40 protein-coding genes and 1 riboswitch (2 of these 41 cut by a window edge) are annotated in these 57,671 nt (G+C 61.1%); of the genes, 18 read left to right on the top strand and 22 right to left on the bottom strand.

Annotated features, from left to right (window positions below):
- The 4 genes from LGH70_RS01805 to LGH70_RS01820 form a co-directional block, all read right to left on the bottom strand.
- Positions 1-84, bottom strand: the start of a protein-coding gene (locus LGH70_RS01805; protein WP_226182092.1) for a hypothetical protein. It extends 840 nt beyond the left edge of the window; the window shows 84 of its 924 coding nt (coding positions 1-84); its start codon is at positions 82-84; its stop codon lies beyond the left edge, outside the window.
- A gap of 151 nt (positions 85-235) precedes the next feature.
- Positions 236-2,701, bottom strand: a complete 2,466-nt coding sequence (locus tag LGH70_RS01810; RefSeq protein WP_226182094.1) for a S9 family peptidase — start codon at positions 2,699-2,701, stop codon at positions 236-238.
- 119 nt (positions 2,702-2,820) lie between these two features.
- Positions 2,821-3,471 (bottom strand): HD domain-containing protein, encoded by a 651-nt coding sequence (locus tag LGH70_RS01815; RefSeq protein ID WP_226182096.1) that lies wholly within the window; start codon positions 3,469-3,471, stop codon positions 2,821-2,823.
- Between the two features lie 52 nt (positions 3,472-3,523).
- Complete coding sequence (locus tag LGH70_RS01820; RefSeq protein ID WP_226182098.1) at positions 3,524-3,991, bottom strand: GNAT family N-acetyltransferase; 468 nt, start codon at positions 3,989-3,991, stop codon at positions 3,524-3,526.
- Between the two features lie 160 nt (positions 3,992-4,151).
- On the opposite strand from LGH70_RS01820, the gene LGH70_RS01825 reads away from it, so the two are divergent.
- Positions 4,152-5,540: a PQQ-dependent sugar dehydrogenase gene (locus tag LGH70_RS01825; RefSeq protein WP_226182100.1), complete on the top strand. Its 1,389-nt coding sequence runs from the start codon at positions 4,152-4,154 to the stop codon at positions 5,538-5,540.
- 78 nt (positions 5,541-5,618) lie between these two features.
- On the opposite strand, the gene LGH70_RS01830 is transcribed toward LGH70_RS01825, so the two are convergent.
- Positions 5,619-10,817 carry a fibronectin type III domain-containing protein gene (locus tag LGH70_RS01830; RefSeq protein ID WP_226182102.1) on the bottom strand — a complete coding sequence of 1,733 codons (5,199 nt, stop codon included), beginning with the start codon at positions 10,815-10,817 and terminating at the stop codon, positions 5,619-5,621.
- A gap of 327 nt (positions 10,818-11,144) precedes the next feature.
- On the opposite strand from LGH70_RS01830, the gene LGH70_RS01835 reads away from it, so the two are divergent.
- On the top strand, positions 11,145-13,418 hold the full coding sequence (locus LGH70_RS01835) for a T9SS type B sorting domain-containing protein (protein ID WP_226182104.1): 2,274 nt from the start codon (positions 11,145-11,147) through the stop codon (positions 13,416-13,418).
- Between the two features lie 87 nt (positions 13,419-13,505).
- Here the strand turns inward: LGH70_RS01835 and LGH70_RS01840 are convergent, their stop codons facing one another.
- A complete protein-coding gene (locus LGH70_RS01840) occupies positions 13,506-14,492 on the bottom strand; it encodes a cation diffusion facilitator family transporter (RefSeq protein WP_226182106.1) in 987 nt (328 codons plus the stop codon).
- A gap of 170 nt (positions 14,493-14,662) precedes the next feature.
- Between LGH70_RS01840 and LGH70_RS01845 the strand changes: the two genes are divergently transcribed.
- The 3 genes from LGH70_RS01845 to LGH70_RS01855 all read left to right on the top strand — a co-directional run bounded on the left by LGH70_RS01845 (position 14,663) and on the right by LGH70_RS01855 (position 19,341).
- Positions 14,663-16,030 carry an Nramp family divalent metal transporter gene (locus LGH70_RS01845; RefSeq protein WP_226182108.1) on the top strand — a complete coding sequence of 456 codons (1,368 nt, stop codon included), beginning with the start codon at positions 14,663-14,665 and terminating at the stop codon, positions 16,028-16,030.
- A gap of 104 nt (positions 16,031-16,134) precedes the next feature.
- A complete protein-coding gene (locus LGH70_RS01850; protein WP_226182110.1) occupies positions 16,135-18,396 on the top strand; it encodes a TonB-dependent receptor in 2,262 nt (753 codons plus the stop codon).
- 96 nt (positions 18,397-18,492) lie between these two features.
- Positions 18,493-19,341, top strand: coding sequence for a transporter (locus LGH70_RS01855; protein WP_226182112.1), 849 nt, complete (start codon positions 18,493-18,495; stop codon positions 19,339-19,341).
- Positions 19,342-19,415: 74 nt separating this feature from the next.
- On the opposite strand, the gene LGH70_RS01860 is transcribed toward LGH70_RS01855, so the two are convergent.
- The 5 genes from LGH70_RS01860 to LGH70_RS01880 all read right to left on the bottom strand — a co-directional run bounded on the left by LGH70_RS01860 (position 19,416) and on the right by LGH70_RS01880 (position 26,909).
- On the bottom strand, positions 19,416-19,790 hold the full coding sequence (locus tag LGH70_RS01860; protein ID WP_226182114.1) for an SPW repeat domain-containing protein: 375 nt from the start codon (positions 19,788-19,790) through the stop codon (positions 19,416-19,418).
- Positions 19,791-19,941: 151 nt separating this feature from the next.
- Complete coding sequence (locus LGH70_RS01865; RefSeq protein WP_226182116.1) at positions 19,942-20,340, bottom strand: SPW repeat domain-containing protein; 399 nt, start codon at positions 20,338-20,340, stop codon at positions 19,942-19,944.
- Between the two features lie 137 nt (positions 20,341-20,477).
- The gene (locus tag LGH70_RS01870; RefSeq protein WP_226182118.1) at positions 20,478-21,689 is read right to left on the bottom strand and encodes a DUF1501 domain-containing protein; all 1,212 of its coding nucleotides are present in this window, start codon (positions 21,687-21,689) and stop codon (positions 20,478-20,480) included.
- Between the two features lie 134 nt (positions 21,690-21,823).
- The gene (locus LGH70_RS01875; RefSeq protein ID WP_226182121.1) at positions 21,824-23,281 is read right to left on the bottom strand and encodes a DUF1800 domain-containing protein; all 1,458 of its coding nucleotides are present in this window, start codon (positions 23,279-23,281) and stop codon (positions 21,824-21,826) included.
- Positions 23,282-23,441: 160 nt separating this feature from the next.
- Positions 23,442-26,909, bottom strand: a complete 3,468-nt coding sequence (locus tag LGH70_RS01880; protein ID WP_226182123.1) for a lamin tail domain-containing protein — start codon at positions 26,907-26,909, stop codon at positions 23,442-23,444.
- A gap of 129 nt (positions 26,910-27,038) precedes the next feature.
- Between LGH70_RS01880 and LGH70_RS01885 the strand changes: the two genes are divergently transcribed.
- Positions 27,039-28,037 (top strand): aspartate-semialdehyde dehydrogenase, encoded by a 999-nt coding sequence (locus tag LGH70_RS01885; RefSeq protein ID WP_226182125.1) that lies wholly within the window; start codon positions 27,039-27,041, stop codon positions 28,035-28,037.
- 68 nt (positions 28,038-28,105) lie between these two features.
- Here LGH70_RS01885 and LGH70_RS01890 read toward each other — a convergent pair whose 3' ends face one another.
- The 3 genes from LGH70_RS01890 to dxs form a co-directional block, all read right to left on the bottom strand.
- Positions 28,106-28,858 carry an alpha/beta fold hydrolase gene (locus tag LGH70_RS01890; protein ID WP_226182127.1) on the bottom strand — a complete coding sequence of 251 codons (753 nt, stop codon included), beginning with the start codon at positions 28,856-28,858 and terminating at the stop codon, positions 28,106-28,108.
- A 267-nt stretch (positions 28,859-29,125) separates the two neighbouring features.
- Complete coding sequence (locus LGH70_RS01895; protein ID WP_226182129.1) at positions 29,126-29,674, bottom strand: YceI family protein; 549 nt, start codon at positions 29,672-29,674, stop codon at positions 29,126-29,128.
- 220 nt (positions 29,675-29,894) lie between these two features.
- A complete protein-coding gene (gene dxs / locus LGH70_RS01900) occupies positions 29,895-31,835 on the bottom strand; it encodes a 1-deoxy-D-xylulose-5-phosphate synthase (protein WP_226182132.1) in 1,941 nt (646 codons plus the stop codon).
- Positions 31,836-32,138: 303 nt separating this feature from the next.
- On the opposite strand from dxs, the gene LGH70_RS01905 reads away from it, so the two are divergent.
- Entirely contained in the window at positions 32,139-33,215 is a 1,077-nt protein-coding gene (locus tag LGH70_RS01905) for a lysylphosphatidylglycerol synthase transmembrane domain-containing protein (RefSeq protein ID WP_226182134.1), read from the top strand.
- A gap of 86 nt (positions 33,216-33,301) precedes the next feature.
- Here LGH70_RS01905 and LGH70_RS01910 read toward each other — a convergent pair whose 3' ends face one another.
- Positions 33,302-33,718, bottom strand: a complete 417-nt coding sequence (locus LGH70_RS01910; RefSeq protein ID WP_226182136.1) for a hypothetical protein — start codon at positions 33,716-33,718, stop codon at positions 33,302-33,304.
- Between the two features lie 223 nt (positions 33,719-33,941).
- Between LGH70_RS01910 and LGH70_RS01915 the strand changes: the two genes are divergently transcribed.
- From LGH70_RS01915 to LGH70_RS01930, 4 genes are all read left to right on the top strand, one after another.
- Positions 33,942-34,238, top strand: coding sequence for a LysM peptidoglycan-binding domain-containing protein (locus tag LGH70_RS01915; protein ID WP_226182138.1), 297 nt, complete (start codon positions 33,942-33,944; stop codon positions 34,236-34,238).
- Between the two features lie 177 nt (positions 34,239-34,415).
- A riboswitch (SAM riboswitch) is annotated at positions 34,416-34,528 on the top strand.
- Between the two features lie 387 nt (positions 34,529-34,915).
- A complete protein-coding gene (locus tag LGH70_RS01920) occupies positions 34,916-36,301 on the top strand; it encodes an O-acetylhomoserine aminocarboxypropyltransferase/cysteine synthase family protein (protein WP_226182140.1) in 1,386 nt (461 codons plus the stop codon).
- 275 nt (positions 36,302-36,576) lie between these two features.
- A complete protein-coding gene (locus LGH70_RS01925; RefSeq protein ID WP_226182142.1) occupies positions 36,577-37,590 on the top strand; it encodes a homoserine O-acetyltransferase family protein in 1,014 nt (337 codons plus the stop codon).
- Positions 37,568-38,863: a homoserine dehydrogenase gene (locus tag LGH70_RS01930; RefSeq protein WP_226182144.1), complete on the top strand. Its 1,296-nt coding sequence runs from the start codon at positions 37,568-37,570 to the stop codon at positions 38,861-38,863. The genes LGH70_RS01925 and LGH70_RS01930 overlap by 23 nt, the downstream gene beginning before the upstream one ends.
- Positions 38,864-38,945: 82 nt before the next feature.
- On the opposite strand, the gene LGH70_RS01935 is transcribed toward LGH70_RS01930, so the two are convergent.
- Positions 38,946-40,172: a carboxylesterase family protein gene (locus LGH70_RS01935; RefSeq protein ID WP_226182147.1), complete on the bottom strand. Its 1,227-nt coding sequence runs from the start codon at positions 40,170-40,172 to the stop codon at positions 38,946-38,948.
- 183 nt (positions 40,173-40,355) lie between these two features.
- Between LGH70_RS01935 and LGH70_RS01940 the strand changes: the two genes are divergently transcribed.
- Both LGH70_RS01940 and LGH70_RS01945 read left to right on the top strand, forming a co-directional pair.
- Complete coding sequence (locus tag LGH70_RS01940) at positions 40,356-41,258, top strand: S66 peptidase family protein (RefSeq protein ID WP_226182149.1); 903 nt, start codon at positions 40,356-40,358, stop codon at positions 41,256-41,258.
- A gap of 14 nt (positions 41,259-41,272) precedes the next feature.
- Positions 41,273-41,794: a GNAT family N-acetyltransferase gene (locus tag LGH70_RS01945; protein ID WP_226182151.1), complete on the top strand. Its 522-nt coding sequence runs from the start codon at positions 41,273-41,275 to the stop codon at positions 41,792-41,794.
- Positions 41,795-41,870: 76 nt separating this feature from the next.
- Here LGH70_RS01945 and LGH70_RS01950 read toward each other — a convergent pair whose 3' ends face one another.
- The 4 genes from LGH70_RS01950 to LGH70_RS01965 all read right to left on the bottom strand — a co-directional run bounded on the left by LGH70_RS01950 (position 41,871) and on the right by LGH70_RS01965 (position 46,268).
- Entirely contained in the window at positions 41,871-42,287 is a 417-nt protein-coding gene (locus tag LGH70_RS01950) for a hypothetical protein (RefSeq protein WP_226182152.1), read from the bottom strand.
- A 78-nt stretch (positions 42,288-42,365) separates the two neighbouring features.
- Positions 42,366-43,394 (bottom strand): M28 family peptidase, encoded by a 1,029-nt coding sequence (locus tag LGH70_RS01955; protein WP_226182153.1) that lies wholly within the window; start codon positions 43,392-43,394, stop codon positions 42,366-42,368.
- Positions 43,384-44,886, bottom strand: coding sequence for a cysteine--tRNA ligase (gene cysS / locus LGH70_RS01960; protein ID WP_226182154.1), 1,503 nt, complete (start codon positions 44,884-44,886; stop codon positions 43,384-43,386). Before cysS ends, LGH70_RS01955 begins: the two co-directional genes overlap by 11 nt.
- A gap of 236 nt (positions 44,887-45,122) precedes the next feature.
- Entirely contained in the window at positions 45,123-46,268 is a 1,146-nt protein-coding gene (locus tag LGH70_RS01965) for an endonuclease/exonuclease/phosphatase family protein (protein WP_226182156.1), read from the bottom strand.
- Positions 46,269-46,376: 108 nt separating this feature from the next.
- Between LGH70_RS01965 and LGH70_RS01970 the strand changes: the two genes are divergently transcribed.
- The 5 genes from LGH70_RS01970 (at position 46,377) to LGH70_RS01990 (ending at position 56,300) form a co-directional block, all read left to right on the top strand.
- Entirely contained in the window at positions 46,377-49,877 is a 3,501-nt protein-coding gene (locus tag LGH70_RS01970) for a DUF7948 domain-containing protein (protein WP_226182158.1), read from the top strand.
- Between the two features lie 188 nt (positions 49,878-50,065).
- Positions 50,066-50,536, top strand: a complete 471-nt coding sequence (gene rimP, locus LGH70_RS01975) for a ribosome maturation factor RimP (RefSeq protein WP_226182160.1) — start codon at positions 50,066-50,068, stop codon at positions 50,534-50,536.
- A 129-nt stretch (positions 50,537-50,665) separates the two neighbouring features.
- The gene (nusA, locus tag LGH70_RS01980; protein ID WP_226182162.1) at positions 50,666-51,961 is read left to right on the top strand and encodes a transcription termination factor NusA; all 1,296 of its coding nucleotides are present in this window, start codon (positions 50,666-50,668) and stop codon (positions 51,959-51,961) included.
- A gap of 122 nt (positions 51,962-52,083) precedes the next feature.
- A complete protein-coding gene (gene infB, locus LGH70_RS01985) occupies positions 52,084-55,224 on the top strand; it encodes a translation initiation factor IF-2 (protein WP_226182164.1) in 3,141 nt (1,046 codons plus the stop codon).
- Positions 55,225-55,505: 281 nt separating this feature from the next.
- Positions 55,506-56,300, top strand: coding sequence for a hypothetical protein (locus LGH70_RS01990; RefSeq protein WP_226182166.1), 795 nt, complete (start codon positions 55,506-55,508; stop codon positions 56,298-56,300).
- A gap of 355 nt (positions 56,301-56,655) precedes the next feature.
- Here the strand turns inward: LGH70_RS01990 and LGH70_RS01995 are convergent, their stop codons facing one another.
- Together LGH70_RS01995 and LGH70_RS02000 are read right to left on the bottom strand one after the other, a co-directional pair.
- Positions 56,656-57,084: a hypothetical protein gene (locus LGH70_RS01995; RefSeq protein ID WP_226182168.1), complete on the bottom strand. Its 429-nt coding sequence runs from the start codon at positions 57,082-57,084 to the stop codon at positions 56,656-56,658.
- Positions 57,085-57,192: 108 nt separating this feature from the next.
- Positions 57,193-57,671, bottom strand: the 3' portion of a protein-coding gene (locus LGH70_RS02000; RefSeq protein WP_226182170.1) for a DUF3078 domain-containing protein. 499 nt of this gene lie beyond the right edge of the window; 479 of the gene's 978 nt are visible here — the last part of the coding sequence; its start codon lies beyond the right edge, outside the window; its stop codon occupies positions 57,193-57,195.

Raw genomic sequence — 57,671 nt, forward strand, 5'->3', positions numbered from 1 at the left:
GAAGGCCGCCGCGGCGCCGACCAGCACAAAGCCCAGAATTCCGCCGAGGGTTATCCGCTTGGAGGGTTGGTAGTACAGACTCATAGAAAGAGGGAAGAAAGGACAGGAAAAGGAAGGAAGTGGAGGAAGTGGTTTGCGGGCAATATCGGGAACAAATATTAGCCTATTATTATATAATCGGACACAAAAAAGCCCGGTCCTTGCAGAACCGGGCTTTTCCTGGTTAAAAGCCAGCTTAATTTCCGCCGCTGCTGCCGGCGGCCGAGGAAGCACCGGGCCGCAGGTTGGTTTCGAACAGCTTGAGAATGCGCTTGTACTCGTCGGTCCAGGAGGAAGGCTCCACAAAGCCGTGGTCTTCGACGGGATACACGGCCAGCTCCCAGTTCTCCTTTTTCAGCTCAATCAGGCGCTGGCTCAGGCGCACGATGTCTTGGAAGTGCACGTTGGTATCGACCATGCCGTGGCACATGAGCAAGGCGCCCTTCAGGCCATCGGCGTAGTAGATGGGCGACGAGCGGGCGTAGGCAATGCTGTCGTTGTAGGGCGAGTTGAGGATGTTGTCGGTGTAGCCGTGGTTGTAGTGGGCCCAGTCCGTTACGGAGCGCAGCGCGGCCCCGGCCTTGAACACGTCGGGCTGGGTGAACATGGCCATCAGCGTGATGAAGCCGCCGTAGGAGCCGCCGTAGATACCGATGCGCTGGGGGCTGACGCCGTATTTCTCGGCCAGCAGCTTGGCGCCATCTACTTGGTCGGTGAGGTCTTTGCCGCCCATGTAACGGTAGATGCCGGTGCGCACGTCGCGGCCGTAGCCGGCCGAGCCGCGGTAGTCAATATCGAGCACCGTGTAGCCGCGGTCCACGAGCAGGTTGTGGAACATGTATTCGCGGGAGTACTGGCTCCACCACTTGTGGGCGTTCTGCAAATAGCCGGCGCCGTGCACGAAAATAACGGCCGGACCCTGGGCTTCCGCTTTGGCGGGGCGGTAGAGGCGAGCATACACGTCGGCGCCGTCGCGGGCCTTGATGGTCACGATTTCCGCGTCGCGCCAGGGGTAGCTCTTGAACTCGTCGGTGAGGGAGCTGGTAATCTGCCGGGCTTTGGCGCCGGGCTTGTTGGGCATCACATACAGCTCCCAGGGCTTGTTGGTGTAGCTGTAGCGCACGGCCAGGGTCTTCTCATCCGGCGACATCGTCACCTCACTGGCCCCGGTCATGGTCGTAATCTGGGTCATGGGGCCGCCGTCCACGGGCATACGGTAGAAGTGCTGCTCGCCGGGGTGGGTTTTGTTGGCCGTGAGGTACCACAGCTTTTTGTCGCGGCTGAGCTGGGCTTTCTGCACTTCGAAGTTGCCGCTGGTCAGGGCCTTTTTCTGGCCGTTGGTTACGTCCACGGTGTAGAGGTGAGAGTAGCCGGTTTCCTCGCTCTGAAACCACAAATGCTTGTTGTCGGGCAACCAACCCACGTTGCCGGGGCCGTAGCCGATGCCGGGCCCGTTGATCCAGGCGTCGTCGTGCTGCCGGTCGAGCAAGCTAATTTTCTGGGTGGCCGGGTCCAGGCTGACAATCCAACGGTCCTTGTTGTCGGTGGCCCGGATGACGAGGAAGGCGTGCTGCCCGTTTTCGGACCAGTACGGACCGTAGGGCTCTACGCGGCGCAGCTCGGTGGAAGGCTTGTCCTTTTTCGGGCCGTTTTTGTCGTCGGCGGCCGTTACGGGGGCTGTGGCGGGCAGGGCGTATTCCTTGCGGTAGGCGGGCTGCTCATCGAGGCCCTTCAGCTCTTTATACCCCAGCACGAAGGTCGTGTCGCGGCCAATGTCGTAGATGCCCAGCTCATAAGCCGTTTGCGGAGCGCCTACTTTGGTGCGCGTCGAGAGGTCTTCAGTGAAGCCCGAGGCCGTGACGAAGCTGGGCACCAGGGCTACTTTCTCCCCGGCCGGCTCCTGGGCCAAGCGGTAGGTTACGAAGCGGCCATCGGGGCTGAGCTGGATATTCTCAACCGTATTCTGCCCCAGCCAGATGGCCTTGGGATTGAGCCGGGCCACGGCCTTCTGCAGGCGCTGCCGGGCTTTCTGGTCCTGGTCGCGCTGCTTGATAACGTCGAACAGGGCCAGCTGCTGGGCCCGCAGAAACTTCTCGGCCTTGTCGGTGGGCTGGCCGTTGCCGGGGCGGCTGCCGCGGCGGAAGTCGGTGCGCTGCACGGTTTCGCCGGTGGCCGGGTCCCAGGTGTAGAGGTTGCCGGCCCGGGTGTAGCTGATGAGCTTATCCTGGAGGGCAAAGCCCGGGTCGGTTTCCCGCTCGGCGGTGCGCGTCACGCGGCGCGCCTTCCCCGATTTAAGGTCGAGCAGGAAAATGTCGCCGTCTTTCTCGTACACCTTACGGGCGTATTTCCGGTCGTAGTCGCCGTTCATGGTCGGCAGGGCGCGCTGCTCGGCCAAGCTGACTTTGCGAATGGCCCCGCCCGCGGGCGTAGTCGAGTAGAGCGAGTCGCGGCGGGCCTTTTCGGGGTTCCAGTTGAAGTAGATGCGCTTGCCATCCTCGCTCCAGCCAACGTTGGTGGGCGAGCTGCCAATCCACTGCGCCTGGTCGCGCATGATTTTTTCAACGGTCAGGGTGGTGGCCGACGGAGCCGGCTGGGTCTGGGCCACCGCGGCGGCAGCGGGTAAGAGCACCGCCAGCACGGGCAAAGTAGAAGTGAAGCGCATCAGGAACGGGGAAAAAGCGGAGTAGGCTGCAAAATACACAAGCTTCCGGCAAGGACACGCGCCGCCGAACCACGTTGCAGACACTAGCCGCATTGCGTCAAACCCGCTGGCCGCCGACCTTACAAGCCGCCTTTCTCCCACTGCCGCAGCTCGGCCTGCAGGTTGAGGCGGGCAGCGGCATCGAGGCGCTGCCGAAACCCGGGCGTTTGGTAGAGCACCGGGGTTAGCAGCAGCTTTTCCAGCACCTGCCGTCGGCCCCGCCGGTACAGGATGTCGGGCACCAGCCGGTATTCCTGCCGCACCTGGCGGGCATACTGCCAGTAGTCGGCTTCGGCAGCGCCCAGAATCTGCAGGTCGGCGTCGAGGAAAAAGTGCAGGTCGGTATCGGTGGCGGGCTGGGGCTGGGTGTGGTCTTTGGTGCGCTCAATCAGGAAGACCACACGCTGCCGCCGCTCGGCGGGCAGGCTGGTTTTGGCCATAAACTCCTGGGCCAGCTGGGCACTGCGCACTTCGTTGTCGTCGCGCAGGGGGTTGTACACGGCATCATGAAACCAGACGGCCAGCTGCACCACCTCGGGGTCGTGCAGGGGCTCCGGGTGCTGGGCCTGGGTTTCGAGCAGGGTGCGAATGTGGGTTAGCGTGTGGTAGTGCCGGCCTGAGCCCTCGTAAGCAGCGGCCAGCTGCCGGAAGGTAGTATCACGCAGTGCCTCCGGTACCCCGAGTCTGGCATTGAGCTGCTGCCAGCGGGCTTCTAACGTGGTGGGAGTCATGGGCGGTGGGGTTTCTGTTGTAAGCCACTGTTACCTGCCGGACGACGGCGGCCTAATTGGCCGTTGCTATGCCGTACGGGTTCGGATTGCGGATTTCCAGAAACCGCTCGGGCGTGGGCAGGGGTACAAAGCCGAACTGCGTATACAGGCCGTGGGCATCGAGGGTGGCCAGCATCTTGCGCCGCAGGTTCTGCAGCTCGGGGTGGGCCCACACGCATTCCATCAGCCACTTCGAGAGGCCCCGGCCCCGAAACTCGGGCAGCACGAATACGTCGCAGAGCCAGGCAAAAGTGGCGTAGTCGGTCACGATGCGCGCGAAGCCGGCCAGGCGGCCATCGGGGGCATACAGGCCGAAGTTGAGGGAGTGCTCAATGGCCCGCTCCACCGTTGCGCGCGGAATGTTCCGGGCCCAGTAGGAGTCTTCGGCCAGGTAGCGGTGAATGGCCGCCACATCGAGCCGGGCCGGGTCGGTGCTGATGCGGAAGTGCTGCGGGTGCTGGTGCTCGACGAAGGACGCCATAGGAAAGCAGGTGAAAAGCCGGGAAGAAAGCTGTCTGACGCCCCTGCAGGGGCCTGCCACAAAGCTACCGGCCTGGAATTCTCCCGCAAGCTAATCCTTAGCGGCCCTGGTCACGTTAGTTTATTCAACGCCTTATTCTTTCACCTTCAGCTATTTACTTATGAAATGTTTTGCCGCACTTCTCACCGCTGGCGCGCTGCTGGCCGGGGCCGCTTCGGCTTCGGCGCAAACCACGACCTTTTCGGTGGGGGCCACCACCGTTTCCGTCACGCCGCTGACCACGAACCTGGCCATTCCGTGGGAGCTGATCTGGGGGCCCGACAACTTCATCTGGATGACGGAGCGCGGGGGGCGCATCAGCCGCGTGAATCCGGCTACCGGGCAGCTCACGGCCCTGCTGACCGTGCCCGACGTGACGCCCACCGGGGAAAGCGGCCTGCTGGGCATGGTTCTGCACCCCGACTTCAGCACCTCGCCCTACGTCTACATCGTGTATAACTACACCGAGGGTGGCCTGAAAGAGAAGCTGGTGCGCTATACCTACAACGCGGCGGCCGGCACATTGAGCAGCCCCCTGGTGCTGCTGGGCAACATCCCGGCTACCACTACCCACAGCGGCTCGCGCCTGCTGATTCTGCCCGACCGCACGCTGCTGATGACTACCGGCGACGCCCAGCTGCTGCCCGAAGCCCAGAACCCGGCTTCGCTCAACGGCAAGATTCTGCGCCTGAACCTGGACGGCACCGTGCCGGCCAACAACCCCACGCCCGGCAGCCTGGTGTACACCCGGGGCCACCGCAATCCGCAGGGCCTGGTGCGGGCAACGAACGGCAAGGTTTACAGCTCGGAGCACGGCCCTAACAACGACGATGAAATCAACCTGATTGAAGCGGGCCGCAACTACGGCTGGCCCAACGTGGAAGGCTTGTGCAACCTGCCCAGCGAGCAAACCTTCTGCTCGGCCAACAACGTGCGGGAGCCCCTGCGCGTCTGGACACCGACCATTGCTACCGCCGGCCTCATCTACTACGACCACCCCGCTATTCCGGAGTGGCGCAACAGCCTGCTGATGGCCACCCTGAAAGCTTCCAAACTGGTGCAGATGCCCATCAGCGCCACCACCGACGTGCTGGCCACCGAAAACAGCTACCTCACCACCTTCGGGCGGCTGCGGTCTATCTGTATGTCGCCGCAGGGCAAAATCTACGTTGGTACCAGCAACAGCACCGGCGGCCCCACCGACCAGATTCTGATGCTGGAAAACCGCGCCTTTCTGCCGGCCTCAACCACCGCTGCCGCCAAAGCCCTCAAGCTCAGTCTGTGGCCCAATCCCGCTCAAAGCACGGTGATGATGCGCTTCCCGGTGACGACGGCCGCGGCCGGACAAGCCACAGTAGTAGATGCCCTGGGGCGCGTGATGCAAACCACGCCGTTTACGGCGGGCCAGAACGAGCTGCAGCTTAACCTGCGGAGTCTGGCACCGGGCCTGTATGCTGTGCGGGCCCAGGCGGGTAGCACCACCTACACCCAGCAGCTGGTTGTGCGGTAAGGATGAACTGAACAGACATAAAAAAGGGGCTGCGGAATCCGCAGCCCCTTTTTTGTAGGGTCGGTAAGCCGGGCTTACCTATTCCAGCACTACTTTGCGGGTGATGGTGTACTCGCCTACTTTCACGCGCAGCGTGTAGATACCCGTGGCCAGGCCTTTCACCGACAGCGGCGCCTCTACGGCTCCGGCCTGCACGGCTACATCCTGGGCCAGTACCTGCTGCCCAAGGGTGTTCAGCAGCGTAGCGTGTACCATCTTGGTTTGCTCCGCCCCGCGGATGCGCAGCGTAACGGCGCCCGTGTTGCTTGGGTTCGGGAATACGCTAACCTCTCCGCCGGGCAATTCCTTCGTGTTGCTCGACACAACCTGCTGGGCGCAGATGGTGAAGGCACCAGTGGCATCGTTTGAGCCCCAGCCCGCTACCATCACGTAGTATTTCGTGACGGGCGTCAGGTTGACCGTAAATGACCCCACCGTCTGGTTGTTACCAGCACTGGCGCGGCACGCTACCTGCGTCATGGACGTCGAGCACGAGGCCGCCGTGAAGATGCGTACCTGACCAGCGGGGTTACCCGTAGTCGTGAACTGTATTGGCATGGATGCACTGCCGTTACCGGTCGTCATCGTGAACCATACGTCTTTCGGCGCATTCGATGTGGTGCAGCCGGGGTTCACGTAGCCGTTTGGCGCGCTGGTAGTAGCCCCCACGTTGGTAGCTGTTACCGGCGAGCAGCTGTTCATAACGATTGGCAGCGTAATGGCGCCGCACACATCGTTGTTGGCGGGCACCAGTGCTGGCGTCGTGAAGCACACCGGGCCGGCAGGAGCACTTACGCCGGCCGTAGCGCCGCTGGTACCGCAGTTCTGCGACACGTAGTAGCAATACTCGGTGCTGGGCGTCAGGCCGGTCACGTCCACGAAGGTACCGGTGAGGCCCGTCAGGCGGGTTCCGGCCGAAGAGCCGGGCGTGAAGCCCTGCGGACCGTATTCTACGTTGAACGTCGCGCCGGCAATGGGGTCGGTTACGGCCCAGTTGAGACGGGCGCTGTTCGAGGCTACGGCCGAGGCGTTCAGGCCCACCGGAGCCGGGCAGGTCGTGTTGGAACGCACGCACAGCTTGAAGCGGCCAAACTCGTTGTTGCCGTACTCAAACACCCGGATGAAGAGCACTTCGCCGGGCGTGCGGCCGCTGAGCTCAATCAGCGAGAAGTTGCCCGTGCCAGCGTCGTCGTCGCAATCTACCAGGGTGAGGGTACCGCACGCGCCGGAATAGATGGCCATGCCGGTATCGTCTACTACGCTGCCAGCCACCGAATCGGTAGAGGCAATGATGCTGCCCGTGGCGGGCACCACTACCCGGTACCATACGTCGCCACCGAGGTAGCTCGAGCAGCCTGGCGCCGGAGCACCAGTGGAGCCCGTAGCACCTGCGTTGGTGCCCACGATGCGCGTGGTGCAGCTGCCACCCAGCTGAACGGCAATGGTAGTAGCCGTGGCGCATTCATCGTTGGCTGGCGGTGGGGCCACCGTCGAGAAGGCCACCGGACCGGAGCGCAGGCTGTTGCCGCTGGCGCCACCGCAGTTCTGGGTTACGTAGAACTGGTAGTTGGTGCCGGGCGTCAGGGTGGTCAGGCTCAGGGAAGCCGTCGTCGTGGTAACAACCGTGCCCTGAGCCGAGCCGGGCGTGAAGCCGGCCGGACCATATTCAACCGTGAAAGGACCCGTGCCGGCCGAAACCGACCAGCTCAGGGTAGCCGCCGTCTGGGTGACACCCGAAACAGCCAGGCCCGCAGGAGCTACGCAGGTTGGGGGAGGCGTTATGCACAGGGTAAAGGCCCCCGTGGCACTGCTGGACGAATAGCCCGATACCGAAATGTAGTAGGTGGTGCTAGGCGTCAGCCCGGACAGATCCAGCGTGCCGGCCGTAGCCGTAGCATTAAACTTGCAGCCTACCTGCGTGAAGGGCCCCGCACAGGTAGCAGCCGAGAAGACGCGCACCTGCCCCGCCGGAGTACCGGTAGAAATGATGCTGACAGCCGTGCTGGCCGTACCCGAAGCGGCCGTGGTAAATTTAAACCACACATCGATAGGCGAAGCGGCAATACCGCAGCCGGGGTTGGTGTAGCCGACCGGCGTAGTGGTGGTAGCCGCTTCGTTCGTTCCCTGAGTGGGCGAAGCGCAGCCGGCGGCCACTGCGATGGTGATGGCACCGCAGGGGTCATCGTTGAGCGGCGGCGTAGTTACGCAGATGGTGAAGGCAGCCGCGGCGGCCGTAGGAATGGTGGCGCTGTAGGAATATACGCGCACATAGTAGGTAGTACCCACCGTCAGGCCGGTGTAGGTCCGAACGCTGGGGTCAGAGAAGGCAACGGAGGTAAGCGCGCCGCACGTACCCGAAAGCACCTGCTGAACATAGTCGCCCGAGCCGGTCAGCGAGATGATGTGGGTGGTATTGGTAGCCGTGAACTTGTACCACACGTCATCATCGGCGGTGCCCACCGGGGCAGCTAGGCCAACCGTAGCACCGGCAGCCTGCAGGGTTCCGCTGGTAGCAGCCGTGCAGGTTGTCGTGGCGCTTGGCGTCAGGGTTACGGCAGCAGCGCACTCGTCGTTGGCGGGCGGCAAAATTGGCGTGGGCGTCGTTACGCAGATGGTAAACTCCGCAGCCGGAGCTACTACTGGCGTCGAGCCGGAGGAGTACACGCGTACATAATAGGTAGTACCAACGGTGAGGCCATTGTACGTCCGCTCGTTGGGGTCCGAGAAGCCCACGGAAGCCAGGCTGGCGCAGGTACCCGACAGAAGTTCCTGCACGTAGTTGCCGGTGCCGGTCAGCGTGATGGTATGCGTAACGCCGGTCGCGGTGAACTTGTACCACACGTCGTCGTCGGCGGTGCCCACTGGCGTGGCCAAGCCAGCCGTAGAGCCAGCATTTTCCAGCGTACCATTGGTAGCGGCCGAGCAAGCGGCGTTCAGCGCCTCAGGCGTCAGGGTTACAGCCGCGGCACACTCATCGTTGGCCGGGGGCACCAGTACCGTAGGCGTAGTGATGCAGATAGTGAAGTTGGCCGCTGGCGCAAGCAGTGGCGTCGAGCCGGACGAGTACACGCGCACATAATAGGTAGCGCCTACCGTCAGGCCATTATAGGTCCGCTCGTTGGGGTCCGAGAAGCCCTCCGAAACTAGAGCCGCGCAGGTACCCGACAGGATTTCCTGCACGTAGTTACCCGTGCCGGTCAGGGTGATGGTATGGCTGGCACCGGTCGCGGTGAACTTGTACCACACGTCGTCATCGGCCGTGCCAAAAGGCGTAGCCAGGCCGGTCGTGCCGCTGGCGCCTTCCACGGTGCCGTTGGTAGCCGAGGTGCAGGCCGCGTTCAGGGCGGCAGGCGTCAGGGTCACAGCATTGGCGCAGGCATCATTACCGGGAACAGCCGAAGTAGTGACGCAGATGGTGAAGGCCGCTGCGGCGGCCGTAGGCAGCGTAGAACTGTAGGAGTACACGCGCACCAGGTAAGTGGCACCCACCGTCAGGCCGGTGTAGGTCCGAACGCTGGGGTCGGAGAAGGCTACCGATACAGGACTGGCGCAGGTACCTGACAGCAGCTCCTGCACGTAGTCGCCCGAGCCAGTCAGCGTGATGGTGTGTACGGGACTGGTAGCGGTGAACTTATACCACACGTCATCATCAGCCGTGCCCACCGGGGCGGCCAGGCCAGCCGTGGCCGTGGCGCCTTCCACGGTGCCGTTGGTAGCGGCGCTGCAGGCCACATTCGGCGCTTCGGGCGTCAGGGTTACAGCACTGGTACAGGCATCGTTGTTGGGAGCCGTCGTCGTGGTTACGCAGATGGTGAAGGCGGCCGCGGCGGCCGTAGGCAGCGTAGCGGCGTAGGAATACACCCGCACTAAGTAAGTAGTGCCTACCGTCAGGCCGGTATACACCTTCACGCTGGGGTCGGAGAAGGCCACCGATACCGGACTGGCGCAGGTACCCGACAGTAATTCCTGCACGTAGTCGCCCGAGCCAGTCAGGGTAACGGTATGAGTGGTGCTGGTAGCCGTGAATTTGTACCACACGTCGTCGTCGGCGGTGCCCACGGGCGTGGCCAGGCCAGCCGTGGCCGTAGCGCCTTCCACGGTGCCGTTGGTAGCGGCGCTGCAGGCCGTGTTAGCAATTTCTGGCGTCAGCGTTACAGCACCGGCGCAGTTATCATTATTCGGCGGCCCTACGGCGCGGGTCGTGAACGAAGCGACGGCGCTAATGAGGCTGTTGCCGTTGGCACCGCAGTTTTGGGTTACGTAGAAGTCATACCCGGTGCTGGGCGTCAGGCCCGAGATGGAAACCGAGTTGGTAGTCGACGTTACGGTAGTAGCGGCACTGGAGCCGGGCGTGAAGCCCGACAACCCGTACTGAATGGTGTAGGTGCCCGTGCCGGCGGAAGCCCAGTTCAGCGTGGCCGTCGTGTTGGTGAAAGCCGATACGCTCAGGCTGCGCGGCTGCGGGCAGGCGGCCAGCGGCGCCGGGGTGAAGGCATAAACCTGGCCGGTAGCCGGCTTGGTGTTGATGTTGGTATTCTCGGTAGTAGAGCTGGCCGTGGGTGCGGCCGTGGCATCACTCAGCGAAAGGTAGGAGCCGCTGCCCGTTCCCAGGCCCGCCAGACCGATGGAAGCACCCAGGGTAGCCGTAGCGTTGGTAGCCACCGTCTCCTGACGATAGACCATCTCAACCCGGTTGCTGCCCTCGTAGAGCTTCACCTGAAAGGACAATACCGGGCCGGTATTCACATTCCAGCGCCATTCCCAGTTCAGCCATTCAAAGGTGAACACACGGTTGGGCGCAGTACCCGTCGTGATATACGTGCCCGTTGCGGTAGCACCGGTCGGGTTGCCATCTAGGTCGTCGAGCAGGGCAGCAATCAGGGGGCGGGTGGCAGCGGGAGCCGCCGCCAGCGTACCCGAATGGTTGGTCGTTCCGGCCGTGTTAAAGGACAGCCAGCCGTTAGAAGATGCCTTCACCTGGGTATAGGTGGCGCCATCGAAAACAAAGCTAAATCCTAAAGGAATGGCGCTCGACAGGTAAGTATCGGCTGCCATGCCGGCCACGACCGTTCCACCACTGATGGGCGTGAACGTTCCCTGCGACGGAGCAAAGGTATAGGTGTCGACCTGGGCTCTGGCCGGGGCGGCCAGACCGAGCCAGAGGCTCAGCAGGAAAAGTAAAGCTCCTCGCCACCGGACACTATGCGCAAGGGCACAGCCAGTTATACGATTAGCCATCAGGCGTAAAGGTTTTTTCATCATCAACTAGTAAGATGGGGTGAAAAGAGAAAAACTGGTAAACAGGTGGGTTCTCATTCGCTGGAGGGAGGCGTAAGTATGTAACTTAACCCACTCCCTGGTGTCCTAAATCTAAGACGGAGTTTTTGAATAGTGAAATCAGCTTGGCGTAATTCTATTTATTCTATCCTTTTTTTGTTCAATTATTGATCTTAACCGGATGTAACATCACTTTTTTATACTCATAAAACAAATTACTTCTATCTTACGGCAGCGTTTTTCCCACCCCCGCCTCCTTTTCCTATCTTTCTAACTCTTCTCTAGTACATGAAGAAACTTTTACATGCCTCCTACTTTCTTGTAGTTGCCTGGTGCATTTCGCTGATTGGGATATCAAGCGCAAACGCTACCCACATTCAGGGCGGGCAGCTCACCTACGAAGCCCTGGGCAATAACCGCTACAAGGTTTCCCTCACTGTGTTCCGCGACTGCGGCGGCGCCGCCTTCAGCAGCATCAACCCGGAGCTGGACTACCGTACCACGGGCTGCACCGGCGGCTCGTCCGTAGCCATGACCCTGGTAGGCAACCCCGAAGCGGGCAGCCCCTACTGCGCCAACACGCCCGGGGGCGCCAGCCAGTGCGGCAGCGGCCTGCGGACCAACTACCAGAAAGGCACCTTCGAAGTAACCGTGACGCTGCCCCCAGCTGCCGAGTGGATTCTGAGCGTGACCCTAAACGCCCGCCCCGCCGTGGCCAACATCAACCTGGGCAACGGCGACCTGTATTACGAAGCCCGGCTGAACAGCCTGCTGCCCGGCAACCAGATTATTCAGAATACCTCGGCCCAGTACCAGGCCCTCGACATTCCAATTCCGTTCGTCTGCTACCAGCAGGAGCGTACCGTTACGTTCTCGGCCACCGAGCCCGACGGCGACTCCCTGGTATACTCCCTGGCCAACCCCCTGCTGGCTTGCAACGAGCCCAACACCTTCCGCTCCTACACCACCGTAGGCCGCTTCATCGACCTGACGCCCCCCAACGGTGCCCCCTGCGGCGCTTACATTGTCAACAACCAGGGTACCTATAGTGCAACGTACCCGATTTCGTCCTTTAACGTGACGGGGGCCTGCCCGCTGAAAACCGCCACGCCGGCTTTCAACTTCAACGCGGCCCAGGGTAGCTTCACTTTCACGCCGTCCTTCTACAACCCGGCCATCAACTCGGCCGAAAACAAGTATGTAGTAGTAGGGCAGGTAACGGAATATCGGCGCTTCACCGACGCAGCGGGCAAGAAAATCTACCACAAGGTAGGCCAGGTGCGCCGCGACATGATGATGGTCGTTATCGACTGCAACAACAACAACCAGCCCACGCCACCCGTGGGTACCGGCTTCGACAAGTCGGGGGTTAAAATCGTCAACTCCCGCGACTCCACCTTCGTTACGGCCTACACCTGTAACTACACCGAAGTCCGCTTCCGCTTCAGCGACCCGAACCCCGGCGACATCCTGACCGTGTCGTACCCCGAGCTGGACCCGCCGACGCCCACCCTGGCCAAGCCTACCTACCTGCCTTCCGACGTAGCTACCTTTCAGCTGGTAGGCAACGGCACCAAGGCCCCGGCCGGCATCCTGCGCATTCAGCCCGACGTGTTGTTTGAAGGCAGAACCTACCGGATTCCGCTCAAGATTGAGGACAACGGCTGTCCGTTCAAGGGCATTCAGTTCCGGACCATTGTTCTCAAGATTGAGAAGGGCAACTTCGCCAAAGTTCTGGCTACCTCGGCCAACCCCGTAATTTGCGCCGGTGCTTCCGTGGCTCTCACCGCCACGCCCTACCGCCCCGACTCCGTGGGCCTGCGCACGGCCAGCTACGGCTACCGCTGGGAGGCTGCCGATGGCCTGGCTACCGCCGACCTGGGTAAGCAGACCATCACTGTGAAGCCCACCAAAACGACCCGCTACAAGGTGCGCATCCTGGGCCAGGACTTCCGGGAGGGCACCTGCTCCGACACGGCTTCGGTGCTGGTGCGCGTAGGCGCGACGCTGACGGCCAACTTCTCGACCAGCAGCCGCGGCGACAACAGCGGCCGGACCAACATTCAGGCCCGTATCTTCACCTTCAAGAATACGACTGCCAATGCGGTGGCCGCCAAAGACAGTGTCCGCTGGACGTACCAGCGCCTGAAAGACGGCAAAGGCAACGCCGTGAACGAGAAGGAAACAATCTTCTCGCGCAAGTTTGACCCGGCCGAGCTGATCCTGCGCGAAGGCGGACAGTATGCCATCAAGATGAGCATCTACAGCACCATAGCCGGTGCCCAGTGCACTACCAGCGAAAAAGTGACGATGATTGACGTGCGCGACATTCCGAACATGTTTACCCCCAACGGCGACAAGATCAACGACAACTTCGTGCTGACGGCCGACGAAGAGGGCAGCAAGATTCAGATCTTTAACCGCTGGGGCCGCCTCATTAAGGAGTACTCCAACTACAAGGGTGAGTGGGACGGCAAAGACCAGCCCGCCGGCACTTATTATTACCTGCTCACCGGCAAGGATGGCAAAACCACCAAAGGCTGGGTAGAGCTGGCCCGCTAACAGGTAGCGGATTATCTGGCCAACTAAAAAGGCGCTGCGTAACCCGCAGCGCCTTTTTTATGCTCTTGCCGGAGCTGCTTGGGCAGCCTAGCCCAGGCGGTGCCGCTCGTTTTTCACGGCGTTGGTCAGCGTCCAAGGCACTTCGTGGGCGAAGGCGTGCTGGCGCACCGGGCACTCGGGCATGTGGCACAGCGAGCAGGCGGCAAACGTGCAGGGGTCGGCGTGCACGAACATTTCCACCTCCACGTCGAAGCGCTGCTTGATCAGGCCCTCAATGCGGTTCAGCTCGTTGTGGGTTTCCTCCAGGCTGAAGTAGTAGGGCATCTGCATGTGGCAGTCGATGTGCAGGTTGGCTCCGTAGCGCAGCACGCGCAAGTTGTGCACGTCAATCCACGGGGGCAGGCGGTGGCGCTGCAGCTCGGCAATGACCTGCTCCACGGTGGCCACATCCGATTCATCCATCAGGGCCGACACCGAGCGGCGCACCATGCGGTAGCCGTTCACCACGATAAACACGCCCAGCAGCAAGGCCGCGCCGGCGTCGAAGAGCACGTTGCCGGTGAAGATGACCAGCACCAGCGCCACGCACGACACCAGGGTGCTCAGGGCATCTATATACAGGTGCTGCCCGTCGCCGACCAAAGCCACCGAGTTCATCTTCTTGCCCGAGCTGACCAGCAGAAAGCCCACAACCAAGTTTACCACCGCCGTGGCCGCCAGCAGGTACATACCCGTATCGGGCCGGGCCACGGTGTGCGGGTGCAGAATGGCCATTACGGCGCTGTAAAAGATATATACCCCGGCAATCAGAATCAGGGCGCCCTCGAAACCAACCGATAGGTATTCCACCTTGCCGTGGCCGTAGGGGTGGTTTTCGTCCTTGGGCTGGTCGGACAAGTACAGGCTGTACAGCGCGAAGCCGCTGGTAAACACGTTGATAATCGACTCCAGCGCGTCGGTCAGCACGGCCTGCGACGCGGTGAGAAAATACGCGTAGAACTTAATGGCTACCAGCCCCACGCTGACAACGAGCGACAATAAGCCAAGACGGTTCTTGGATTGGGTAAAAGTCATAGCGAAGGTGGAAAAGCCCGATAGGGCCCGCAAAAGTCCGGGAAAAAACCCACTTACCTACGGCTGGCAACCTTTTTCAGCTAAATGAGTATTTCCATTGGCTTAAAAAATAGTTTAGGCTACCCTAAAAATTTCGTTCCTTTGTAGAGCTACTTGATTCTCTATTCCTTATGCCCCCACTCGTACAAGCTTCCCCTACCCCTCCCCTGACCGACAACAACTCGGGCTGGCGGCAGGAACGCAAGCATAATTCCCTGAGCGAAGTATACGCCAGCATCCGGGTTCCGGCGGCTAACGCCCCGTTTTGGCGCAAGCTCATGGCCTTCTGGGGTCCGGGCCTGATGGTGGCCGTGGGCTACATGGACCCCGGCAACTGGGCCACCGATATTGCCGGCGGCTCGCGCTACGGCTATACGCTGCTGTCGGTGATTCTGATTTCCAACCTGTTTGCCATGCTGCTGCAGCACCTGGCCGCCAAGTTGGGCATCGTGACGGGGCGCGACCTGGCCCAGGCCTGCCGCGACCATTACTCCAAACCCGTGGCTATGGTGCTGTGGGTGTTCTGCGAAATTGCCATTGCCGCCTGCGACCTGGCCGAAGTCATCGGCTCGGCCATTGCCCTGAACCTGCTGTTTGGCCTGCCCCTGCCCTGGGGCGTGGTTCTGACGATTGTGGACGTGCTGGTGGTGCTGTTTTTCCAGAACAAGGGTTTCCGGGTGATTGAGAGCATCGTGGCCGGCCTTATCGTCATCATTTTCGGCTGCTTCCTCTACGAAATCCTGGTGTCGCACCCCGACTACCTGGGCATTGCCAAAGGCCTGATTCCACAGAAGGAAGTCGTGACCAACCCCGGCATGCTCTACATTGCCATCGGCATTCTGGGCGCTACCGTGATGCCCCACAACCTGTACCTGCACTCCAGCATCGTCCAAACCCGCCAGATTGAGCAAACCGAGCCCGGCAAGCGCATGGCCATCAAATTTGCCACCATCGACTCAACGGTGGCTTTGTTTCTGGCCTTCTTCGTGAATGCGGCCATCCTGGTGACGGCGGCGGCGGCGTTTCACAGCAACGGCCTCTTCAACGTAGCCGACATCAACGACGCGCACAAGCTGCTGGCGCCCGTGCTGGGTGCCGGGGCGGCCAGCGTCGTATTCGCCGTGGCTTTGCTGGCCTCGGGCCAAAACTCCACGCTGACGGGCACCCTGGCCGGCCAGATTGTGATGGAAGGCTTCCTGGATCTGAAGCTCAAGCCCTGGCTGCGGCGCCTGATTACGCGGGGCATAGCCGTGGTGCCAGCCCTGATTGTGACGATTATCTACGGCGAAAAAGGCACCGCCGACCTGCTCGTATTCAGCCAGGTAATTTTGTCGCTGCAGCTCAGCTTTGCGGTGGTGCCGCTGGTATTGTTCACGGGCAGCCGCGCCAAAATGGGCGTATTCACCAACCGGCCTTTGCTGCAGATAGTGGCCTGGACGGTGTCGGGCATCATCATCGCTCTGAACCTATATCTGCTCTACTCCACCTTTTTCAAGTAGCCCGTAGGCGCACGGTCAGTGGCTGTGCGCCTTTTTACCGGCCTTACTTTTAGACGAGTCTAAATAAAATTAAAAGCCATTTCTAAAATTGAATTCTGCGCTATATGAAACCACTGTTCCTCTCATTATTCTATCTGCTCATCACCGCTTCCGCCTGGGCTCAGACGGGCAGCCTGAAAGGCACGGTGCGGGCCGAGGGCAAAGCTGTGCCTTTCGCCAGCATCGGCTTGAAAGGCACTATGCTGGGCACTACGGCCGATGAAGACGGGCGCTTCACGCTGGCCAAAGTGCCGGCCGGCCCGCAGCGGGTAGTAGTCAGCGCGGTAGGTTTTCTGGCGACGGAGCGCACCGTGACCGTGACCAGCGGACAAACCGCCAGTCTGAATGTGTCGTTGAGCAGCGCCAGCAACGAGCTGGGCAGCGTGGTGGTGAGCGGAACGCTGAGTGAGGTGGTCAAAAGCCAGTCGCCGGTGGCAGTGGAGATTTACACGCCGCGCTACTTCCAGAAAAACCCCAGCGCCTGCCTGTTCGAGAACCTGACGATGGTAAACGGCGTGCGGCCCCAACTCAACTGCAACATCTGCAACACCGGCGACATTCACATCAACGGTCTGGAAGGGCCCTACACGATGGTGCTGATTGACGGTATGCCCATCGTTAGTTCCCTCTCCACGGTGTACGGGCTCAGCGGCATTCCCAACAGCATGGTCGACCGGATTGAGGTGGTGAAAGGCCCGGCCTCCACGCTCTACGGCTCGGAAGCGGTGGGCGGTTTGATCAACGTCATTACCAAGAATCCGGCAAAGGCACCGCGCTTTTCGGCCGATGCTTTCGGCACTTCCCACGGCGAAATGAACCTGGATTTGGGTACGGCCGCCAAAGTCGGGCGGGCTACTACCCTACTCAGCACCAACCTGTTTGGCTACAACCAGCGGCGCGACGTGAACGAGGACGGCTTCACCGACCTGCCGACCCAACACCGGGCCTCGGTGTTTAATAAATGGTCGTTTCAGCGGCCCCAGGAGCGCAGTGCCAACCTGGCCGGGCGCTACTACTACGAAGACCGGTTTGGGGGGCAGCTGGGCTGGCGGCCAGAGTTCCGGGGCGGCGACAGTATCTACGGGGAAAGTGTGTATACGAGCCGCTACGAGCTACTGGGCCAGTACCAGCTGCCGGTGGCGGGCCAAAAGTTCATGCTGAGCGGCTCGTTTAACCAGCACCGGCAGAACTCGGCCTACGGCACCACGCTGTACCGAGCCACCCAGCGCGTGGGCTTTGGCCAGCTCACCTGGGCCCGCGACCTGAGCATCCGGCACAGCTTGTTGCTGGGCGCCACCTACCGCTACACCTGGTACGACGACAACACACCCGCCACGGCCCGCACCACCGGCGACCAAACCACCAGCCAGCCCGACATCACCAGCCTGCCCGGCATCTTTGCCCAGGACGAGTGGAAGGTAACCGAAAACGCGACGCTGCTGGCCGGCCTGCGCTACGACTACAACTCGGTGCACGGCAGCATTCTGTCGCCGCGGCTTAACTACAAGTGGAGCCGGCCCGACAACAGCCAGGTGGTGCGCGTGGGCGTGGGCAATGGCTACCGGGTCGTAAACCTGTTTACGGAAGACCACGCCGCCCTGACCGGCGCCCGGCAGGTAATCGTGCCCGAAGCGCTGCGGCCCGAGCGCAGCTGGAATGCCAACGTGAACTACCAGCGCTTCTTTACTACCGCCGCGGGCATGCTCACGGTCGATGCCAGTGCGTTTTACACCTATTTTACCAACAAAATCAGCCCCGACTACACCACCAATGTGAATCAGATTGTGTACCGCAACCTGGATGGCTACGCCGTGTCGCGCGGGGTTACGCTGAACACGGATTTCACCTTCTCCCGGCCCCTGAAAGTCATTGCCGGCATCACGCTGATGGACGTATTCCGGCAGGAGCGGCCCGAAGGCGGCGGGGAATTGCGGCGGGTGACGCAGCTGCACGCGCCGGTTTTTTCCGGTACCTACGCCGTGAGCTACACCCTGGCGCGGCTGGGTGTGGTGGTCGATTATACCGGGCAGGTGAACGGGCCCATGCAGCTGCCGGTGCAGCCCAACGACTACCGCCCCGCCCGCTCGCCGTGGTACAGCCTGCAAAACGTGCAGCTGACCAAGCGCGTGGGGGAGCACCTGGAAATTTACGGCGGTCTGAAAAACCTGCTCGACTTTCTGCCCCGCCACGTGCTGATCCGGGCCTTCGACCCCTTCGACAAGCAGGTGGACCAGAACAACCCGAACGGCTACTCCTTTGATACTGAGTACAACTACGCGCCGGTGCAGGGTCGGCGCACGTTTCTGGGCCTGCGCTACACGTTGTAGTGCTTGACGGCAAAAGTGTTAAATTCCACAAGAAAGATTCACTGGAAATAAAGCCGCTGCGTATGCGGGCTGAATAGTACAATTTCTTCCGCCCGCATGAAACGCCTCTACTGCCTGCTGACCACCCTGTTGCCCCTGGTAGCCGCCGCCCAGAATACCGATTCTATTACCGCCAAAGCCGGCTACACCCTGTTTCGGCCGACGCCGCGCACCATGCTGCGGGAGCTGCGCCCCGACCGGCCCGGCTTCTCCGAAAGTCCTTTCACCGTCGACCCAGGCCACTTTCAGGTGGAGAGTGACTTGCTGCGCCTGATCAATAAGCGGGAGAAAGGCCACCACGAGCGGGACTTTTACCTGAATCATGTGATGCTCAAGCTGGGCCTGCTGACCCACACCGACGTGCAGGCCGAGTTTGATTCTTACACCTGGGAAAAGCAGTGGGACGATGAGCAGCCACCACAACCGACCGAGCGGCACCAAGGCTTCGGCGACCTGACGCTACGCCTGAAGCACACCGTGTTTGGCGAAGATGGCACCCCCGATGCCCTGGCCATCATCGGCTTCGTCCGGTTGCCCGTCGGCAAAACGGTGGGCAACAGCGTAACGGAGTATGGCCTGATAGTGCCTTTCAGCCACGATTTCAGCAAGGAATTCAACCTGCAGTTCCAGCTGCGTAGTGATTTGGACTACGACCAGGACGCAACCCAGCGCTACCTGATGCTGGCCCCCAGCACGGCCGTCGACTACGAGTTTTCGGAGTTCCTGTCGGCTTTCGGCGAGGTGGTGGGCATCTGGAACACGCGGCAGAATGCTTGGCAGGCCAACCTGAACGTGGGCCCGCAGCTGCACCTGAGCGACAACCTCATTGTGGACTTCGGCACCCACTTGGCCCTGACCAAAGACTCCGACCACGAGTATTTCCTGGGCGTCAGCTTCCGGCGCTAGCCTGCTCTTAGGTGGCAAAAAAAAGCCCGTTCTTGCATAGGGCGGGCCTTTTTTGGGTTGTGCCTGAAACGCCACTAGCCGGGGTCAGTCATCAGGGAGCGGGCCTGGGCCTTCCAATCGGTCAGGAGCCACACGATGACGGAGAAGATGCCCAGCCCCAGAAACAGGTTTCGCTCGGCCGTATTGGCCCCCAACCCCAGCACAAAAGGCGCGGCTACCAGTGCCAGGCCCGTGAGCAGATCGAGCCAGCCGTGCACAGGAAACGGAATGAGCCGCAACAGGCCCAGGCGGTAATTGGTCAGCAGCGTAACGAGCAGGTAGCCCCCGGCCAGCACAAAGCAGGTTGTATCGATGGTCGGTGCAAGGTCGAACATGACGGGAGCCAGCGCCACGAAGACCACAAAGCAGACGTCTATTACGCCGTGGGCGGCAGGTGAGAGGATTTTCATAGCTGATTCAGAAGTAGGTAAAGGAACATGCTAGCGTCATTTTTCTACGCCTTGCCGGGAAGGATAGTCTTGCTGACTTTCAGGATTTTACTCACAAAAAAGCCCGACTAATACGTTGTAGCCGGGCTTTTGTGGATAACAGCAAGCTTACTTAGTGCTGGTTCGACATCATCGTGCCGTGGCCATGCGTCTGGGTATGGGTATCGGCGCGCCAGTCGGTCAGCAGCCAGGTGCCGATGAACAGGACGCCCATGGCCATGAAGAAGTTACGGGCCGTTTCATTGTCATCGGCAAAATCGAACAGGAAAGGCGAGGCCAGCAGCGCTAGGCCGCTAATCAGCTCGAGCCACCCGTGCATGGGGAACGAAATCAGGTGGGCAATACCCATCTGAAAGTCCGTGAGTAGGGTAACGGCCAGGTAGCCGGCGGCCAGGATATAGCACACGGTGGCATAGGTACCATCCAGGTCGAAGAGCGTTGGGGCCAGGGCAAACAGCAGGATGGTGCCGTAGTCGAGCATGCCGTGCATGCGGGGTGATATAACTTTCATGGTGCGGTGTTTTGAAGGTTGGAAGTGGTATTACTGCACTTTTGTACGCCCCCAAAATCGAAAGGATATAGTCGAGCTAATAAAAAATAGAACTTATTGACGAGCTTATAACGAATAGCGGTTGTGCTTAATGCCTCTTATACCAGCCCCGGCAACCGGGCAAACTCACTGCCCAGAATGGCCTTGTCGTCGGCTCCGAGCCAGTCGCGCAGCACAGTGGCATACACGCTGCGGAAGTCGAGCTGGTACTTCAGGTCGCCCTGGTCGAGGCTGAGCAGGTCGGGCGCATCGTTGACGATGCCTTTTTGGCGCAGACTGCCGCCCACCAGCAGCACGTTGTTGGCCGTGCCGTGGTCGGTGCCGTTGCTGGCATTCTGGGTCACGCGGCGGCCAAACTCGGAGAAAACCAGGATGAGTGTGTCGTTCAGCTGCCCGCTTTTCTGCAGGTCGTCCACGAAAGCGCCCAGCCCACCCGACAGGTCGCCGAGCAATTTGCCCTGCTGCTCCTGCTGCCGCACGTGGGTGTCGAAGCCGGTGAGGGACACGTAAAACACCCGCGACTCGATACCGGAATTAATCAGCTCGGCGGTGGTTTTCAGGTTTTTTCCAAACTCCGTGTTCGGGTAGGTAATAGCCGATTTGTACACCTTGGACGTCTGGTAGAGGTAGTCAGCCGAGGAGGTAGTTTCGGCCAGCGTCTTGTAGAGGTAATCCAGCTCCGAGCTGCTGCCCCCGCCGGTTTTGCCGCTCACCTGGCTGATAAACCGGTTCTGGGTCACTTGGTGAAACTTCTCCGGATTCTTCAGCGCCAGGCCTTTGCGCAACTCGCCTTTCATGGCCAGGCTCAGCGTGTCGTCTACCTCCAGGCCGTTGTAGGGCACCTGGCAGGAAGGGCAGCTCGAGTCGAGGTAGCGGCCCAGCCAGCCGGTGGTGACGTACTGGTCGGCAGCCGAGCCGCTCTGCCAGATATCCATCGAGCGGAAGTGCGACCGGTCGGGGTTGGGGTAGCCCACGCTGTTGAGCACGGCCATCTGGCCCTGGTCGTAGAGGGCTTTGAGCGGGGTCATGGCCGGGTTGAAGGCCAGGTCCTTGTCCAGCATTAGCAGGCCGCTTTGCTCCCGGAGGGCCAGCGTAGGGCGCGCTTTGTAGTACAAGTCGTTACGGAAGGGTACTACCATATTCAGGCCGTCGTTGCCGCCCCCGAGCTGCACCACCACCAGGCGCTTGCCGTTGGAGTTACGTAGCGTCTGGACACCCTGGGCGTCCAGCGCGTGCAGAAATTTGGGCACGAACAGCAGGGAGCTGGCCAGCACCGAGGTTTTGAGAAAGTCGCGGCGGGAAGTAGGCATGATAGAGAACTTAGAATTGAGAGCTTAGAGCTCAGATAGTTCAGACAGGCAGGTCACGGCAAGAATTGACAAACAGAATTAAGCAGTGAATACCCTTCTGCTAACTTCTCACTTCTAACCTCTGATTTCTATTCTTACATCAGCTGGTACTCGGGCAAGCTGAGCAGGCTCGTAACCATGGTGCGCAGGCGGCCTTCGGCGGGAGCTTTCTGGGCCACTTGCTGTACCAGCTGCAAATTATCGGGCCGGATGGGCGTTTGCAGCAGGAATTTGCTTAGCTCGGCGGGCTGCTCCGCTTCGGGCGTTTTGGCCAGCAACAGGCCCAGCGGGGCCAGCTTGGCTTTGGCCTGCACCTGCTGCCGGAAGGTGCGGTCGGCTTTGGTTACCTGCGGGTCGAGGTCGTTTTCGTCTTCCTTCAGCGCGATGCTGATTTCGGCGTTTCGGAGCAGTACCTGCGGCAGCTGCAGCCGAAACAGCAGCGTGGAGGAGTCAATCCAGTTGCGGCCCCCGGGCCAGCCGGCCACGTTTGGCGGCTCAAACAAGGTTTGACCGAGGGCTTTCTGAAATACAATCAGCGGCCTTTTATCCTGCAGCTCCACGCCTAGGGTGCGCTTGATGCCGGCCAGCAGCTCGATGGGCGACTTGATGCGGGTGCCCACGTTGGCCGCGTCGTAAAACCAGTCGGCCACAAACAGGCGCTCCACCAGCGCGCCAATGTCGTAGCCGCTCTGAAAAAAGGCTTTGGCCAGGGGCTGAATATGGGTCGGATTCGGCACGTCGTTCACGAAGAAGCGGTAAAGCTTGGTCGTCAGAAACTCGGCCGTTTGGGGCTGCTCCAGAATGATTTTCAGGATATCCTCGCCGCCGAAGTTGCCGGTGCGGCCCATAAACGTCTTCGGGCCGTCGTCGTGCTGCCGCTCCCGAAACACAAACTGCCCCTGCGCGTCGTAGCTCCAGCCGGTGAAGGCCCGGGCCGCTTCCTTCACGTCCTGCTCGGTATAGTGCCCGCGCCCGATGGTAAACAGCTCCATAACCTCGCGGGCGAAGTTCTCGTTGGGCCGCTGCTTGCGGTTTTGCTGGTTGTTGAGAAACTGCAGCATAGCCGGTTCCTTGCTCACGGCCAGCAGCAGGTCGCCGAACTTGCCCAGGGCCAGGCGCCGCAGCGTGTTATTGAGCTGCAAGGCCGCATCGGGGCGGCGCACACGGCAGGCAAAGTGGCCGTGCCAGAAAAAGGTCATTTTCTCGCGCAGCTGGGCCGGCGAGGTAGCCATGCGCTCCACCCAGCCGGTGTTCATCGTGTAGAAGGCGTCCCGAATCTGGCGGTTCTGCTCCTTGCGCTGCTGAGGCGTCAGCTCGCCCTTTTTCAGCGCCGGCGCCTGCGGGTCCTGGCGCAGGTCGGGCGTGGGTACGGGGCTCATAGCCAGCATTTCCGCCGCCTGAATTTTTGGGCCTTCCAAGGGTTGGAAAGCCTCCGAATCGTGCCGCAGCTGCCGCAACGCCCGGCGCGGGTTCAGGTTCGCGGCAATATCAGCGGGCCGCGGCCCAAAGCCCGCGCGCCAGTACAGATGCTGCAATTGCTGTTGGTTCGTCATGCAGCTTGGACGCAGGTTTTGGGGCAAGGTTTAATCTGAACAGAACCAATGAAGCTCAGGCGGAGTGGTATCAGAATACTTTTTCTGGTTAGCAGATACCAAGTAGTAGGTCATGCTGCGGCTGCACTCAGCATGACCTACACAAGAATTCAGCTGACGCTTAAAAGCGCGCCCCGACAACTACCGTTTTCTTGTACTCCTTTTTGTTGCCGCCGGGCTGCAGCAGCTCGATGTGCAGCACGTAGTAGCCAATGGGCACTTTGCGGCCCTGGTCGTTCAGGCCGTCCCACTGGAAAAAGCCGTTTGTGGCCATAGTTTCGTTGCGTACCAGCCGCCGGGCCAGCCGCCCCTGGGCATCATACACCGTGATGCTGGCCGCGTAGCCGGTCTGGTCGACGCGGTAGTTGAGGGTGGTGAAGTCCTGCTGCCCATCGGCGTCGGGGGTGAAGACTTCGGGCTCTAGCGTAAAGAGCTTGTCACCGCCCGGGTCGTCCTGGTACTGGGAGTTGCGGCGGCCGGGTGTGGCGTAGCCCACGGCGCTGGCGGCCGAGTGGAAGTTGCCGGCCGCGCTGGGCCCATCGGTCCGAATCCGCTCCAGCGACACGCCATCCTTTGAATCGAGCAGGCCCAGGTGCTGCGACTCATTATACGTGTAGCGGTCCACAATACGGTTTTGCGAATCGTACACCGCCACGGTGCCCGCGTCGTCGGGGAACGTGGGCAGCGCCGGCAGCAGCAGGAAAGCGGCCGGGTCGTTGGTTGGGTACTGGCTCTGCACGATGTCGGGGCGCGTGGTCAGCACCACCAGCTGGCCGGGCGCCAGCACGTACGGGCCACTGCTGATGGGTTCCTTATCGGGCGTGCCGCTGGCCGGAATGCTGGCCAGCTCCCAGCCCTGCAGGTTAAGGTATTTGCCCGAGCGGTTAATCAGCTCCACAAAATCCACCGCGTTGGTGCGGGGGTTAAACAGAATTTCGTTAATGACCACGTCGTTGGCCACCGGGGCCGAAGGCAGGCCAAACGAAGCCGCGGCCGCCACGCCGGTAGCATTGCCCACGCAGTCGGTGGCGCGCTGTACGCTCACCGTTATCGGCTGGCTGGCCGCCAACGCCGAGCCCAGCGTAACGTCCACGGCCCGGAAGTCGGGCGACACGGGCGCGGCGCGGGTCACGGCTTGTCCGGTGCTGAACGAGTACAGAGCCGGGCTGGCCGCCGCTACGCTGTCGAGCTTTTCCCCGAAAAACAAGCGCACCAGCGTGGGGCTGATGGCGACGGCGCGCACCAGGGCCGGGGCCGTGCGGTCGGGGTTGGTAGCCCGCACCGAGTTGGCCCGGCCCGGCGTGCCCCCGCTCACGTCGGTGCTGGCCGTCCAGTTTTCGATGCCGGCGCAGGGGTTGCCAGTGTCCACCATTTCCAGAGCCCAGCCACCGTCATCCTTAGCGCCATCCTTATACCAGGTGCTGGAGTAGGCTATTTCAAACAGCGTGCGGCCGTCGCGGGCGCGCAGCACCAGCTGGTCGCCGTCGTTGGAGAGACTAGGAAAGTTGGTGAGGCCAAACACGCTGACGGAGCGGGCAAACAGAGCCGTGCGGGTGCTGCTGCACACCACCGCGTACTGGCCCGGCAGCAGGCGCGTGGTGTCCGGAAACACGGCCGCCGTGCTGCTGCCGGGCTTCAGCAGCCGCACACCGCCCAAATCCAGGATGCGAGTGGTCGGGTTGTGGATTTCCAGGTACTCCGAAGCCGGCAGCCCCACTACCGGCGACTCATCAGCCAGAATTTCGGTAATGAGCACCTGCCCCGCTACTGGCACCGACGGCAGCCCGAACGTAGTGGACACCGCCGCGCCGGTAGCATTCCCTACACAGTCGACGGCGCGCTGCACGGTGGCGGTATAGACTTGGGCGGCTGCCAGCGGCGTAGTCAGCGTCAGCTCCACGGCCCGGAAATCGAAGGGCACGGGCGTTACCCGCTGAATGGTAAGCGCCGGCTGAATGCTATACAGGCCCGGAGTAGCGGCCTGCACGCTGTCGAGCTTCTCATCGAACTCCAGCCGCACCACCGTGGGGCTGATGACCGTAGCCCGGCGCAGCAGCGGGGCCGTGCGGTCGGCATTGGCGGCCCGCACCGAGTTGGCCCGGCCCGGCGTGCCGCCGCTGGGGTCAGTACTGGCCGTCCAGTTGGCCGCGCCACCGCAGGGGTTGGTGGTATCAATCATTTCCAGAGTCCAGCCGCCGTCTTTTTTGGCCACGTCGCGGTACCAGGCTTCGGTATAGCGTACTTCGAACACCGTGCGCCCGTCGCGGCCGCGTAGCAGCAGTTCGTCGCCGGCATTGGTCAGGGAAGGGAAATTGCTCAGGCCAAACACCTTGCCGTAGGCGGCAAACTGGCTGGCGCGGGTACTGCCGCAGACCACCGCATACTCGCCGGGCAGCAGTTGGGTGCCAGTGGCAAATACGGCGGCCGGCCCGGTGCTGGTGGTCCGTAGCAGGCGCACCCCGCCCAGGTCGAGCGTCTGAGTGGCCGAGGGGTTATGAATTTCCACGAACTCCGAAGCCGGTAGCCCCACCACCGGTGACTCATCGGCGTAGATTTCGGTGATAAGCAGCTGGTAGTAGCCAGGCGCCGCGGCCGGGGGCGTGTAGCTGAGCGCGGCCGTGAGCGGACCGGTGGCCACGTTGCCGTAGAGGTCAGAGATGCTGCGGGCTTCCAGGATGCTGGCGCCAGCGGGTAGGTCGGCGGCAAAAGTGAGGTGGACCAGGGCCGGGTCGGTGGCGTCGCGCTGGGCGGTGGTTACGGCCGGAGTGCCGGGAGCGGCCAGGCGGTAGTTGGCCGCAGCCTGGGTAGCCGGCACCGCCTCGTTAAAGGTCACATCCACCTGCCGGGCCCCAACGATGCCGGCGCTCTGAAGCAGGGGCGCCGTGGCGTCGGTGATGCGGAAATCGTCGAAGTAGAAGTTGCGGTTGTTGGTGGCCGAATACGTCAGCCCCACGCCGAAATAGCTGCTGCGCTGGTGGGTGGCGTCGGTGGCGGTGCCTTCCGCGGTAAAGGTGGTACCACCGGCAAGGTCGCGCTCCAGGGTCCAGACGTTTTGCACGGAGCGCGTCACCCGCACCCGCACCAGGTTGTTGGTCGTGGAGCTGAGCGTGCCGTCGGTGCCGTCGATGATGGCAGCGGCCGTGGCGCCGGCATTTTTGCGGAACAGGGAAATTTCGTCGTTGGTACCGCCCAGCCGCACGTAGTAGCCTTTATTGGCCGCGGCCCGCAGGTCGGCCAGGTCCGATACCAGCCACACGTCGGCGTAGTTGGAGCCCGAGGTAGCCAGGCGCAGGTTGGCCCAGAACTCCCAGGTGGTGCCGGTGGCCGCTTGGCTTACCGTTACGAGCTGGGTGTTGGTGGGCGTCACGGCCGGGCCGTTGCTTTGCAGCTGCTGAGTCGCGTTTACCTGAAAATCGGCGGTGGCGCCGCTCCAGGCCGGGTTTTGGGTGAAGTCGCCGTCGGCAAAACTCTCGGTGAGCTGGGCCCTGGCCGGCAGCGCCAGGCCCAGCAGGGCGCCCAGCAGGAGCAGAAAATGGCTTGGAGAATGCAGGGAAGGGAATATTCTTTTTGCGGTAGAGGTTCTCTGCATAGTAGGTTTGTAAAAAAGCCGGAGTGCGCGCCGCATTGAGTTGCGCACGAACTGTCTAAGTAACTTGCTTTTCCCGACATTTGCCACGCGCGCAGCCCTTCCGGCCGCCGCTTTTTTTCTCTTATTGCCATGAAAGTAGCCGTAGTAGGTGCCACCGGTCTGGTCGGGGGCGAAATGTTGAAAGTATTGGCCGAGCGCAATTTCCCGGTCACCGAATTACTGCCCGTCGCCTCGGAGAAATCCGTGGGCCTGCCCATCGAGTTTCAGGGCAAAACCTACCACGTCATCAGCATGGACGACGCCATTGCGGCCCGGCCCGACGTGGCCATCTTCTCGGCCGGCGGCAGCACCTCCAAGGAGCAGGCCCCACGCTTTGCCGAAGTCGGCACCGTGGTTATCGACAACTCCTCGGCCTGGCGCATGGACCCCACCAAGAAGCTGGTCGTGCCCGAAATCAATGCCAAGGAGCTGACGGCCGCCGATAAAATCATTGCCAACCCCAACTGCTCTACTATCCAGATGGTGCTGGCCCTGCACAAGCTGCACGAGGCGTTCAAAATCAAGCGCATCGTGGTGAGCACCTACCAGAGCGTGACGGGCACCGGCAAGAAAGCCGTGGACCAGATGCTGGAAGAGCGCGCCGGCCAGACGGCCTCCAACCCCGCCTACCCCCACCGCATCGACCTGAACGTGCTGCCCCACATCGACGTGTTCGAGGACAATGGCTACACCAAGGAGGAAATGAAGATGGTGAAGGAAACCAAGAAAATCCTCGGCGACGACACGATTCAGGTAACGGCCACCGCCGTGCGCATCCCCGTGATGGGCGGCCACTCGGAGGCGGTAAATGTGGAATTCGAGCAGGAATACGAGCTGGAAGAAGTCTACCGCATCCTGCGCGCCACCGACGGCGTGGAAGTAGTAGACGACGTGGTCCGCAACAGCTACCCCATGCCCAAGGACGCCCACGGCAAAGATGCCGTGCTGGTGGGCCGCCTGCGCCGCGACGAGAGCCAGCCCCGCACCCTGAACATGTGGGTAGTGGCCGACAACCTGCGCAAGGGAGCCGCTACCAACGCCGTCCAGATTGCCGAACACATGATTCAGCTGGGCTTGCTCAAGGCTTAGTATCCCTTACCAAACAGACAAAAAAGGGCGCCGGATGATCCAGCGCCCTTTTTTGCTTTATCTTTCTATTAACCAAACACCGCTCCGGCAAAGTCGAGCACCGCCTGCCGCACCTCCCGGGGCTTCTCGTAATAGGCTAGGTGGCCCACGTCGGCCAGAAACAGGGCGTGACTCACCGGGGCCAGGTGGGCCTGGGCCACCGACTGCTCCAGGGGCACGGCCACGTCCTCTTTGCCCACGATAAACTGCACCGGAAACTCGGCCTCGTGCAGCACTTTGGTCCGGTCGGGGCGGGCAGCCATGGCCCGCATGCCACTCACCAGGGTTTCGGCGGGCGTGGCCTTGCCGATTTCCTCCAGAAATTCCCGCTGGGTGCTCATAGCTTCGCGGTGCACGGGCGCAAACAGGGGCCGGATGAATGATTCCATGAACTTCTCCACCCCGTGGCGCTCCACGAAGGCCACGTTCTTTTCGCGGTTGGCTTTCTTTTCTTCCGAATCGGCCAAAGCCGAGGAATTGAGCAGGCACAGGCCAGCTACCCGCTCGGGCCACCGCTCGGCAAAGGCCAGCGCCACGTAGCCGCCCATGCTATGACCCACCAGCAGGGCTTTTTCCGCGCCAGCGGCCTGCAGCTTCTGGGCTACGTAGCGGGCCTGGGCCTCCATCGAATAGTCGCGCACGTCGTGGATGTTGGTGCCGTGACCCAGCAGGTTCAGGCTGATAACGCGGTACTCAGCAGGGAAGTCGCGCAGGAAGTCGGTCCAGATTTCCCGGCTTTCGGCGAAACCGTGCAGGAAAACAATAGTAGGTTGGTGGGGCATAAGCAGGGAAAGAACGATGCAGAGACGCATATTTGCGTCTTATCGTTGTGGAGACTAGCTACAAGATCAAACGGCGCAGTGCCGGTTGTTCAACGATTGAGACGCAAATATGCGTCTCTACGGCCCAATCCCACGCTAGTACAATATGATAGATGCGTACCAGGCCATACGCAGCGAAGCCGAAGCAGCACTGGCTACTTCGGCTTCTATAGGGGGCAGAACAGCGCTATACCCACGGAGCAGGTCCGCAGGGCCGCGCGGCCAGATTTAGGCGGTTACTTCAGCCTGCTGCTTTACCAGCTGCAGGTTGGCGAACAGCTTCACGTCGTCGCCCAGCACGATGGAGCCGGTTTCGGTCACGGCGCTGAAGGTCAGGCCGAAGTCCTTCCGGTTGATTTTGCCAGTCACTTCAAAGCCCGACTTTTCATTGCCGTAGAAGTCGGTGGCGGTGCCGCCATACTCCACGTCCAGGGTTACGGGCTTGGTCACGTCCTTCACCGTCAGATTGCCGGCCAGCTTGAAGCTGTCCCCGTCCACGCGGGTCAGCGAGGTCGAGACGAAGGTGATGTTCGGGTAGGTCGGCACGTCGAAGAAGTCGTTGTTGCGCAGGTGCTCGTCGCGCTGCTCCTGGTTGGTGTCGATGCTGTGCACGTCCAGCGAGAAGCGCACCTGGGCATTCTCAAAGCTGTCGTTTTCGGTTACGGCTTCGCCTTCGAACTTCTTGAACGAGCCCGTGACGGTCGAAATAACCAGGTGCTTGATCTTGAACTGAACTTCGGAGTGGGTGGGGTCAATTGCCCATTTGGTAGTAGCCATGATGCGGTGAAATAAGGGTTGGTGTTTCGGGTTTGATGCTGGCGCCATGCCGGTAGCCTACGCTGCTGGCCGCTGACTGATGCTGCAAATATACAAATGATGTAGTTACATCAATGTACCTACATCATTTATTTTTCTTTGGTTCATCAAACTGGTACCAGGAAAACGAAAAAGCCCCGCCGGACGAATCCAGCGGGGCTTTACTTACGCTTAGCGTTCCTTACAGAATCACCTTTTCCACGGCAGCTTTAGTGGCCACTTTCCCGTGCATCTCGCGCACGGCGGCGGCAATACCGTCGGCATCGAAGCCGCACTCTTTGTAGAGCTCATCCTGGGTGCCGTGCTCTACCACGCGGTCCGGGATACCGAGGCGCTTGACGGGCACCGCGTAGCCGTGGTCAGCCATGAACTCGAGCACCGCGGCGCCGAAGCCGCCCTGCAGGCAACCGTCTTCCACCGTTACAATGGCTTTGTACTTGCTGAGCGCGGCGGCCAGCATTTCCTCATCCAGAGGCTTGGCAAAGCGCATGTCGAAGTGGCCCACGCTCAGGCCTTCGGCGGCCAGCTGGGCCGTGGCCTTCACGGCGTAGTTGCCGATGTGGCCGATACTCAGGATAGCCACGCCTTCGCCCTCTCGCACCACGCGGCCGGTACCCACGGCAATTTTCTTGAACGGCAGGCGCCACTCGGGCATCACGCCCTCCCCACGGGGGTAGCGGATGCTAAAGGGGCCCATGTCGGGCAGCTGAGCCGTGTACATCAGGTTGCGCAGCTCTTCCTCGTTCATGGGGGCGGCTACCACCATGTTCGGAATGCAGCGCATGTAGGCAATGTCGTAGCAGCCGTGGTGGGTGGGGCCGTCGGCGCCGGCAAAACCGGCCCGGTCGAGGCAGAACACCACGTTCAGGTTCTGCAACGCCACATCGTGCAGCACCTGGTCGTAGGCGCGCTGCATAAAGGACGAGTAGATGTTGCAGAACGGCACCATGCCCTGCGTCGCCAGGCCCGCCGAGAAGGTTACGGCGTGCTGCTCGGCAATGCCCACGTCGAAGGCCCGGTCGGGCATGGCCTTCATCATGATGTTCAGAGAGCAGCCCGAGGGCATGGCGGGCGTTACACCCATCACCTTGCTGTTCTGCTCGGCCAGCTCCACCATCGTGTGTCCGAATACGTCCTGGTACTTGGGTGGCTGGGGCTTGTCGTAGGTTTTCTTGTGAATCTCGCCGGTAATCTTGTCGAACAGGCCAGGCGCGTGCCACAGGGTCTGGTCTTTCTCGGCTAAGGCATAGCCCTTGCCCTTCACCGTCACGCAGTGCAGGATTTTGGGGCCGGGAATGCTCTTCAGGTCGTTTAGAATGGTAGCCAGATGCTGCACGTCGTGCCCATCCACGGGGCCAAAATAGCGGAAGTTCAAGGCCTCAAACAGGTTGCTCTGCTTCAGCAGCGTGGCTTTCATAGCCGACTCCACCTTGCGGGCAATCTGCTGGGGGTTGGGCCCGAACTTGCTGAGCTTGCCCAGCACGTTCCACAGCTCGTCGCGCACTTTGTTGTAGGTGCGGGAGGTGGTAATATCGGTCAGGTATTCCTTGAGCGCGCCCACGTTGGGGTCGATGCTCATGCAATTGTCGTTGAGGATAACCAGCAGGTTGGAATTGGCCACACCGGCGTGGTTCAGGGCCTCGAAGGCCATACCGGCCGTCATGGCCCCGTCGCCGATTACGGCAATGTGCTGCCGGTCCTTCTCGCCTTTGTAGTCGGAAGCCACGGCCATGCCCAGGGCGGCCCCGATGCTGGTGCTGCTGTGGCCCACGCCGAAAGCGTCGTACTCACTCTCCTTGCGCTTGGGGAAGCCCGACATGCCGCCGTAGCGCCGGTTCGTCGGGAACTGCTCGCGCCGGCCGGTCAGGATTTTGTGGCCGTAGGCCTGATGGCCCACGTCCCATACCAGCTGGTCGTAGGGCGTGTTGAAGACGTAGTGCAGGGCCACCGTCAGCTCCACCACCCCGAGCGAGGCCCCGAAGTGGCCGCCATAGATGGAAACCGAGTCGATAATGAACTGTCGAAGCTCCTGGCTGACTTGCACCAGCTGGTCTTCACTGAGCTTTTTAAGGTCGTCGGGCGAGTTTATAGCCGCCAGCAATTCACCGGGTTCGACAATCATCTTCGAGAGAGGGGCAAGGAGGAGAAGTTCAGCAAGGCAACAGACAGAGGAGTCTAAAGGTTAAGCTTTTCGCAAACTTCACCACCTGTAATGGGCAAAGGTACGACTTTTCGTATCTACCGGTTGTGGCCTGTAGAACGAGTGTATTACCACGAATGTAGTCTGCTGAACTCCTGGCCGGGTTTAGTGGCGCAACAATCCTTCGAAACCGGGGTTCGTGGCGAGCAGCAGGCTTTCGGGCCGCGCCTCCCAACTTGGGGTAATTAATAGCTATTTTTGCCGGGCCCACCATTTTCCTCACCCATGCCGCTCACCCAGCAGAACAATCAGGAGCAGCAGCTCCTCGACAAGCTAAAACCGTCGCGCATTGTCCTGCCGGTACTCATCGGGCTGAGCGTGGTCGGGTTTATGTTCTGGCGCAGCTACCGCCCCGGCGACCTGGCCCCGCTGGCCGATGCCAAGCTGCACTGGCTGCTGGTGATGGTGGCCGTGCTGCTGGCCCGCGACCTGGGCTACATCTACCGCATCCGCCACATTTCGGAGAAGGTGCTCAGCTGGCGCCAGAGCCTGGACGTGATTATGATCTGGGAATTTGCCTCCTGCGTGCTGCCCTCGGCCGTGGGCGGCACGGCGGTAGCCTCGTTTATTCTGAACAAGGAAGGTATTTCCCTGGGCAAGTCCCTGGCCTACGTGATGGTCACGGCCCTGCTCGACAACCTCTATTATGTCGTGACGGTGCCGCTGGTGGTGTGGCTGGCCGGCAACGCGCTGTATCCGCACGAGGCTTTGCAGGGCGGGCTGGTTTCCACCCTTAAAGTGGCCTTCGTGGTGAGCTACGTGCTGGTGACGCTGTATGCGTTGCTGATGCTGTACGCCATTTTCGTCAATCCGCAGGCAGTGAAGCGGCTGCTGGTGCGGCTGTTTTCCATCAAGGGCCTGCGCCGCTGGCGGGCCAAAGCCTACCAGCACGGCAACGAAGTAGTATGGGCCTCAGCCCAGTTGCGCGGCAACGGGGCCGGCTACTGGCTGCGCGCCATCGGCTCCACGTTCTTCGTCTGGACGGCCCGCTACCTGGTCATCGGCTGTATCATTGCCGCCTTCGTGCATGTGAGCTGGGACGAGTTCCTGATGATTTTCGGCCGCAACCTCACCTACAAAGTCATCCTGCTGATTGCCATTACGCCGGGCGGGGCAGGCATTGCGGAAGGCGCCTTCCCTACCTTCTTCGGCAAGTTTATAGGCACGCCCACCATGACCAACTTTGTGGTGCTGCTCTACCGCATCGTGACGTACTACCTGTACCTAGTGCTGGGCGCCTTCTTCCTGCCGCGCTGGGTAGGCCGGGTGTTCAGCAAAAGAGAAGCTCCCGCAACTCACTAAGAATAGCCGCCGGGTACGTTACTCACAAAAAAAGCCCTTCCGCTCGATGCAGAAGGGCTTTTTTGTGGGGTAAGCCAGAGAAGAGTTTATTCCTTTTCGAGTCGCAGTTCGGCTCCGTCGGGGCTTTTCAGCGTGAGCTTGTCGTCGGTCAGCGTTACCACGTCGAAGCTGTTGCTGGTGGTAGCACCATCAGGCGTCAGCATAATTTTCTTGCCGGGCTGGTCGAAGGTATACTTGCCATTGACGGCGCCGGCGGGCGAGGCCATGCTGTACTGACCGTTGGCGAAAAACGTGATACGCTCGTCCTCCTGGGTGTCGGTCTGTTTCACTTTGTCGCCGGCCGAGCTGAGCTCTTTATCGGTTTTCCAGACTTTGCTCTCGGTGCCGTAGAGCATGTTGACGCCTTCAACTTTGCCTTCCTTGCTGCCGCAGGCGGTCAGGAACAGGACTACCAGCGTCATCAGGCTGGCCAGGAAGCGAAAGGAAGTGGGGAGAGTTTTCATGAGAAAGGGTTTAGGGAAGAGACAAAAACAAAGCCTTGACGCGCCGGAATTGCGGTCAGTGCTGCGGTTCTTACGCGGCCCAAGCGAAAGAGTTAAGCCCCTCCGTATCGGGATTATCCAGTCACAACTAAATTTAAGACAGGGCGTAAGAAGCTCTGATACCGTGGCCGTCAGGCACATGCGGTCCGCTTTCCTCCCCCCTCACCCTAACCGACACATACTCATGGGACTGTTCGATTTCCTCAGCAATAAAGGCGAAGAAAAACCTGTTCAACCCGCTGCCAAGCCCGCCGCCGGTGGTACCGATTTCTTCGGTAACAACGCGGCTCCCGCGCAACCTACCGCCGCAAAAGGCGACTCTTATACTGTTGTCAGTGGCGACTCGCTTTCTAAGATTGCCAAAAACCACTATGGCGACGCCTCCAAGTGGCACCAGATTTACGAAGCAAATAAAGCCATTATCGGCTCTAACCCCGACCATATCGAAGTGGGTCAGCAGCTGACACTACCTACCATTTAGGTCCTTTTTTGCAGAAAAAGGTTGGAAACGCCGTCCTAGCTTAGGGCGGCGTTTTTTTCTTGCCCGATTGTTGGAAAATCAAAAAAACTTTTCGCCGGATTTGGTCTTCTCATTTCCAGCTGTACATTTGCAGTCACCAACCCGGTACTCTCCCAGAACGATGGGACAGTTTGAAAGAATTTATACAGAAGCGGCGAGAGAACAGGCTCCCTGACCCGCTGGCAACCTTCATCTAATGAAAGGTGCCAATTCCTGCCCGCATGGCGTAAGGCCGGCGGGAGCTATAAGTCGAGTACCATGGAAAACAACCTCCCTTTCGTCTCGTTTCCCCCATCCGCTGCAGCCGCCCTCGTGCCCGCTGAGTTGCTGATGGGTTTTTGTGTTTCATTGGTTTCGGCTGCTACTCAGCTTGCCGAGCGAATGCGAATGTGCTGTTGGACCCCGTGTTGTTGCTGTTGCTAGCCCCCTGAGCGCCTAGCTTCTCCCCTCCCCCTTTTCCTTTTTGGCCTGCCTGCATTTCGCAGCCACCGCATTGGTGTGGCTCGGCGCAGGGTTGGGTCTGGCTTCGGTGCAGCCTGCTACGGGCTCCGGAAGCTTCTGCGGTTGTCATTTACACAAACACAACCGCCTGATAATCTGAAACATCCTTTCAAGAACTTCCCTAACCCAGCCTCGCTATGTCTACGCAAGCCCTGCAATTCGAAACCCTGCAACTCCACGCCGGCCAGCAGCCCGACCCCGTAACCGGTGCCCGCGCCGTACCGCTGTACCAGACCACTTCTTACGTGTTCAAAAACGCGGAGCACGGGGCCAACCTGTTTGCCCTGAAGGAGTTCGGCAACATCTATACCCGCCTGATGAACCCCACCACCGACGTGTTTGAGCAGCGCGTGGCGGCTCTGGAGGGCGGCGTAGCGGCCCTGGCCACCGGCTCGGGTCAGGCGGCGCAGTTCATTGCCCTGAACAACATCCTGCAGGCCGGCGACAATTTTGTGAGCAGCTCCCATCTGTATGGCGGCACTTACAACCAGTTTAAAGTGGCTTTCAAGCGTCTGGGCATCGAAGTGCGCTTTGCCGACGGCGACAACCCAGCCTCCTTCGAAGAGCTGATTGACGAGAATACCAAGGCCTTGTACCTGGAAACCATCGGCAACCCCAGCTTCAGCGTGCCGGACTTCGAGCGGATTGCCGCTATTGCCCAGAAGCACGACCTGCCGCTGGTCGTCGATAATACCTTCGGAGCGGGCGGCTACCTGTTCCGGCCCCTGGAGCACGGCGCCCATATCGTGGTAGAATCGGCTACGAAGTGGATTGGTGGCCACGGCACCAGCATCGGCGGCGTGATTGTGGATGGCGGCACGTACGACTTCGGCAACGGCAAGTTCCCGCAGTTCACCGAGCCGTCGGAAGGCTACCACGGCCTGATTTTCAACGACGTATTCGGCAAAGAAGGACCGTTCGGCAACATTGCCTTCATCATCCGGGCCCGGGTGGAAGGTCTACGCGACTTCGGCCCCGCCATCAGCCCTTTCAACTCCTGGCAGCTGCTCATCGGCCTCGAAACCCTGAGTTTGCGCGTAGACCGCACCGTGGAAAATGCCCTGCGCATTGCCACCTGGCTGGAGCAGCACCCACAGGTGGAAAGTGTGAATTATCCGGGCCTCAAGAGCAGCCCCTACCATGCTCTGGCCCAGAAATACCTGAAGCGCGGCTTTGGCGGCGTGCTGACCTTCAGCATCAAGGGCAGCAAGGAAACGGCTATCCAGTTTATCGACAACCTGAAGCTGGTCAGCCACCTGGCTAACGTGGGCGACGCGAAGACGCTGATTATCCAGCCCTCGGCCACTACGCACCAGCAGCTGTCGGAAGAAGAGCAGCGCGCCGCTGGCGTAACGCCCACTTCCCTGCGCCTGTCGGTGGGCATTGAACATTTTGATGATATCCGCGCCGACCTGGCCCAGGCCTTTGAAGCGGTGCGCAACGCGGCCCCGGTTACTTCCGACGAGGACGACGAGGCCGTGGTGCAGCCGGAAGTAGAACACGCTGCCCCGCTGGAGGTCTAACGTAGAGAGGAGGCACGGCCGGCCGCGAGAGGGCCGGCCACTCCAGCTACGGCAGCGCAAAAGGGTGGCAGGATGAGGAGTTGTGAGAGAGGAATCATCCTGACCATTCCGCAATAGCCCGGGTTGAGCCGGCTCAGGGTCCGAAACCTTCATTGGGTGGGACTGATGGAGCGGCCTTGCCGGTTCAGCCCGCGTGCTATTGTACTGAACTCAACGGCTGCTGGCCCATGTGTCGTCAGCCGAAAACACCTACTGCAATGACTGAATTACGGCTTTTGAACCTTCCGGCAGGACTCGTGCTCGAAAGCGGCGCGACGCTGGCCCCGGTGCAGATAGCCTACCATACGTTTGGCACCCTGAACCCCGCCCGCGACAACGTAGTATGGGTGTGCCACGCCCTGACGGCCAACGCCGACGTGCTCAGCTGGTGGGCCGGCCTGTTTGGCCCCGGCGACTATTTCGACCCGGCCGACTGGTTTATCGTGTGCGCCAACATCCTGGGCTCCTGCTACGGCAGCACCGGCCCGCTGACTTCGGGCGATGCTACCGCGGAACCATTATATCAGCAGTTTCCGCTGGTAACTATCCGCGACATGGTGGCGGCCCACGAGGCGCTGCGCCAGGAGCTGGGCCTGGAAAGAATCCACACCCTGATTGGCGGTTCGCTCGGAGGGCAGCAGGCGCTGGAATGGGCTATTCTGCGGCCTACAGTGTTTACCAACCTGGTTGTGCTGGCTACCAACGCCCAGCACTCACCCTGGGGAATCGCCTTTAATGAGGCGCAGCGGCTGGCCATCTTTGCTGACCCTACCTACCACGAAGGTACCCCGGCAGGTGGACAGCGCGGAATGAAAGCGGCCCGGGCTACGGCTCTGCTCAGCTACCGCAGCTACGATGCCTACGGCCGCACCCAGGCCGAAACCGACCCCGACCGGCTCGACGGATTTCGGGCCAGTTCCTACCAGCAGCACCAGGGCGACAAACTCGTGGCCCGCTTCAACGCCTACAGCTACGTGGCCCTGTCGCGCACGATGGACACGCACCACGTGGGCCGCGGCCGGGGCAGTGCCGCGCTGGCGCTGGCCTTCATTAAGGCCCGCACGCTGGTTATCAGCATCAGCTCCGACGTGCTGTTTCCGCCCGACGAGCAGCTGTTTTTGGCCCGGCACATTCCGGGTGCCACTTACGCGGCCATGGATTCGGAGTATGGCCACGACGGTTTCCTGATTGAAACCGCTCAAATCACGCAGCTTTTAGAGAAGTTTTATGTCCCGAGTCTCGTCCACTAACCTCGCCGTTTCGGCCATTGCAGCTTCGTTGGTTGCCCCGGCCGCCCCCCTGCGCATTGGCCTCATCGGCTTTGGCTGCGTGGGCCAGGGCCTGTACGACATTCTGCAGCGCCTGCCCGGCTTTGGGGCCGAAGTGCGCCGCATTGCCGTAAAAAACCCCGACAAGTCCCGCTCCCTGCCGGCGTCAGCGTTCAGCTTTCAGGCCGACGAGCTGCTGCAGGACAAGGAGCTGGATGTGCTGGTCGAGGTTATTGATGATGCCGCCGAAGCCTTCCGGCTGGTGAGTGCGGCGCTCTGTCAGGGCCGCCGCGTGGTGACGGCCAACAAGGCCATGGTGGCCCAGCACCTGCCCGAGCTGATTGCGCTGGAACAGCAATTTGGCGGCACGCTGCTCTACGAAGCCGCCGTGTGCGGCAGCATTCCGGTTATCCGGACGCTGGACGCTTACTTCGGGCAGGAGCCCTTGCGCAGCGTGAGCGGGATTTTTAACGGCTCGTCGAACTACGTGCTGACGCGCATGGGTGAGGATGCCTCGGAATATGCTGCGGCCCTGGCCGAAGCCCAGCAGAAAGGCTTTGCCGAAACCGACCCGACGCTGGACATGGCCGCCTTCGACCCCCGCTCAAAAGCGGTGATTCTGGCCGCTCATGCCTACGGCGTGCTGCTGCAGCCCGAGCAGGTGCTCAATCTGGGCATCGAAAACGTGAGTGCCACCGACATTGCCTACGCGGCCGTGGCCAACCAGAAGATAAAGGTGGTGGCCGGCCTGTACCTGCTGCCCAATCACCAGCTCACGGTGCTCGTCACGCCCCAGCTCGTAGACCCGACCTCCCCGCTGTACTCCGTCGATGATGAGTTTAACGGTGTGGTAATCGAGGCGGAGTTTGCCGGCACGCAGTTTTTGCGGGGCCGCGGGGCCGGCGGCCACCCCACCGGCTCGGCCGTGCTGGCCGACCTGGCCGCGCTGCGCGCCAACCAGCGCTACGCCTACGCCAAGCTGGCCCGGCCCCAGCTCAGCTACACCTCCGATTTGGAGCTGGAAATCTACCTGCGCACCGACGACGAGCTGATTCTGGACCAGCTGGGCTTCACCGACATCACTGAGGAAGCCGACGAAGACGGCTACATCGTCGGGTTTGTGCCCTTGGATGCCCTGATTCAGCACCGGGACCGGCTGCGCAAAGCCGGCGCCTTCGTGGCCCGTACCGGCAACGTGCGCCCCGCCACTGCCCATGCCGCCGACACCCTGGAGCTGGCTACCGCCGCTGAGTAGCAATCGGCTCCTTTTTCGCAAAAGCAAAAGCCTTTCCCCAGTTAGGAGAAAGGCTTTTTGCATGATGATGGCTTGCCAAACGTTACTCAAACACGACCCGCTGGGGCGCAATACCCGTTCCGCGCAGCAGATAAATGCCGGGCTTCAGTGCCTCGCGCCGCAGCAGCTGCTCGGCCCGCTCCCAGCGGAAGCGGCGCACTACACGGCCCGTGGCATCGAGCAGCTCCAGGGTACGGGGCTGGAAAGCCGAGCCCGTGGCAACCGTGAGCTTCACTGCCTCGGCGGCGGGCACCGGGTAGAGCTGCAGGCTGGCTAACTCAGCCGCCGGGCGGGAGCTAGTCACGGTGCCGGGCTGGCGCAGCACCGGCCGCAGAAAGTCGCGCACGTAGCGGAACGTGGTATCCATGTAGGCCTGGGCGCGGGCCGTAGTACCGCTGTAGGGCACGTGCCCGACATTTTTAAACGGGTAGAGCGGGTTGGGCACGCCCACGGCGTCGGCACGGGGCTTGATGGCGCCGCTGCCGTAGATTACCTGGGGCGGCAGGCCGCTGCCCACGCTGCCTTTGCCGTAGGGCACGGTGCCATCGGCGGTGCCGTGCATGCTCACGAAGGGCACGTCGCCGGGCTCAATCCAGTTGGGGCGGCCCAGGGCGCCGCACAGGTTCACGACGCCGCGCACGGTGCTGGCGTAGCCGGGGTTGCCGCTGTTGCCTTCCAGCCCACCGAGCTGCGCAATGCCAATGTAGGCGGGTACTTCGCTGAACTTATCCAGATACGCCAGCTGCAGAGCCATAAAGGCACCAGCCGAGCTGCCGGCCGCGAAAATGTAGCCGGGGTGAATCCGGTAGGTTTTGCTGGTCGCCGCATCCTGGCGGAAAAACCGCACCGCCGCGCGCATATCCTGGGTGGCCCGCACGGCTGCCCGCGCAATGTTGGTTGTGTCGAAGGGAAAGAACAGCACCCGGTAGTCGATGCTGGCCGTGACGTAGCCCAGACGGGCGTAGCGCTGGCACAGCTCGGTCACATCCTGGTCGGTTTTGGAACCCGATACAAAGCCACCACCGTGAGCAAACACCAGCAGGGGCCGGCGCCGCACTGTGTCGCCGGTGGGCTCGTAGATGTTCATCGTCAGCGTCTGGGTGCTGCCCGTGTAGGTGATGGCCGAGCCAAAAACGACGTTGGTGCGGGTGGTAATGGCCGGGAAGATAGGCTGGTGGTAGCGGCCCCGGGTAGTGTCAATCTGGGACTGGGCGCGGGCCAGCGGCATGGTCAGCACGGCCAGCAGGCAGAAGAGGAGAAGTTTTTTCATGAGTTGGGCTTGTGAAGGCGAAGTACATAGACGCAGGCGCGGAAAGCAAGGTTATAGCTCAAAGCTCTGTTTCTGAAGCCTTTTTCACTTCTTTTCGGCTTTCCCTCCTCCCCTGTCCGCTTCCCGGCTTGGGCCGGTGGCTCAGGTTGCGTAGGTTTACCGCCTCCTTTTGGCTTCTGCACTATGCCCATCTCCCCTCCCGTGCTCCGCGCCGGCGACCAGGTCGCCATTGTGGGCACTGCCCGTAAGGTTACGGCCGAAGAAATAGCGCCGGCCGTGGAAATTCTGACCAGCTGGGGCCTGCAGGTCGTGCTGGGCGAATCCATTACGGCGGCGCACCACCAGTTTGCCGGCCCCGACGAGCTGCGCCGCCGCGACTTGCAGCGCCAGCTCGACGCGCCCGAAATCCGGGCCATTCTCTGCGCCCGGGGCGGCTACGGTACCACCCGCATCATCGACCAGCTCGACTTCTCCGGCTTTGCCCAACACCCGAAGTGGCTTGCCGGCTTCAGCGACATTACCAGCCTGAACTGCCACCTGCTGCGGCTGGGCTACGAGAGTATCCACGGGATTATGGCGTTTGTCTTCAACCAGGCAGGGGGCGAAGAGTCGTTGGAAAGCCTGCGCCGCGCGTTGTTTGGGGAGCCGGTGCGCTACGCCGTGCCAGCCCACCCGCTCAACCGCCCCGGCACGGCCACCGGCGAGCTAATCGGCGGCAACCTGACGCTGCTACAGAACCTGACCGGTACCGCCTCCGACTGTCCAACCGACGGGCGCATCCTGTTTCTGGAAGACATAGCCGAGTACCTGATGAGCATCGATCGGATGATGGTGCACCTCGACCGCACCGGCAAGCTGCGCAACCTGGCCGGGCTGGTCGTGGGCCACTTCACCGACCCGCAGGACAACGCCGTGCCCTTCGGCCAGACGCCCTACGAAATCATTGCGGCCTACGCCGATAAGTACCAGTTTCCGGTGGCCTACGGCTTCCCCGTGGGCCACGAGCCCCAGAACATGGCCCTGATTTGCGGCCGCTCGGCCCGGCTTTCCGTCACGGCCACGGGCACCGGGCTTACCTACCTCTAACCTCCCTATTCCTTATGTCGATAACCGTTCGGACCCTTACCGCCACCGAAGCAGCAGCCAGTATTCCCGCTTTAACCGACTTATTCCAGGACGCGCTGGAATCGGGGGCCGCGCTAGGCTTTATGCTGCCCGTGGCGCCGGGCGAGCTGCAGGCGTATTGGCAAGAGGTGACAGAAGCCGTGGCGGCAGGCAACCGGGTGTTGCTCGTGGCCGAAGCGCAGGGCCGCCTGTTAGGCACCGCCCAGCTGGACCTGGCCACGAAAAACAACGGCCTGCACCGGGCCGAAGTCTGCAAGGTGATGGTGCACCGCCAGGCCCGGCGCCAGGGCATCGGTCGGCGGCTGATGCAGGCCGTGGAGGAAGCAGCCCGCCAGCATCAACGCACCACGCTCATTCTGGACACCCGCCAGCACGACCCTTCCGAGCAGCTCTACCAGAGCGCGGGCTACGTGGCCGGCGGCACCATTCCCGACTTTGCCCGCAGCTCCTCGGGCGAGCTGCACGCCACCGTCATCTACTACAAATTGCTTTCCTGACAGCCGCAAAGAGGCTCGGTCACCTGGTTACCGGGCCTTTACCGTTGTTCTTTTCCAGCTATTCGGCCGGCTACTGCTATGCTGTGGGCTCATCATCCGGCGGAAGCTCTTCGCCGTCCTCACCAGCAGGCTGGCTGGAGGTAATCAGTAGGGCTACCAGTACGGCCGGGCCACCGGGCGTCAGATCCACAACCGGAATTGCCTGGCCCTGCACCACGTAGCGCCCGGGGGAAGCTGGCAGGCCCGGGCCAAAGCGCAGCGTGCGGTGCCAGTTGTCGAGGGCGAAGGAAATGGCGTGGGCCCGCAGCACCGGCACCACTCCGGGCAGAAAGTCCGCTCCTATTTCGTACTCTACCCCTTCCTCGTCGTGTACCCGACCGGGGCTACCGTCGGGCTCCACCAGCCAGCGGGTGCCGTACGAAAATGTTATTAACTGCTGGCCCGCCGCCAGCCGCTGCTCCACCAGAGCCAGCATATCCCATTCGTTTTTCATCCCCGGTCTCCTTCCACAAAAACGCCCGGCATCTCATACGAGAAATGCCGGGCGCGGTGGTATCGGAAAGCTGAAAAACTACTCGTTGTAGATTGTCTGCAGCACGGTCTGGCCCACGGCCTTCAGGGTGCGCTTGTCAATCACGCTCATGTTGTCCTGCGTGGTGTGGTGGTAAGCAGGAAAATAGTCGTCGCCGACGGGCAGGTGGTCGATGATGTCGATGGTGCGCACGCCGGCTTGGTTGGTGTACACGTGGTCATCGTCGATACCGGGGCTGTCCTGAAACAGGAAGAAGTCGGAGTAGCCCAGCTGGGCGGCCGTATTCCACACCTTATCCACCACGTCGCGGGCGTACTGGCGGGAGGTTTCCTCGCGGCTGAACTTGGCATTTTTGGCCCCTACCATGTCGAGCAGAATGCCGTAGCTGGGCTTGTAGCCGGCCGGCACCAGGTTTTTCGACCAATACTGGGAGCCCAGGCACCAGCTGTCCTTGCCCTGGGCGCTGAGCTGATCTTTCAGGTCGCCCTGGGTGGAAGAGTCGTAGCCGTAGTCCTCGGAGTCGAACAGGATAAAGTCGACGCCCACGCCGGGCTGCAGACTGTCGGGCTGCAGGCTGAGCAGGCGGGCCATTTCCAGGGCAACGGCTACACCGCTGGCCCCGTCGGAGGCGCCATCGAGCGGTGCGTTCTTCTTTTCCTTGTCCTTATCGGCGAAGGGGCGCGTGTCCCAGTGGGCAAACACGGCAATGCGTCGGGCGGCTGTGGGGGCAAACTGGGCAATGATGTTGCGCGAGCGTAGGTTGGTGCCATCGAAGGCCATTACCTCGAACTTCTGCTCCTTCACCGCCAGCCCATAACCTTTGAACTGCTTCACCAGCCAGTCGCCGGTAGCTACGTGGGCCTTGGAGTTGGGCACGCGCGGCCCGAAAGCCACCTGCTTGGCCGTGAAGGCATAAGCCGAGTCAGCATTGAAGCTGGGGGCCGCGGCAATTTTTGCCGTTTCGGGCGCAGTGGTGGTATCGGCCGTGTCGGGCTTGTCGGGGCCGCAGCCGGCCACCAGCAGGCCAGCTGCTACTGCCAGGGCCCATCCAATTCGATTATTCTTCATATGCCCAGTCAACGCCGGTTTTTAAGTCTTTAATTACAATGCCCTGACCTTTCAGAGCCGCCCGAATCTGGTCGACCTTGTCGTAGGCCTTGGCCGTTTTGGCTTCCTGGTAAAAGCTCAGGGTAAGCTCCAGCAGCTGCTCGGCGTTGGCCCGCGGCTCGTCCACGAGGCCCAGCACCTGGGTCACGACGGTGCGGTAGGATTCCGTGGCCTCGGCTAGCGCGGCCTCGCTCACGGTACTCAGCGTGGTTAGGTTGGCAAAAAAGCCGTTGAACTTACGCAGCAGATTGAACAGGCTGGCAATGGCGCGGGCCGTATTCAGATCGTCGTTGAAGCCCACGAAAACGTCGGCCACGAGCTTGCGCAGCTCCGCATCGGCTTTCTCGGTGTCGGCGGCGCGCTCGGTGCCTTCGGGCAACTGCAGCTTTTCGAGCAGACGCAGCCCGTTCATTAGCTTGCGGTAGCCTTTGCGGGCGGCTTGCAAGGCCTCGTCACTCACGTCCACGGGAGAGCGATAGTGCGCCTGCAACAGGAAAAAGCGCACCACCATCGGCGAATAGGCCTGCGTAAGCGTCGCCGTGGGCCCCTTGAACATTTCGCCCAGCAGCACGAAGTTGCCTAGGCTCTTGCTCATCTTGGTGCCGTCCACGGTTATCATGTTGTTGTGCATCCAGAAGCGCGACTCGTCGGTGCGGGTGTGGCTGCCCTGGCACTGGGCTATTTCGCACTCGTGGTGCGGAAACATCAGATCCAGGCCGCCACCGTGGATGTCGGACAGGCCGCCGAGGTACTTGCGGCTCATGGCCGAGCACTCCAGGTGCCAGCCGGGAAAACCCTCGCCCCAGGGCGAAGGCCAGCGCATAATGTGCTCGGGCGCGGCCTTCTTCCAGATGGCGAAATCCAGCGGGCTGCGCTTCTCGTCCTGCCCAGCCAGCGTGTCGCGGGTGCCGGCCAGCTGGTCGTCGATGCTGCGGTTAGAGAGCTTGCCGTACCGTTCCCGCTCGGCGTTGTAGCGGGGCACGTCGAAGTACACGCTGCCGTTTACCTCGTAGGCAAACCCGTTGGCCATGATTTCCTCCACCATGGTAATCTGCTCAGTGATGTGGCCGCTGGCCTGGGGCTCGATATCAGGCGGCAGGCAACCCAGGGCCAGCATGTTCTGGCGGTAGAGGTTGGCGAAGTGCTGGGCAATCTGCATGGGCTCCTTACGCTGGGCACGGGCGGCCTTAGCCATCTTGTCCTCGCCCTCGTCGGCGTCACTTTCCAGGTGGCCCACATCAGTTACGTTACGCACGTAGCGCACGGTGTAACCCAAGTGGCGCAGGTAGCGCGTCAGCACATCGAATACGACTGGTCCGCGGGCATTGCCTAGGTGGGCCTCGCTATACACGGTCGGGCCGCAGAGGTACACGCCCACAAAGGGTGAGTTGACAGGTTCGAACGGGTCTTTGCGACGGGTAAGCGTATTATATAGGGAGAGCGGGTGCTGCATCTGGCAAAAGTAGAAAGATTTGGCGGTCAGCCGGGCCGGAATTCCTCACGATTCTCCGGCCCGATGTGGCTGGTAAACAAACTCAGGCCGGTCTGTTCGGGGACCGCCGCAAAAAGGATCAGACGTTATACCAACGAATTCCTTCCGAATAGGCACAAGAGAAGTACATAAGTCCGCTTGTCCAGTACAAAAAGTTCAACGGGTGGTACAACGGGTTCCATTGGGAGTATATCCGGCTAGAGTGTGCCGGCCTGAACGGTGGCTGCTGGCGCGGCCGGCAGCCAATAGGTGGCCGAAGTCGGGAAATGGTCGGAGTAAGGAATGTCGTAGTGTACCTCAAAGTCACCGATTTGCCACTGCGGGCTGGCAAACTGGTTGTCGATGCGCACGAACGGCAGCGCCCCGTTGTAAGTAGCGCCCACACCGTTGCCCACCGTGGCCCAGGCGTTCTGGAAATGGTCGGCCAGCTGGTCGTAGCTGTAGCTGTAGGGCAAGTCGTTCAGGTCGGCGCAGAGCAGCATGGGGTAGCGGCAGCGTTCGAAGCGGCGCACCAGCGTATCAATCTGCACGCTGCGGGCCACCAGGCCGCGCTTGAAGCGGCGCATCAGGCCCAGCCCTTTCCGTTTCAGGCCCTCCTTGCTGGAGTAGCTGTCCACGATGTCCTTCTCATCCATGCTCATGCTTTGCAGGTGAAAATTGTAGACCCGTATCGTGTCGCCCGAGGGCAGGCGCAGATCCGCGAACATGGCGTGGTTCTGGGTGAGCTTGTCGAAGGAAATGGTGCCGCGATTCACGATAGGAAAGCGCGAAAAGATGGCCATGCCGAACTCCGAGCCGGCCCAGTTGGTCAGAGTTTTGGACACGAAAGCCTGCCGCCCGGCCTTGACCCCGATTTTATCGGTGCTGCGAAACAGGCTGCCCTCACGGGTGCGCGAGCCGGCCGGCTCGTTGTAGAACTCCTGCAGGCACAGAATATCGGCCGGATGCTCGGCCAGCCACTGAATAAACTTGCGGGAAGAGCCCGAATCCTTGTCGCGCAGCTGCGCATACACGTTGAAGATGCGCACGTTGGCACTGAGCAGCCGCACGGGCTGCCCGCCGACTTCGGCTGTGGGCGCCTGCCGCAACGGGTGCACGGCCAGCCCGCGCTGAAAGTGGGGCCAGGTGAGGAAGGCCACCGCGGCGGGCAGCACGGCCACGCGCCAGTTGCGCAGCAGCCAGTACACTACGGCCGCCAGATTCAGGCCCAGGGCCAGCGGCAGCGTGAGGGCCCCGAAAGACGCCGGCCAGAACAGGCGGGACGGAATCTGCACGCAGGCAATGGCCAGCAGAAGCCAGGCAATGACGAGCAGGGTACATTTAAAGGCAAAGGAACGGCGCACAATCGAAAACCCTAAGCGGGGTAAGGCAAAGGTATAGGTTACGGCCGCATCCGCAGTATAGGTGCGCTACGGACTCAAAAGCCTGACTTTTTGCGCGTATCTTTCGCTATGCAACTACTCTCTACTGCTTCCTATAGTACTACCCGCGCTATCCTGTTGCTGCTGACTATCTTTTGGGGCAGCCGCAGCCTGGCCCAGCCGACGCAGCCGGTGCACGCGGCGCCCGAGAAAACGCTGGAATTCGTCGAAAATAAAGGCCAGTGGAACAGCCGAGTGCGCTACCAGGCCGAGGTTCCCGGCGGCCGGATGTACCTCGAAAGCCGGGGCTTCATTTACGCCTTCGTTGACCCCAAGGCCCTGGATGAACCCCAGGACCACCACGCCGTGGCCAACCGGGTGCGGGCCCACGCGTATTCCGTCACGTTTGACGGCGGCAATCCTAAGCCCACATTTGCGCCAACGGAAGCTACTGCCGACAAGCGCAACTACTTCCGGGGCTCTGACGCCAGCCATTGGGCCAGCGGCGTGCAGGCTTTTCACCGGGTGCGCTACGAGAATATTTATGCCGGCATCAGCGCCCAGCTCTACGAAAACAGCAGTGCCCGGCTGGAATACGACTTTCAACTGCAGCCCGGGGCCAACCCGGCCCAGATCCGACTGCGCTACACCGGCGCCGACCAGCTCCGCCTGGAGCAAGGCCAGCTCCAGATTCAGACCTCGGTGGGTACCGTGACGGAGCTGGCACCCCGGGCCTGGCAGCAGGACGGCGACACGCGCGTGCCGGTCAGCTGCGAGTATGCGCTGAAAAACAACGTGGTGTCGTTTCGGCTGGGGAAGTACAATGCCAAGCTACCGCTGGTTATCGACCCTACGGTGGTATTTTCCTCGTTTACGGGTGCTACCGGCGACAACTGGGGCTTCACGGCCACCTACGACCAGCAGGGCAACATGTACTCGGGTGGTATTATAAAAGAGCTGAGCTTCCCGGTAAGTCCCGGCGCTTACGATGTTTCCTTCAACGGCATCTGGGATATTGCCATCATCAAATACAACACGGCTGCTACCGGCACGGCCTCCCGCCTCTACGCCACCTATCTGGGCGGCGACTCCACCGAAGCCCCGCACAGCCTGGTGGTCAACTCGGCTGGCGAACTGGTAGTGCTGGGCTCCACCAGTTCCATCAACTACCCCACTACCTCAGGAGCCTACGATGCCTCCTTTAATGGCGGTCCGAAAATCTCAAACCTGAATGGCCTGCGCTACAGCCGGGGCAGCGACCTGCTCATCAGCAAGCTTAGTGCCGACGGCTCCCGGCTGCTTGCCTCTACCTTTCTGGGCGGCACCAGCACCGATGGACTGGTGCTGCTCTCTGCCGGCGCCCTGATGCATAACTACGGCGACCAGTTCCGGGGTGACATCATCACCGATGGCAGCGGCAACATCTACCTGGCTTCGACAACCACCAGCCTCGATTTCCCCCAGGCTTCGGCTGCCGGCATCCAAAGCCAGAATGCAGGCGGCTTCGATGCAGTAGTGTGCAAGCTAAGCTCCGATTTGAAAACTCTGCTCTGGAGCACTTACCTGGGCGGCTCCGCTGCCGAGGCGGCCTACTCCATTCAGCTCGATGCCCAGCGCGACGTGTACGTGAGCGGGGGCACAACCAGCACCAACTTTCCTACCACGGCGGGCAGCTACCGTCCTCAGCGGCCTACCAAAGAGCCCGACGGGTTTGTGGCCCACCTCCGCGCCGATGGTACCCGGCTGGAGCAGGCCACCTACCTGGGCACTCCGGCCTACGACCAGGCCTACTTCGTGCAGCTCGACGCCGCAGCCAATGTCTACGTCCTGGGCCAGACCGATGGAGCCTATCCCATTACCACCGGCTTATACTCTGCCGCTAACGGCCATCAGTTTATCCAGAAGCTAGACCCGACCCTGAGTCAGGGTTTGTACTCTACCCGCTTTGGCAGTACTAATCCGAATATCAACTCGGTGTTGTCGCCTACCGCTTTTCTGGTGGACGACTGTGAGCGAATTTACGTGTGCGGCTGGGGCGGCACCACCAATGGCACCTATGCCGGCGGCGGCACGGCCGGGCTACCCGTGACGGCCAACGCCATCCAGCCCACTACCGACGGCTCCGACTTCTATCTGGCCCAGTTTACGCCCGGCATGCAGGGGTTGGAATATGCTACCTTTTTCGGGGAGCAGGGCGGCCGGGCGGAGCACGTCGACGGGGGCACTTCGCGCTTTGATAAGCGGGGCCTGGTGTACCAAGCCGTGTGTGGGGGCTGCCGTGGCGGGTTCAATGCCGCCAGTTCGGGCTTTCCCACGCTGCCCGGGGCCAGCTTCTCCACCAGCAACAACAGTAGCAACTGCAATAACGCCGCGTTTAAGATTGACTTTGGCGTGCGCCTCGCCGATGTGGGGCCAAACCGCTTCGTGTGCGTCAGCGCCGCGGCTATTACCCTGGGCGGCAGCCCCGCTGGCGGCACCTGGACGGGGCCCGGCGTATCGGCCCTGCCGGGCGGGGGCTACCAGTTCACCCCTTCGGCGGCGGTAATGGGCACCAGTATTCTGACGTATTCAGTGGCCTCCACCGGCACCTGCGTCAGTACCCGGGCGCTGCGCATGACCGTGACGCCCGAGCTGGCGCCCACCTTTGCCCCCGTGCCTACCGAGTGTGTGGCGCGCACCACCCCGCTACCCCTGACGGCCAGCCCAGCCGGCGGCGTCTTTAGTGGGCCCGGGGTCAGCGGCAATACATTCTCGCCGGCCCTGGCCAAAGCCGGCACGCACACGCTTACCTACTCCTTCAGCGACAGCACGCGCTGTGGCTCGGTTACCCGCACGGTCGTCGTCGACCCGGTGCGCCCGGTAGAAGCCGGCCCCGATATTACGCTGTGCTCCTACCAGCTGGATGCCCTGCAACTCACGGGAGCCACGCCGGCCGGGGGCACCTGGAGTGGGCCTGGGGTCAGCGCCACGGGTCTGTTTACGCCGCCCAATACCAACAACCGCGGCGCTGTTCTCACGCTCACCTATTCTTTCTCCGACAACGCCTGCAGCACCGCCGATACCCGCACCATCGTGCTGGCTCCTTCGCCGGGCACCAACGTGGCCCTCAACGTGCCGGCCTGCACCGCGGCGCCGCAATACACCGGCCTAGCCCCCTTCACCTGCACATTCGAGCCGATCTTAGCCGGGGGCAGCCACCTGTGGAGCTTCGGCGACGGGGCCACCTCCACGCTGGCCAATCCCTCGCACCTGTACGCCAAGCCGGGCCAGTACGAGGTGAAGCTCACGGCCCGCTACGCCGACTGCGTGGTAGTCACGCAGTTTGCGCCCGTGTATGTGGGCGACGTATTCATTCCCAATATCATTACGCCCAACAACGACCCAGAGAATCTGAACGAGCAGTTTGTGCCCCGCTTCAGCTGCCAGCCCGCTTCCCTGCAGATATTCAACCGCTGGGGCAGCAAGCTGTACGAAACCAGCAGCTACCGCAACGACTGGCGGGGCGAGAACCTGCCCGACGGCGTCTACTACTATTTCCTACGCGACCTGGAAGGCCGCACGGCCAAAGGCTGGGTGGAAATAAAGCGTTAGCCACCCCGCCCCGGCAAGAGCCCAAGCGTAACGCCCCTGGGCGGGCGGCTCCGCTGCCGACCACCTATTTGGCTACCCCGGCTGCTGGCTTGCTTTCGGCATTTTTTCCATCTATCTTTGCACCAGCAAACTGACTAGAGAAGAGGGGACACACAGTCCCCTCTTTCTTTTGTCCCCTACCTCTCCCGATGAAATTTGACCGCGACCAAATTGCCGAAATGCTCCAGGACAGCCTTCCCGGCCCCGAGCTATTCGTCGTCGCCCTGACCGTTTCGGATGCCATCCGGCCCAAGATTACGGTCATTCTCGACAGTGAGCAGGGCTTCGGTATCGACGAGTGCGCCAAAGTCAGCCGGCGGCTGGCCCGGCGCATGGACGAGGCCTACGGCGAAGAAGCCAGCTACACGCTGGAAGTAACCTCGCCCGGCGCCGACCAGCCCTTTACCGACCAGCGCCAGTATACGCGCCACGTAGGCCGCACCCTGAGCCTGAAGCTGCAGGACGGCACCGAGAAAACCGGGGCTCTGGAAGCCGTGGAAGCTGAAGGCATTCAGCTGGCCGAGGAAATCAAGGAGAAAAACAAAAAGAAAGTACTGCCGGCCGTTCTGGTGCCCTTCGCGGATATTCAGGAAGCCCGGGTTGTGATTTCCTTTAAATAAAGCTAAAGCAGTTAGCCCGAGGCCGCCGGCGTTGGGCTTTCGTTCTGAAATTCATCTAAACCGTAAGCTGTTGCGGCCCGGGAATGCGTCAAACCACCCCGACCGCTCAACAGTTAATAGCTTAACCCCATGAACAGCAACGTCCTGATAGAATCGTTCGCCGAGTTCGCCCGCTCCAAGAACATCGACCGTCCCACGATGATGAGTATTCTGGAAGACGTGTTTCGCACGATGATCCGGAAGAAGTACACGACGGATGAGAACTTTGACGTCATCATCAACGTGGACAAAGGTGACCTAGAGATTTGGCGCAACCGCGAAATCGTGGATGACGACTCCGAAGACATCTGGGATTTCGACAAGATTCCGCTGGCCGAAGCCCAGAAAATCGAGGCTGACTTTGAAGTAGGTGAGCAGGTAGCCGAGGAGGTAAAGCTCGAGGACTTCGGTCGCCGGGCCGTGCTCATGGCCCGCCAGACGCTGATTCAACGGGTGAAAGACCTGGAGCGCGACAATCTCTACCAGGCCTACAAAGACCAGGTGGGCGAAATCGTGACCGGGGAAGTATACCAGGTGTGGAGCCGCGAGGCCCTGATTCTCGACAAAGAGGAAAACGAGCTGGTGCTGCCCAAGGCCGAGCAGATCCCGAAGGACCGCTACCGCAAGGGCGACACCGTGCGCGCTGTGGTACACCGGGTGGAAATCATCAACGGTACGCCAAAAATCATCCTTTCGCGCGCGGCCCCGGCTTTCCTGGAGCGGCTGTTCGAGCTGGAAGTACCCGAAATCTACGATGGCCTGATTACCATCAAGAACATCGTGCGCGAGCCGGGCGAGCGGGCCAAAGTAGCCGTTGAAAGCTACGACGACCGGATTGACCCCGTAGGCGCCTGCGTTGGTATGAAAGGCTCCCGGATTCACGCCGTGGTGCGTGAACTGGAAAACGAGAACATCGACGTCATCAACTACACCGACAACCTGGAGTTGTATATCCAGCGGGCTTTGTCGCCGGCCAAGATTGGCTCGATGCGGATTAATGAACAAACCGGGCGCGTATCGGTGTTCTTAAAGCCGGACCAAGTTAGTCTGGCCATCGGCCGCGGCGGTGCCAACATCAAGCTGGCAAGCCGGTTGGTAGGGATGGAAATCGACGTGTTCCGCGAAGCCGGCGACTACGACGAAGATATTGCCCTCGACGAGTTCAAGGACGAAATCGAAGGCTGGGTTATCGATGAGCTGAAGAAAATCGGCCTCGACACTGGCCGGGCCGTACTGGCTGTTAGCAAAGAAGATATCGTGCGGCGCACGGAGCTGGAGGACGTAACCGTAGAGGACGTTTTCCGCATCATCCGCAACGAATTCGACGATAACGAGGACACGGCCGAAACAGAAGAAGAAGCACCAAATTCCGGCGACGCGCAATGAATGCGCGGCGGCCGGTACAGCAAGGACGTTAAATCACGCTAGTTGGCGTGATTTGGCGTCGGCTGGCAAGATTTAATGTAGTACCTTTGCATCTGAATACGAGTATCGTTCGCGAGCATAGAATGGCGGAAGCAGCACCTAAACGGCTCCAGCAGGCAGCCAAAGACCTGAATATTGGAATGGGCACAGTCGTTGAGACTTTGGCCAAGAAAGGACATCAGGTAGAAAATAAACCTACCACGAAGCTGACTGCCGAACAGGTAGGCTTGCTGGAGAAGGAGTTTGCGTCCTCGGCGCAAGACAAAATGGAGGCGACCAAGCTCAGCCAGGCCAAGCGCCAGACTGAGCAGGAAGCGGCTCCAGCTCCCCGGCCGGAACCTGTTGCGCCCAAAGCATCGAGCCCCGCTGTGCCCACTCCGGCACCAGCGCCCAAGCCCGTTGAAGAGGCCAAGCCCATTGCTCCCGCTCCGGCTCCCCAGCCGGCCCCGGTGGCAGAGGCGAAGCCCACTGCTCCGGTAGCGGCTCCCGCCCCAGCTGCTACAGCTCCGACCGAAACTGAGGCCCCCAAAGTGCCCGGCCTGAAAGTATTGGGCAAAATCGAGCTGGACTCTAAGGGTCGGCCCGTGCCGCCACGCCCGGCTGCTGCTGCTCCGCAGCCAGCTCCGGCTTCCGTTGCGGCCCCAGCACCTGCTCCTACTCCCGCTCCGGTAGCGGAAGTGAAGCCTGCTGCTCCCGCGCCGCAGCCCGCCCCGGCTCCTGTTGCTCCCGCCCCAGTTGCCGAGGCCAAGCCAGAGCCTAAAGCGGAAGCGGCCCCAGCGCCTCAGCCTGCTCTGACTCCGGCTCCGGTAGCGGCCCCAGCGCCCGTAGCTGCGGCTCCCGCTACTCCGGCCCCAGCTCCTCAGCCTGCTCCAGTTGCTAGCGCTCCGACTTCGGAGCCAGCTGCTGACCAGCAGACGGAAGAAGGTGGAACCATTGTCGCCAAAGCCGACCAGCTGAAAGGCCTCACGGTTCTGGGCAAAATTGAGCTACCACTCGACTCTTCTCGTCGTGGGGGCCGTGGTGCTCGTCCCGTGGCCTCGTCCGATGTTCGCAAGAGCGGCCTCGGCACCGATAACAAAAAGAAACGTGCCCGCATGCCGGCTCCCGGTGCTCCCACTACGGGACAGGGTGGCCAGAGCGGTCAGAATACGAATACCGGCCAGGGTGGCGGCTACCAGGGCAACCGCCCGGCGGGTGGCCCCGGTCAGCGGCCCGGTGGTGGTCCCGGCCAGCGGCCCGGCGGCCCTGGTCAGCGCCCCGGTGGCCCCGGCCAGAATGCTCCTCGTCCGGCTGCCGTGGCGAACACGCCCGAGCAGAACGACAAGCAGATTCAGGAGCAGATCAAGGCTACGCTGGCTAAGCTCAGCGGCGGCCGTGGTGGCAACCAGAACAACCGTGCTAAGTACCGTCGCGACAAGCGGGCCGGTGGCGCCGAGGACCGTGAGGCCCAGCGCGCGCAGAACGAACTGGACGCCAAGACGCTCAAAGTAACCGAGTTCATCTCCGCCAATGACCTGGCTTCCTTGATGGACGTATCGGTGAACGAGGTAATCAAGGTGTGCCTGAACATGGGTATGTTCGTTTCCATCAACCAGCGACTTGATGCGGAAGCCATTACGGTGGTAGCCGACGAGTTTGGCTACGACGTAGAGTTCCTGTCGGCGGAGGAAGAGGAAAGCGACACGACTATTGAAGACAACCCCGAGGATCTGTTGCCACGTGCTCCTATCGTGACCATCATGGGTCACGTCGACCACGGCAAAACCTCGCTGCTTGACTACATCCGGAATGCCAGTGTAGCCAAGGGTGAAGCCGGTGGCATCACCCAGCACATCGGTGCCTACGACGTAATGACCAAATCGGGCAAGCGCGTCACCTTCCTAGATACTCCCGGTCACGAAGCCTTTACGGCTATGCGTGCCCGTGGTGCCAAGGTCACCGACATTGCCATCATTGTAGTAGCTGCCGACGACTCGGTAATGCCACAGACGCGGGAAGCCATCAACCACGCGCAAGCGGCGGGGGTACCCATCGTTATTGCGATGAACAAGATTGATAAGCCCGGCGCCAACTCGGAGAAAATCCGGGAGGAGCTGTCGCAGATGAATATTCTGGTCGAAGACTGGGGTGGTAAGTACCAGTCGCAGGAGGTATCGGCCAAGACGGGCCTGGGTATCGACGACCTGCTGGAGAAGGTACTGCTGGAAGCTGAATTGCTTGAGCTGACGGCTAACCCCGACCGCAACGCCGTAGGTACCGTTATCGAAGCCATGCTGGACAAAGGCCGGGGCTACGTAACGACCGTGCTGGTGCAAACCGGTACCCTGAAAGTGGGCGACATCGTATTGGCAGGTCCGCACTACGGACGTGTGAAGGCTATGACCGACCACCGTGGCAAGAAGATGAAGCAGGCCGGCCCGGCTACTCCGGTGCAGGTGCTTGGTCTGACGGGCGCTCCACAGGCCGGTGACAAAATTCAAGTGATGGAAACCGAGCGTGAAGCTCGGGAACTGGCCACCCAGCGTCAGCAGCTCTCGCGTGAGCAGAGCATGCGGACCAAGAAGCACATCACTCTCGACGAGATTGGTCGCCGTCTGGCAATCGGCTCGTTCAAAGAGCTCAACGTTATTGTGAAAGGTGACGTGGACGGTTCGGTAGAAGCACTCTCCGACTCGCTGCTGAAGCTCTCGACGCCGGAAGTAAAGGTGAACATCCTGTCGAAAGGCGTGGGTGCCATCTCCGAATCGGACGTTCTGCTGGCTTCGGCCTCCGACGCCATCATTATTGGCTTCCAGGTGCGGCCCTCGCAGAGTGCCCGTAAGCTGGCCGACAACGAGCAGATCGACATTCGTCTCTACTCTATCATCTACAACGCCATCAATGAGGTGAAGGATGCCATGGAAGGCATGCTGGCCCCAACGGTGCAGGAAGTAGTGGTAGCCAACGCCGAGGTGCGGCAGGTGTTCAACATTACCAAAGTGGGCAGCATTGCCGGCTGTATGGTAACGGAAGGCTCCTTCACCCGCAATACTAAGGTACGGTTGGTGCGCGACGGTATCGTGGTACACTCCGGCGAGATTTCGGCGCTGAAGCGTTACAAAGACGATGTGTCGGAAGTACGCCAGGGCTACGAGTGCGGTATCTCCATCAAAGGCTTCAATGACTTGCGCGAAGGCGACAACATTGAAGGCTTCGAGGAAAAAGAGGTTAAACGGACGCTGTAATCCCAGATTACAATATCTAATGGGAAATGCCCCGGCTGGAAACAGTCGGGGCATTTTGCTTTTACGGCCATTTACGCCTTACAGATCTGTACCTGGTTTGTACCGAATCCGCACGAATAAACGGCATTACTACTAAGTCAATTATTTAACATTCAACGATATACGACTCCAGTCACATCATCATGTTATTGACGCAAGAGCGGTAGCGCTATAATTTTGCATCAGTTCAGGAAATAATTGCACTGACTTAAACCCTTGCTGACTACCAACCCTCAAGTACTATGAAAACCTTTGTTACCACTCTTCTCTTAGCAGCCTGCACCAGCGCCGCAGCCGTAGCCCAGACCAAAGCTCCTGCCCGGCCAGTGAAACCAGCCAGCCCCGGTGCGGCCCCGACAGCCCGAGTAGCAACGGCAAAAACGGTTCCTGCCGCTAAGCCCACTACCAAACCCGCGCCCAAAGCAGCCGCCACCGTGAAGCCAACTCCGGCTCCGGCGGCACCAGCCCCGGCTCCTGAAACAGCTCCGGCTCCGATAAAGGAGAAGAGCACTGCCAGCACCAATGCCGCCGGCGAGCTTTTCCAGAAGGGCAGCACAGTAGCCAACCTCGGCATTGGAGTGGGCCTGGGCTACGGTTACTACGGCACGATTAAATCGACACCGGCCATGAGTTTGTCGGTGGAACGCGGCATCGTGGAGGGCGTTGGCCCGGGCACTATCGGCATCGGTGGCCTGGTGGGCTACAAAGCCTACCATTACGATTACCCAGGCTCATCCTACAAATCAAAGTGGACGAATATTATCGTGTCGGCCCGCGGCACTTACCACTATAACGTGTTGCAAAATGCCAAACTGGATACCTACGGCGGTATCAGCCTGGGTGTACGCATTCAGAAATGGAGCGACAGCTACTACGATGACGTTCCGGAGCTGAAAGGCTACAATGCCAGCTCCGCCTACCTGACGACCGGCGTATTCGTAGGGGCCCGCTATTTCTTCACCAACAACATTGGGGCCTTCACGGAGCTGGGCTACGACATGAACTACCTCAAACTGGGGGTATCGGCCAAATTCTAAGGCCAGAACAAGTTAGGCTGGGTAAACCCTTGACGCTTGGCCCGGCCTTGTTTTTCCGCGCTACCTGGTGGCTAGCGGAATTCGGCACCAGGTGCGTGCGCAGAAGGCCCAGACTACATATTCAGCCGTTGTCTGTTACCTCAACCGAAATAAGCCGTAGAAGTAGAATGCGAGTCGATAAACGGTCGAGCTTGCCTGACTACACTGGGCCGGTAAACCGGTACCACGACAATTTGACCCCATTTAGATACTTCTTCAGCAGCGTCGGGGGCGAACGGTGGCCCTGAGGCCGTTGAAGATGCAAAAAGCCCCGCAGCGCTGCTACGGGGCTTTTTTTGTTGACTGGCCGAACTGCTTAGAAAAACAGGAAGCGGTGCTTTTTCTTGTGGGAGAGCGGCTTGCCCGGTGGGTCGATGCCGGGGGCCTTGCGGCTCACACCGCGCTTCTGCTGGGCCGTGCCGCGCTTGTCCTTGAACTTGCGCACCGTGAAGCCGGCTTTGCCTTTTTCGTACTGCCGGGCTGGGCCGGAGGCGCGGCCAAAGCTGGTGTTGGCAGTACCACCCGAACGGGCTTCCAGCACTTCGATCTGCTGGTCGCGCTTGGCCTCATCCGGGTTCATGCTCATGCGGCGCTGCATGCGGGCAATATCGGCTCCGGAGGCCTTGCGGGACGCTTTACGGGAGCCGGCGGGCGTATCGGGACGCGGCTCCACGGTTTGGGCCTGGGCCTGCGAAGCAACGAGACTCGTACCAGCCAGCAGTACAGCGGCAATCAGCTTTTTCATGCGGAATGGAAGAAGGAAGAAATAGTCGGGTGTGGCCACCAGGGGCAACTTTCGCTCCAATTTGTACCGGCCTGAAAACCGGCCCCTGGCAAAGATAGTTCAATTCGGTTAAAACCTATAAGTCAGGCCGATACCGAGGGTTTCCTTGAACTGTATGCGCCGGCCACGGCTATCCGGAATGCCATCATCATTCTGGTCGATGGGGACCAAAACATCGTCGTCGTACACCAGCGTGGTGGCAATACTGCTGCTGATGAATTTGTTGACCTTAAAGCTGACCAGCGTTTCCCAGTTCACATCGATGTTGCGGGGGTTGTGCAGATAGTTGCTAAACAGGTCCAACTTACTTTGAAATGTGATATTTTCCCAGATGGGGCGCCGGTACTTTACGTTCAGGTACGCTCCCAGCTCCTGCCGGAAACGCTGCCCCGTGCCCTGCACCAGTTGCCCATCGGGGCCGCGCCGGGCGGCTTCCACCCCGAAAGCCCCGGCGTCGGCCAGGGTTTGGTCGGCTACAACGGTAAACTTGCCGGTGATGGGGGACAAAAACACCGACAGCTGGTCGTTGGGCTTGTAGTCGATGCCCA

It is taken from the genome of Hymenobacter nitidus (assembly GCF_020447315.1).
GTDB classification, from domain to species: domain Bacteria; phylum Bacteroidota; class Bacteroidia; order Cytophagales; family Hymenobacteraceae; genus Hymenobacter; species Hymenobacter nitidus.

Bases quoted from the DNA above. Each gene is read 5' to 3' on its own strand.
- LGH70_RS01810 (WP_226182094.1), bottom strand. From the start codon at position 2,701: ATGCGCTTCACTTCTACTTTGCCCGTGCTGGCGGTGCTCTTACCCGCT.
- LGH70_RS01815 (WP_226182096.1), bottom strand. From the start codon at position 3,471: ATGACTCCCACCACGTTAGAAGCCCGCTGGCAGCAGCTCAATGCCAGA.
- LGH70_RS01820 (WP_226182098.1), bottom strand. From the start codon at position 3,991: ATGGCGTCCTTCGTCGAGCACCAGCACCCGCAGCACTTCCGCATCAGC.
- LGH70_RS01825 (WP_226182100.1), top strand. From the start codon at position 4,152: ATGAAATGTTTTGCCGCACTTCTCACCGCTGGCGCGCTGCTGGCCGGG.
- LGH70_RS01830 (WP_226182102.1), bottom strand. From the start codon at position 10,817: ATGGCTAATCGTATAACTGGCTGTGCCCTTGCGCATAGTGTCCGGTGG.
- LGH70_RS01835 (WP_226182104.1), top strand. From the start codon at position 11,145: ATGAAGAAACTTTTACATGCCTCCTACTTTCTTGTAGTTGCCTGGTGC.
- LGH70_RS01840 (WP_226182106.1), bottom strand. From the start codon at position 14,492: ATGACTTTTACCCAATCCAAGAACCGTCTTGGCTTATTGTCGCTCGTT.
- LGH70_RS01845 (WP_226182108.1), top strand. From the start codon at position 14,663: ATGCCCCCACTCGTACAAGCTTCCCCTACCCCTCCCCTGACCGACAAC.
- LGH70_RS01850 (WP_226182110.1), top strand. From the start codon at position 16,135: ATGAAACCACTGTTCCTCTCATTATTCTATCTGCTCATCACCGCTTCC.
- LGH70_RS01855 (WP_226182112.1), top strand. From the start codon at position 18,493: ATGAAACGCCTCTACTGCCTGCTGACCACCCTGTTGCCCCTGGTAGCC.
- LGH70_RS01860 (WP_226182114.1), bottom strand. From the start codon at position 19,790: ATGAAAATCCTCTCACCTGCCGCCCACGGCGTAATAGACGTCTGCTTT.
- LGH70_RS01865 (WP_226182116.1), bottom strand. From the start codon at position 20,340: ATGAAAGTTATATCACCCCGCATGCACGGCATGCTCGACTACGGCACC.
- LGH70_RS01870 (WP_226182118.1), bottom strand. From the start codon at position 21,689: ATGCCTACTTCCCGCCGCGACTTTCTCAAAACCTCGGTGCTGGCCAGC.
- LGH70_RS01875 (WP_226182121.1), bottom strand. From the start codon at position 23,281: ATGACGAACCAACAGCAATTGCAGCATCTGTACTGGCGCGCGGGCTTT.
- LGH70_RS01880 (WP_226182123.1), bottom strand. From the start codon at position 26,909: ATGCAGAGAACCTCTACCGCAAAAAGAATATTCCCTTCCCTGCATTCT.
- LGH70_RS01885 (WP_226182125.1), top strand. From the start codon at position 27,039: ATGAAAGTAGCCGTAGTAGGTGCCACCGGTCTGGTCGGGGGCGAAATG.
- LGH70_RS01890 (WP_226182127.1), bottom strand. From the start codon at position 28,858: ATGCCCCACCAACCTACTATTGTTTTCCTGCACGGTTTCGCCGAAAGC.
- LGH70_RS01895 (WP_226182129.1), bottom strand. From the start codon at position 29,674: ATGGCTACTACCAAATGGGCAATTGACCCCACCCACTCCGAAGTTCAG.
- dxs (WP_226182132.1), bottom strand. From the start codon at position 31,835: ATGATTGTCGAACCCGGTGAATTGCTGGCGGCTATAAACTCGCCCGAC.
- LGH70_RS01905 (WP_226182134.1), top strand. From the start codon at position 32,139: ATGCCGCTCACCCAGCAGAACAATCAGGAGCAGCAGCTCCTCGACAAG.
- LGH70_RS01910 (WP_226182136.1), bottom strand. From the start codon at position 33,718: ATGAAAACTCTCCCCACTTCCTTTCGCTTCCTGGCCAGCCTGATGACG.
- LGH70_RS01915 (WP_226182138.1), top strand. From the start codon at position 33,942: ATGGGACTGTTCGATTTCCTCAGCAATAAAGGCGAAGAAAAACCTGTT.
- LGH70_RS01920 (WP_226182140.1), top strand. From the start codon at position 34,916: ATGTCTACGCAAGCCCTGCAATTCGAAACCCTGCAACTCCACGCCGGC.
- LGH70_RS01930 (WP_226182144.1), top strand. From the start codon at position 37,568: ATGTCCCGAGTCTCGTCCACTAACCTCGCCGTTTCGGCCATTGCAGCT.
- LGH70_RS01935 (WP_226182147.1), bottom strand. From the start codon at position 40,172: ATGAAAAAACTTCTCCTCTTCTGCCTGCTGGCCGTGCTGACCATGCCG.
- LGH70_RS01940 (WP_226182149.1), top strand. From the start codon at position 40,356: ATGCCCATCTCCCCTCCCGTGCTCCGCGCCGGCGACCAGGTCGCCATT.
- LGH70_RS01945 (WP_226182151.1), top strand. From the start codon at position 41,273: ATGTCGATAACCGTTCGGACCCTTACCGCCACCGAAGCAGCAGCCAGT.
- LGH70_RS01950 (WP_226182152.1), bottom strand. From the start codon at position 42,287: ATGAAAAACGAATGGGATATGCTGGCTCTGGTGGAGCAGCGGCTGGCG.
- LGH70_RS01955 (WP_226182153.1), bottom strand. From the start codon at position 43,394: ATGAAGAATAATCGAATTGGATGGGCCCTGGCAGTAGCAGCTGGCCTG.
- cysS (WP_226182154.1), bottom strand. From the start codon at position 44,886: ATGCAGCACCCGCTCTCCCTATATAATACGCTTACCCGTCGCAAAGAC.
- LGH70_RS01970 (WP_226182158.1), top strand. From the start codon at position 46,377: ATGCAACTACTCTCTACTGCTTCCTATAGTACTACCCGCGCTATCCTG.
- rimP (WP_226182160.1), top strand. From the start codon at position 50,066: ATGAAATTTGACCGCGACCAAATTGCCGAAATGCTCCAGGACAGCCTT.
- nusA (WP_226182162.1), top strand. From the start codon at position 50,666: ATGAACAGCAACGTCCTGATAGAATCGTTCGCCGAGTTCGCCCGCTCC.
- infB (WP_226182164.1), top strand. From the start codon at position 52,084: ATGGCGGAAGCAGCACCTAAACGGCTCCAGCAGGCAGCCAAAGACCTG.
- LGH70_RS01990 (WP_226182166.1), top strand. From the start codon at position 55,506: ATGAAAACCTTTGTTACCACTCTTCTCTTAGCAGCCTGCACCAGCGCC.
- LGH70_RS01995 (WP_226182168.1), bottom strand. From the start codon at position 57,084: ATGAAAAAGCTGATTGCCGCTGTACTGCTGGCTGGTACGAGTCTCGTT.